We start from the raw sequence: 57,671 nt of genomic DNA, 5'->3' as shown, positions 1-57,671 counted from the left end.
ACGGCCAGAACCTGTAGTGCGGCCATCAGGCCGTCGCCAGTCGTGGCGTGATCGTGCAGGATGACATGGCCAGACTGTTCGCCACCCAGGTTGAAGCCGCCCTCCTTCATCTTTTCCATGACGTAGCGGTCGCCAACCTTGGCGCGTTCCAAGGTCAGGCCCTGTTGTGCCATGAAGCGCTCCAAACCGAGATTGGACATGACGGTGGCGACGAGGCCGCCGCCCTTCAGCAGGCCGCGTCGCGCCCAGTTGCTGGCGATGATGGCCATGATCTGGTCGCCATCGACGATGACACCATGCTCATCGCAGATCACGACGCGGTCGGCGTCGCCGTCCAACGCGATGCCGATATCGGCGCGCAGTTCCTTAACCTTCTGCGCCATCGCCTGAGGTTGGGTGGAGCCGCATTTTTCGTTGATGTTGACGCCATCGGGAGTGACGCCGATCGGGAAGACTTCCGCACCCAGTTCATATAGAGCAAGGGGCGCCACCTTGTAAGCCGCGCCATTGGCGCAATCGAGCACGATCCGCAAACCATTGAGCGTCAGGTTGCGCGGGAAGGTGGCCTTGGCGATTTCGACGTAGCGCCATTGGGCATCGTCAACGCGCTGAACCCGGCCGAGCTTATGCGGTTCTGCCACACCGAGCAGGATATTGCCGTCCATGCGGGCTTCGATGGCCAGTTCGACATCGTCTGATAACTTGTACCCGTCCGGGCCGAACAGTTTTATACCGTTATCGGAAAACGCATTGTGCGAGGCGGAAATCATGACACCCAGATCGGCGCGCATCGACCGTGTCATCATGGCGACGCCTGGGGTGGGCAGAGGGCCAAACAGGCGCACATCCATGCCGACGCTGGTGAAGCCGGCCACCAAGGCCGGTTCAATCATGTAGCCCGACAGGCGGGTGTCTTTACCGATAACGACCAAATGGCGGCGGTCGGTATCGGACATAAACATTTTTCCCGCGGCCATGCCGACGCGATAGGCGACTTCGGCGGTCATGGGGAAGGAGTTGGCGCGGCCGCGAATGCCGTCCGTGCCGAAATATTTGCGTGTCTGGCTCATGGCGGTCATATGAGTGGCCATTTCTTCGTTTCTGTTGCGGATAGGATTGTAGCCATACAGCGACATTGCTTGTCGATAGCTGGCGATTTTTTGGGTGACGAGGGAAATGAAGGCGGCTTCCAGCTTATCAACCGTTTCGGCGCGTGGCGCCTTGGTGGAGCCGTTCAAGGCGCGAAAGACGCTGCTTTGGGCGATGGACGCGGCTTCGGCAACGTCCTTTATCGAAATGCCGGACGTGGCGACCGCGTCTTGCAGCTTTTCCCATTTGCCTTCGCTCATGCTCATTTCCTCAATTAACAGGGTGAGGGTAGGGGAGGATGGCTAAAAATGCAATAATTTAATTGCAATAATGTTGATGCATGAGCTTTTTGGACGATTACCGGGCGTAATTAGGCCCTTCGCACAAAATTGACACAATTTTAGCGAGGTTTGACATAATTTTAACAGCCCGGGGCAATATCTCTTTCGGTAGTAATCGGTAGCAATTTAAAATTGGTCGTGCTATTTAAAAATTGCACTTCTCAGGCACCAGACAAAAGGACATGTTGGCTTATGTGCGGAATTATTGGAATTATCGGCAATTCGCCCGTGGCGCCGCGCCTGCTGGAAAGCCTGCGTCGTTTGGAATATCGCGGCTATGATTCCGCCGGTATCGCGGTCGAAACGCCTGCTGGCGCGCAGCGCCGCCGGGCTGCCGGCAAGATTCGTAACCTGGAAGCCGTCTTTGCCGAAGCGCCGATCACCGGGACGACGGGTATAGGCCATACCCGTTGGGCGACCCACGGTGCGCCGACAATTGCCAATGCGCACCCGCATCACTACGGCAAGGTTACCTTGGTCCATAACGGCATCATCGAAAACTACGCGGAACTGAAAGCGGCGATGATTGCCGACGGTGAAACCTTCGAATCCGACACCGATACCGAAGTCATCGCCCATCTGCTCGACGGTGCGCTGAAGTCCGGCCTAAAAATGCAAGACGCCTTCAAGTCCGTTCTCGATCGCCTCAATGGCGCCTATGCTTTGGCTATTCTGGTGGACGGCGAGCATGACACCCTGCTTGGCGCCCGTCGCGGCTCGCCGTTGGTTATTGGCTGGGGCGAAGACGAAATGTACCTGGGTTCGGACGCGCTGGCCGTCGGACCGTTCACGCAGCGCGTCACCTATCTGGAAGAAGGCGACTGGGTCGTGCTCAAAAAAGATTCGGCCGAGGTTCGCGACGTCAAAGGCTTCCTGGTCAATCGTCCGATAACCCTCGTTTCCGCCTCCGCGGCCATCGTTGAAAAGGGCAGCTATCGTCACTTCATGGAAAAGGAAGTGCATGAACAGCCGGAAAGCTGCCAGCGCACATTGAGCGCCTATCTCGATCCGGTAGCGGGCGGCGTGCGCGAAGATATCAAGGCTGGCGTCGATTTCGCCACCGTGACGCGTCTCCAGATCATTGCCTGCGGCACGGCCTATTATGCCGGTTCCATCGCCCGGTACGCGTTCGAGAGACTGGCGGGACTGCCGGTCGATGTCGAGGTGGCCTCTGAATTCCGTTACCGCACGCCCGCCGTCACGCCGGGAACACTGGCCATCGCCGTTTCGCAATCGGGAGAAACCGCCGATACCCTGGCGGCGCTGCGCTGGTGCAAGGATCAGGGGTTGCAAACCGCTGCCCTGGTTAATGTCCATTCGTCCACCATGGCGCGCGAAGCCGATATCCTGTGGCCAACTCATGCCGGTCCGGAAATCGGCGTTGCCTCGACCAAGGCCTTCACCGCCCAACTGTCCGCCTTATTATCTCTGGTTGTCTGCGCCGCCCGCCAGCGTGGCCGTATCACCACGCATGACGAGGCTCATCTGGTCCAGACGCTACTCGGTGCCCCCGGCCTGATTGCCGAAGCGCTCGGTATGGACAGCGAGATTACGCGGATCGCCTACGACCTCAGCAAGGCACGCGATGTCATCTATCTGGGCCGTGGTGAAATGTATCCGCTGGCGTTGGAAGGCGCACTGAAGCTCAAGGAAATCAGCTACATCCATGCCGAAGGCTATGCTGCCGGAGAATTGAAGCATGGTCCAATCGCGCTGATCGATGAAAAGACGCCGGTGGTGGTAATCGCGCCGGACGATGAGCTGTTCGAAAAGACGGCCTCCAATGTTCAAGAGGTCGCGGCGCGCGGTGGGCGGGTGATCATGATCACCGATGCGCCGGGCAAGGTGCCGACGCTGTCAGGGGATGCGGCCAAATCGTTGAAGGTCATTCAGGCGCCGGCCTGCGATTCCTTTATCGCCGCCCTGGTCTATTCGGTACCGATTCAACTGCTCGCCTACCACACGGCAGTTCAAAAGGGCACCGATGTCGATCAGCCGCGCAACCTCGCCAAATCGGTCACCGTCGAATAGGCCAACCGGGCGGATGCAGGCTTGCCATATCCTGTGGCGGCCTGTATCCCCCCGCAATGAATTCCCGGTATATAAAAGGCTGCGGCCTGGCCCTGATGTCCGCCGTGTTGTGGGGCGTGTCGGGTGTATGCGGTCAGTTCCTGTTTGCCCAGCGCGGCGTCAACACGGAATGGCTGGTGACCACACGCATGCTGGCGGCGGCCATACTGATGCTGGGTTTTGTCGCGGTTCGGGCGCCGGGGGAGCTTTTCGTCTTGTGGAAAGACCGGACGGATGCCTTGCGCATGCTGGTGTTCGGCGTTTTCGGCATGTTGGCCGTGCAATACACCTATTTTGCCGCCATCAATGCCTCGAATGCCGCGACGGCGACCATCCTGCAATATACCGGTCCGGCGCTTATCGTCGGGTGGTTTGCGTTTAAAGAACGGCGCTTGCCCCGCCTGGCCGAATGGCTGGGGGTAGCGATGGCGGTGGCGGGCACGGTTTTCCTGGTGACGCATGGCCGTTTCGGTAGCCTCTCCATATCGCAGATGGCGCTGGTCTGGGGCCTCGGGTCTGCGGTGGCGCTCGCCTTTTACTCCATCCAGCCGCTGAGCCTGATGCATCGTTACGCTCCACCCGTTGTGATTGGGTGGGGGATGCTGATCGGGGGCGTGCTGCTTAGCCTTGTCCGGCCGCCCTGGGCGATTGCCGGCACATGGGATGCGGCGACGATCGGCGCCTATGCCTTTGTCATCGTTTTTGGCACGCTGGTGCCCTTCTATGCCTACCTGACCGCAGTAAAGATCATCGGGCCGCAAACGGGCAGCCTCCTGGCCTGTGCCGAACCGTTGTCGGCTGCTATCATTTCCGTCCTGTGGCTAGGTACGCGCTTTGGGCCTTTCGACTGGTTGGGCACGGCGCTGATCCTGGGCACAGTCGTTATGCTCACCCTGGGCAAACCTGCGGAAACGTCGCCGAAAATCGAGTAGCTATTTCCGCGTGGTCGCCATGTCCCGACCGTTGCGCTGCAACAAAAAGTGAGGGCCCGTGTCTCGTAACTATCAGGAAACCCCTATAAGTGGCCACACTCATGTGTGTTTTGCGGTGTGTCGGTTCAGGGCTTGCCGCCTGTTCGGAGCCTGAGCATGGAAAGCTGCCTTCCCACTACGATTGTCGATGAGGCGCAAAAGCCGGCCCAAAGACCGGGTGTCGTGCTGTTTGCCCTAGCCATGGGCAGTTTTGCCATCGGCACGACCGAATTCGCCACCATGAGCCTTCTGCCCTATTTCTCGAAGGATCTAGGCATCGACGAAGCCACGGCGGGCCATGTCATCAGCGCCTACGCCTTGGGGGTCGTGGTCGGCGCCCCGACCATCGCTGTACTGGCGGCGCGCCTGTCGCGCAAATTCCTTCTGATCGCCCTGATGCTGGTCTTTGGTATTGCCAATGGCTTGAGCGCCCTGGCGCCGAACTATCACTGGATGCTGTTTTTCCGCTTTCTGAGCGGCTTGCCGCACGGCGCCTATTTCGGCGTAGCGGCCCTTGTCGGCGCATCCCTGGTCCCTGTCGACAAACGCGCCTCCGCCGTGGCGCGGATTATGCTGGGCCTGACCATAGCCACGGTGATCGGCGTGCCTGCCGCCAACTGGATGGGACAGGTCCTAGGCTGGCGGGCTGGTTTCGCTCTGGTGGCGGCACTCGCCGCACTGACCATGGGGCTGGTCTGGACCTTTACCCCAAAGCAGGCGCGCGACCCGGACGCCAGCCCGTTGCGTGAACTCGGTGCGCTGAAGCGCGGCCAAGTCTGGTTGACCTTGGGTATCGGCGCGATCGGCTTTGGCGGCATGTTTGCCGTCTATACCTATGTTGCCTCGACCCTCTTGACCGTAACGCAGGTTTCACCCGGCTTCGTTCCGATGATCCTGTGCGTTTTTGGCCTCGGCATGACCGCCGGCACCCTGTTTTGCGGCTGGGCGGCGGACAAGGCGCAGATGCCGGCCATTGGTCTGTGCCTGGTGTGGAGTGCCCTGTGGCTGGCCGTCTACCCCTTTGCCGCCCATAACATATGGGCCGTCAGCGCGGTGGTGTTCATGATCGGCGGCGGCGGCGGCCTGGGCATCATGTTGCAGACCCGCCTGATGGACGTGGCAGGCGATGCTCAGACCCTGGCGGCGGCGCTCAATCACTCGGCGTTCAATTTCGCCAATGCGCTGGGGCCATTCCTCGCCGGACTGGTCATCGCCCGTGGCGCGGCGTTCAATGATACGGGATTTGTCGGTGTCCTGCTGGCACTCGGCGGATTGCTGATCTGGTTCATAGCGATCCTGGACAATCGCCGCCGCGCCCTGCTTTAGGAAATTTTCCGACATTTGTGCAAAAAATTCCGAAAAAAATGGCCGTGATGGGATGACAAACGAATAGGGATGGGTCATATGGGCGGCTCCTAACATCCCCTTTAGAAGGACCTATCTTCCGTCATGCGTGACTTTTATCGTATCCGCCGCTTGCCTCCCTATGTCTTCGAAGAAGTCAACAAGGTGAAGGCACGTCTGCGCGCGGCAGGTACGGATGTCATCGACTTCGGCATGGGTAATCCTGACATGCCGACCGCCCAGCATATCGTCGACAAGCTGGTCGAGACGGCTCAGAAGCCGAAGACACATGGTTACAGCGTGTCCAAGGGCGTCCATGGCCTGCGCAAGGCCATGGCTGGCTATTACGACCGCCGTTACGGCGTGAAGCTCAACCCGGATACCGAGGTTGTGGCCACCCTGGGGTCAAAGGAAGGGTTCGCCAACCTGGCCATGGCCATCACGGCGCCCGGCGACACGGTCATCTGCCCCAATCCGGCCTATCCGATCCACGCCTTCGGTTTTCTGATGGCGGGCGGCGTCATTCGCCATGTCCCGGCCTTATCGCCTGAACAATATCTGTCGGGCATCGAGCGCGCGGTGAAACATTCGGTGCCGACGCCATCGGTGATGATCGTCTCCTACCCGTCGAACCCGACGGCGCAATGGGTTGATCTTGATTTCTACAAGGAAGTCATCCGCATCGCCCGCAAGCACGACCTGATTGTGCTGTCGGATATCGCCTATTCGGAAATCTATTTCGAAGACAACCCCCCGCCGTCGATCCTTCAAGTCGAGGGCGCCATCGAACGCTCGGTTGAAATCAATTCCCTGTCCAAGACCTATGCCATGGCCGGTTGGCGCGTCGGCATGGTGGTCGGCAATTCGGAAATCTGCGCAGCGCTGGCCCGTGTGAAATCCTATCTCGACTACGGTGGTTTTGCGCCGATCCAAGTCGCCGCTGCCGCCGCCCTGAACGGGCCGCAGGACAATGTCGCCGAAATCCGCGCCACCTATAAATCGCGCCGTGATGTGCTGGTCGAATCGATGAAGCGCGCTGGCTGGGACATTCCGCCGCCGCCGGCGTCGATGTTCGCCTGGGCCAAGATTCCACCGAAGTTTGAGCATTTGGGCTCGATCGAATTCGCCAAGCTTCTGATCGAAGAGGCCCACGTCGCCGTGGCGCCCGGCCTCGGTTTCGGTGAGTATGGCGAAGGCTATGTGCGGATCGGTCTCGTCGAAAATGAGCACCGCATTCGCCAGGCAGCGCGCAACATCAAAAAGTTGCTGCAACCGAATACCAAAGCTGCCGCTGCAGCCGAATAGCTGCAAGGGCCGGTTGTCGTTTATAAAAATGTGATCTGAGGGGATGACACTCGTGTCATCCCTTATATTAAGCGTCTTTGCGGTCACAGGCACGCGGCTATCGTCATTAAGGGTTCATTATTGTTTTTGACTCGCACTCCGTTTTAGGTTTCACTTGTTATTGTGCAGCGCACATATGTTTTTGCAGGAAACTGACATTTTTCGGTCGGTTTCCGCATAGAACAGACGGTGCGCAAGGCCTTAGCTGTGGGCCGGTAACCAAGAGGTGTGCGCGTGGTAAGTCTAGAGTTCGATCTGAATACCGATTCCGAACAGGACGCTTTCTTTGGCGCCTTCTTCAAGTTCGTCGAAGCGGCTGCCATTACCGACGCCGATTCGATCTCCGTGCGTTCCGATCCCATGGGCGATCATCAGGTCAAGGTCGTGACATTTGAAGACGACAGCCAGGCCGATCAATTCCAGACATACTGGTCGCAGCGCCGCAAATGGCTTGGCTTGTGAGCCTATAAGGCTGTAGGCTTGGGTGTATGCTGGGCCTGAGACATCTTCCCCTCAAATATCGTTTGCCCCTGATCCACGGCGGATTGGGTGTTTTGGCGCGCTTGAAATCGGGTGGATGGACGAAAGCGGACGACGTGACGCTTAGGCGTGGCGATTTTATCGTCTCGGGTTTTTTCACCGAAACGACGGGTATCGCGCAGGGCGGCCGCCTGTCGGCCCAGGCCTTGAAGGCCGCGGGTTATGACATCGCTGAGCACGATCTGCGCCCGGCCTTCAAAAAGCTGTTCAGTAAAAACCTGTTTCGGGGCGTGCCTCTGCCGGGTCGGGGCGGCGTGTGGTATATCCACGCCAATGCGCCGGAAGTTCTGGTCGCCTTGCTGGTGCACGACCCGAAATCATGGGCGGACCGCTATCGCATTGCCTATTGGGCATGGGAAACGCCGAAGGTGCCGGCGGATTGGGTGTTCGCTGCCGACTACCTACACGAAATCTGGGTGCCCAGCCTGTTTGTCCGTAATGCCTTGGCCGCCACCTTCAATGCCGCTTTGCGTGCCGACCTGATCTCGCGCCTGCGCGTCATGCCGCATCCCGTGCCCGTGCCGCCGCCCGTCCGCCATGACTCGGCGCGCCAGCGTTTCGACCTGAGCGACACGGTTTGCGAGGTCTTAAGCCTGTTTGACACCAAATCCTCGGCGGCGCGCAAGAATCCGTGGGGCGTGCTGGACGCCTGGCGTCAGGCTTTTCCGCAATCGAGCGATACGGCGCGCCTGACGCTCAAGGTCAGCGACCTATCGGGCGATCCGGCGACGGCTCAACGCCTGCTGGCCGTAACCGCCGATCGTTACGATATCCGTCTGATGAGTGAACGTCTGAGCGAGCGCGACATGGAAGCCTTTACAGGTGCGTTCGACGTTCTGATTTCGTTGCACCGGTCCGAAGGGTTTGGCCTGTCTTTGGCTGAGGCTATGGCCGCCGGCGTAGCGGTGATCGCCACCGGCTGGTCGGGCAATACCGATTTCATGACGGCTGAAAATGCCCGCTTGGTGTCATCGACCCTTATTCCTGTTGACGATCCGGACGGGGGATATGCCCACCTGCGTCGCGATCCGGCACAGGTCTGGGCCGATCCCAACCTGGCCGAGGCGGCATCTGATATTCGCGATCTGACCAGTTCGCCTGAGTTGCGGCAACGCTTTGCGCACAATGCCGTGCAGGCTATCCGGGCCCTGCACGCGCCGTGGCAGCGTGAGGCGCTTGTCGAGCTGCCGTTTAACGCTGGTTTGTGAGCGCGGACGGCCGCTTTCACCGTCTATGCTTGACTCTGCATGGCTTTTCCGTCAAAGAACCGCCCATATCCGCGCATTCGCATGCGCTTCAGGCACAAACCCTTTACCAACACGGGGATCCGGCGTCAGCCGGCGGAGGTTGGGAAGGCTCCCCGACAGCGCGTTGCGCCCTCGGGGATTTTGTTTTTGTCCGAAATGCTGCGGCAGGCGGACCCAGACTTAAAGGTTTTTGGCAATGTTCGACAGTTTGAACGACCGTCTTTCCGGTTTGTTTGACCGCCTCAGCGGCCGCGGCGTCCTTTCGGAAAAGGACGTCGAAGAGGCCCTGCGCGAGGTTCGCGTTGCCCTTCTGGAAGCCGATGTCGCCTTGCCAGTCGTGCGTCAATTCATGGCGCGCGCTAAGGAACTGGCGACCGGCGAAGCCATCATCAAGGCGGTCAAGCCCGCCGACCAGGTGGTCAAGATCGTCTATGACGGCCTGATCGACATGCTGGGCGGCGAAGAGCCTGTGCCGGTAAACCTGAACGCCGTGCCGCCCGTTGTCATTCTGATGGCTGGTCTGCAAGGCTCCGGTAAGACCACCACCTCGGCCAAGCTGGCCTTGCGCCTGACCAAGTTCGACCGCAAGAAGGTCATGATGGCGTCGCTCGACACCCGCCGTCCGGCCGCCATGGAGCAGTTGAAGCTGCTCGGCGAACAGACAGGCGTTGACGTATTGCCGATCGTCGCTGGCCAGGGTGCCACCGACATCACCCGTCGCGCCCTGACGTCTGCCAAGCTCCAGGGTTATGACGTTCTGATCCTGGATACCGCCGGCCGCACAACGCTGGATGAGGCGCTGATGGCCGAAGCGGCCGAAATCGCCAGGATCGCCAATCCGACCGAAACCTTCCTGGTCGCCGACTCGCTCACCGGCCAGGATGCCGTGCGCACCGCCACTGCCTTCCATGAGCGCCTGCCGCTGACTGGCCTGATCCTGACCCGCGCCGACGGCGACGGCCGGGGCGGGGCCATGCTGTCGATGCGCGCCGTCACGGGTCTGCCGATCAAATATCTCGGCGCCGGTGAAAAGGTCGATGCGCTCGATGTCTTCGATGCCCGCCGTATCGCCGGCCGTATCCTGGGCCAGGGTGACGTCGTCGCCCTCGTCGAAAAGGCCGCCCAGGAACTGGATGCCGTCAAGGCCGAGGCCATGGCGAAGAAGATGGCCAAGGGTCAGTTCGACCTCGATGACCTGGCGGCTCAGCTTCAGCAGATGAAGAAGATGGGCGGCATGAGCGGCATTATGGGCCTGCTGCCCGGCGTGCAGAAGGTCAAGAAGCAGATCGAGGAATCGAATTTCACCGACAAGGTGTTCGATCGTCAGGTCGCCATCATCTCCTCGATGACCAAGATTGAGCGCAAAAAGCCTGACCTGCTCAACGCCTCGCGCAAGCGTCGTATCGCGGCGGGCGCCGGTGTCGAAGTTCAGGAAATCAATCGCCTCCTCAAGCAACATCGCCAGATGGCCGATACGTTCAAGATGATGTCGCGGTCCAATGGACGCGGCGCCATGGGCCAGATGGCAAAGATGTTCGGAATGGGCGCCCCCGGAATGAATGCTGGCGCGGCTCCGCCCAACATGGCTGAACTGGCCAAGCAGATGGGGGCCAATCCCCAGGGTGGTCCCGGCGCCAATCCGCTTCAGGGCCTCAATCCGGCCCTCGATCTCGACAAACTCAAGGCGCTCGGCGGCGGAAAACTGCCGGGAGCCACTCCTCCTTCGGGCCTGTTCGGTGGCCTGCCGGGCTTGCCCGGCGCAAAGCCGTTCGACCCAACCAAGAAATAGCACCTTACTAGTTAGGATACTGAAATGCTGAAGATTCGTCTCTCGCGCGGTGGCTCCAAGAAGCGCCCGTACTACACCATCGTCATCGCCGACGCCGCCGCGCCGCGCGACGGCAAGTTCATTGAAAAGGTCGGCACCTATAACCCGATGCTGCCGAAGGACGCGCAGCGCGTGACCCTGAAGGTTGAGCGCATCGCCGAATGGCTCAAGAAGGGCGCCCAGCCGACCGACCGCGTCGCCCGTTTCCTGTCGCAGGAAGGCCTCGTGAAGTGGGAAGCCAGCAACAACCCGAAGAAGGGTACGCCGGGCAAGAAGGCGCAAGAGCGCGCCGCTGAACGCGCCCAACGCGAGCAGGACCGTCTGGATGCCGAAGCCGCTGCCCGTGAAGAAGCGGCTGCTGCCGCTGCTGCTCCGGCGGAAGAAGCCCCCGCTGAGGAAGCCGCTGCCGAAGAGCAACCCGCTTCGGAATAAGCGCGGTTTCAGGCGCTACGCCTTCACCGAATGTTTGTGTCGGAATGAAGTGGGCGTAAACACAAATCTAAAGGGCCGGGATTTGCCTCCCGGCCCTTTTTCTATATAGGAAGCTCACATGAGCAAACCTGACCTTATCTTCGTGGCGCAAATCAGCGCCGCTGTCGGCCTGCAGGGCGAATTCAAACTGCTGAGTTTCATGGACGATCCGTTCAGCGTCCTGGAATACAGTCCCCTGCTGAACGAAAAGGGTGAACCGGCCCTGGTCATTACCAAGGCGCGCGAGCACAAGGGCACCTTGGTCGTAAAGGCCGAAGGCGTCCCGGATCGTACGGCTGTTGACCGGATCAAGGGGATGAAGCTGTACATCGACCGGGCCGACCTGCCGGAAATCGACGAAGACGAATACTACATCACGGATTTGATCGGCATGAAGGTCTTCGATACGGCGGGCGCCGAGATCGGACGGATCATGAATGTCGATAATTTCGGCGCCGGCGACCTGCTTGATATCCAGCCTCTGGAAGGGCCCACCTACTACCTTCTGTTCACGGCGGAAAACGTGCCCGAAGTGAACTTGGCCGAACGGCGTATCGTCGTCGATCTGAGCGGAGTCTAGAGCGCCGATCCGACTGGCTCGGCTCTCTAGTTCCTTGGCTTTACGCGTGAATACCGCCTGAGACTTCTATACGCTGGCCGTTGAGCCAGCCGGCTTCGTCCGAAAGCAAAACACTGACAATGCCCCCGATATCGTCCGGCAAGCCGACACGGCCCAAAGGCGTACGGCTGGCTATGGCGGCGTTCAGTTCCGCGTCGTCACGCACCCGTCCACCGCCGAAATCGGTAGCGATGGCGCCCGGCGCGATCGAATTGACGCGGATACGGCGCGGCCCCAACTCAACGGCCAAATAGCGAGACAGAACATCGATCGCGCCCTTCATCGCGCCATAGGCCGATGACCCGGGATAGCTGAAGCGAGCCAGGCCCGACGACAGATTGAGGATCGCGCCGGCGTCCTTCATCAATGGTAACAGCTTTTGGGTCAGGAAGAAGACGCCCTTGAGGTGGATGTTCATGACCTCGTCAAACTGGGCTTCCGTCGTTTCGGCGAAGGGCGCGTACAGGGCCGTGCCCGCATTATTGATCAGAAAATCGAACCGGTCCTGCCCCCAGGTGGCGTGCAAGGCGTCACGAACCTGTCCGGCGAACGCGTCGAAACCCGAACTCACGCCGGTATCGAGCGGCAAGGCCACGGCTTTGCGCCCCATTTGCTGCAATTCTTCGACCAGACTGTCGGCCTCGTCCTGGCGCGAGCGGTAGGTGAAGACAATGTCGATGCCCTTGGCCGCCAGATGGTGGGCCATGTTGCGGCCAAGGCCGCGGCTGCCGCCGGTAATGAGTGCGATTTTCATAAAGGTAGCTCCTGTGTGGTGAGGGCAATTTACTATCTCTAATTTTGGGGATAAATATCGATTATTAGACATCACTGTTCAGAAACTGAGAACAATGAACCGCCTTGAAGCTATGACTACTTTCGTTCGCATCGCCGAATTGCAAAGCTTCACAGCGGCGGCGACCTCTTTGGGCTTGCCGAAATCGCGTGCCTCGGCGGCCGTGAGTCAGTTGGAGGCGCATTTGAAGACACAGCTTCTGTACCGCACGACACGCCGCGTTCAGCTGACGCACGACGGTCAGGCCTATTACGAACGCTGTCGCGAATTGTTGGCAGAATTGGATGAGCTCGATGCCCTGTTCGAACGTACGCCCTCGGCCCTGACCGGAAGCTTGCGGGTCGATATGCCGGTAAGCATGGCGCGAAACTTCCTGATCCCGCGCCTGCCGGAATTCCTCGGCCGGCATCCGGCGCTGGACATTGAGCTGTCATGTACGGACCGTCGCGTCGACGTCATCGCCGAAGGGTTCGATTGCGTCATCCGTGTCGGGGCCCTGGCCGATTCCGGTCTGGTCGCGCGGCCTTTGGGCGTGCTGAAAATGGGTAATTATGCCAGTCCCGCCTATTTGGCGCGTCATGGAGAACCGAAGACGCTGGACGATCTAAGCGGCCATTACCTTATTCACTACGCTCTGACCCTGGGCAGCCGGCCGTTCGGTTTTGAGTACCGCGACGCGGAAGGCTACAAGACGGTGGATATGGCCGGACGCATAACGGTCAACAATACGGAAGCGTTTCAGGCCTCGGCCCTGGCCGGACTAGGCCTATTTCAGGCGCCCCGGACCGGCAACCGGCGAAATGTCGAAACGGGTGCGCTGGTGGAAATCCTTCCCGCGTTCGAAGCTGAGCCCTTGCCGGTGTCGGTCATCTATCCGCGCCGCCGTCACCAGGCCCGGCGCGTGCGCGCCTTTATCGACTGGGTGGCCGGGATCATGAGCGACTATCTGGACTAAACCGTCGCGAGATGTAATGGTCCGGCCAACAACGAACAGAGCACAGATGAAGCGCCCCACCTCTTTCGATATCGCCGCCCTGGCCGGCGTGTCCCAGGCCACCGTCTCGCGCGCCTTGTCGGGCTCGACCTCGGTGAGCGAAGCCGTGCGCCAGCGCGTGTTCGATGCGGCGGCGCAGCTCAACTACACGGTCGATATCAATGCGCGAAAGCTGCGCTCAAAGAAGATCAACACCATCGCCGTGCTGGTCTCCGAAGACCTCGATCATTCTGACAACCGGATCAATCCGTTCTTTCTCCCCCTGATCGGTTCTATCCTCGATTACGCCAACGCGCGTGGCGTCGATGTGTTGATGTCGCTGCAAAAGGCGGATGCCGATTGGGGCGCCGACTATGGTTTTTCCCGGCGGGCGGACGGTATTATATTCCTGGGTTACCGCGATTTCGAATCGTATTTGCGCCGGGTTGCCGTGCTGCGCCAGGTGGGCGAGCCGTGGGTGGTGTTCGGCCCGGTGATGCCGGAGACGCCAAACCTGTTTATCGGCTCCCAGAACGAAGAAGGCGCCCATTCGGCCGTCGAGCACCTGATAAAAACAGGCCGCAACCGGATCGTGTTTTTAGGCGAGGCGTCCGAGCAGCATTCTGAATTTTTCGAACGCTACAAGGGTTACCAGCGGGCGCACGCCGAAGCCGGCCTGACGCCTGACGCGCGCCTAGCCGTGGATTGCTTTATTTCGCGTGAGGAAGGGGCCGCGGCCATCGATCGCCTCTTGGCGGATGGCGTGCCGTTTGATGGCGTATTCGCGGTGACCGATCTGCTGGCCATCGGCGCGATCCAGTCTTTGCAGAAAAGCGGACTTGTTGTGCCGGACGATGTGTCCGTCATGGGGTTCGATGATCTGTGGGCCTGTACCTGCATCAACCCGACCCTGTCGACCGTGCGTCAAGATACAACGACAGCGGCGAAAGTGCTGGTCGATACGCTGGCGGCGCTCATAGACGGCGAACCGGTTGAAATGACCCGCATCCCGACGCAACTGGTCTTGCGTGAATCGGCGTAATACCAAGCGTCATGACTTCGATAAAAAAACCCCCGACACCGTGGCGTCGGGGGCAAGTTTGGTCAAAGGGGTTGAGACTAATCTTTGACCTTGGAAGAAGACGAGAAGTGGTCGAAAGTCGCGGGGTTACGGTCCCAGACCTGGCGATCAAGTAGGGACCGCAAGAGCTTGACATATTCGGCGTGTGACCAGGCCAGCGGCGTGGCGCTGTCGGTGCCTTCGCCAATGGCGTAGTCGTGGGCCGTCTTCGATCCGACGCCGTCGAACACCTGTTCGGGGATCATCAGGCCTTCGTTGGCGAACAATTCCATTCCCTTGACATAGGTGGCGCGAATGGCGTCGATATCGGCCGCTGTTGCCCCACCCGTTTTCAAGGCGTCGCGCGCCAGTTCGTAGTGACCACGTTCGCCGGTAAAGATCGGCCAGACCCGGCCGCGCTGATCGGCGGACATTGTGCCGTAATTGCCGCCTTCCGTGCCTTCGCCATAGCCGTCATTGCCATAGCGGCGGAAGCCGGGAACGGTCACAGTGCTGCCGGGAAAATGGAAATCGTACCGTACCCGCAGATTTTCCGGCAGGGTCTGATCGTCGATGACGGCCAGCGACTGGGTAATGGCCTGATCGTCCGCCGGGCGCACGCCATAGCGGACCAGTTCCAGGAAACCGGCATCGATCATCAGGTCCGACCGTAGTCCCTTGCGACCGTTCCGGTCGTCCAATACGCCTGGCGCATTGGCGTCTTCGGAGCGGGAAATACGCAGATAATAGCTGGCGGGCTTATCATCGCCGCGCACCTTGCCCGACGTCGTGAACAGGCGCTGCTCCAGCTTGCGGGAATAGTCTTCGGCTGTCGCTCCATACAGTTTGGCGTCCTGCGCGTCGCCCGCCTGGGTGGCGATGTCGGCGGCCGCGACCAGTCCCGCGATGACCGCCGCCGTGGTTGACGGCGAATGACCTTCCTGTTCTTCCCAGCGCTCCTGCTGGCTATAGGGTGGGGTGATGGTAGCGTGGTTCCAGTCCAGTCCGACCGTACCGCCGTGGCTCAGGAAGTCGGCAGCCGGCTTGAGCATGGTCTTGTAGGACGACATCAGCTCGTCCGTCTTGATCAGGCCGAGGCGTTCCAGGCGTGCGCCGAGCAGGATCGGCATGGCCGTCTGATCGAGCTGGACGCCGACCCATTCCGGCGTGCCATCGACATGGGCCTTTTGCATGAACCAGCCTGTGGCGCCGGTATTGCCCGGCGTAGACGCCTTTACCTGAACCGTCGGCAGATAGCGGAAAGCGGCAACCGGGGTTTGCCGGTCGCCCAGGGCGGCCAGGGCCATCGAGACCTGATAGAAGTCGCGCGGCCATACGGCCTTGTAACCCGTCGATGACACATCTGTCGTGACGGTATCGCCCCACGGATTGCTGAGCGAAGCGATCAGCGCGCCGGCGGAGGTATGGTCTTCCTGGGTCTTTAGCATCAGCGCCGAAGCGTAGAGCAGCTTGCCATTGTCTTCGGACAGCGGGATCAGGCTTTTCAGTTCGGTCAGGGAGGCCAGATAGTCTTCCCACCCGACGGCCTTGCCCTCACCGTTGAAATTGGCCAGCACCCGGGTGTAGCCGGCTTTGAGCGTGGCGGCGGATTCGGTCGTCGCGGCGGCGGTCGTGGCGCCGAAACCGACGGCCAGATCGACGGTCATGGTCTTCGTGACGGTCGGCAACTGACCGACCAGAACGATATTGCCTTTGACCGTGGTGGCGCCGTGCGGGGTGCCCAGCGTCTGGCGAGTCGCCAAGTCCTTGATGCCGTCGGTGGTGCCGGTATAACCGACATTCGCCGCTTTGAAAGGCACGCTAGCCGATAGATTGAGCGCGACGCGGCCTTGCCAGGCCTGCAGGTGATTGAGATCAACGCGGCCCTCGTCATCGCCCGACGTATTGGCCATGGATGGGTCGAGAATGACATAGGGCGTCACAGGTCCCTTCAATGCCTTGACCGTGACACGGACCATCAGGGTCTGGTGATCGGGATCGGTAAACACATCCTTGATGATAACGAAGCGGCCCTGTTTGTCCGTATTGGTCAGGCGATAGGCGGGCGACAAGGGCCGCCCGGCGGAATCGGTATGCAAATAGGCGACATGCGACGTGGTGTCGGTGCGTTCGAAGGCCGTCCAGCCCTTGCCGGTCACGGCAATCTGCAGTTCGCGGATCTGGGCTTCGTGAATGCGCCCGTACATGGTCTCCGTAACGACGCCTTCAGCGAGCGAGAACCACACCTTCGATACCTTGCCGGTGACGGCCGTGTCGGAAAACTGATAGTTTTTGTAGGCTTCATAGGCGGTGCCTATGCCTTGCTTGCCGGAATAGGACCAAGGCGAGGCCACGCCCGGACCATCGCTCGCCTTTGCATCGGCGATGACGGTCGGGTTGTGGTCCGGCATTTCGTCCTTCGCCATAGCTGGCGATACACCTGACAGGCAGGCGCAAAGGGCGATCGCGCTGACCCAGGCGGGCGAATATCGCTTGCGGTGTTCCATACGTCCTCACTGCCTCCGCGCGGCGTCCAAACGCATATCGGCGGATCTTGTTGTTTGACCGTTTTGACGGCTGTTTTGTCCACTATGACAAAGCGCAGACGCTTCGTCGCGTTGCATACGTATTCACGACGGCAAAATGCGCATGAATACGAATGCAGGACCTGCGGCGGAGGCTGCGGGCACAAAAAAACCCTTTGGCCGGTAAGGGCCAAAGGGAGTTTATGTTGAGAAGATACCACTTACAAAGCATGCACTCTGCAATTGGCGTATCCCGGTCGCGTCACAACAACCGGAATGGCAAAAACGGGTCGAAAACGCGCACAGCATGGCTGACGCCGTCGGTTTGCGGCCCGAAACCCATATGTAAACGTTTGCACGCGCATTGCGCAAGAAAAAAAGTAGGCGTAAGGCAAATAATTAGAAAAAATATTCTGTCTTCACGCGGTTTGTCGTCCTGCCGTTGAGGGCGCGTACTGTCTACGACGTCAGACAAGGCTAAATGGGTCTTAAGGTGCGCGCAATCTTGAATACGTATTCAATTCGAATTCGTTCTGTTGAATACGTATGCACCGGCTTTGCGGCGGCAAAGGGCTTTTGTACCGGACAAACTTGGCTTAAAGCGTGCTTGATAACGATTACAGGAACAAGGAAACCCGCCATGATCTCCAGGCCACGCCTGACGACTCTCGCCCTCTTTCTACTGGCCGGCGGTGGTGCCGGGCTTCCCGCCTTGGCTCAGGACGCCGCCCCAGCCGCGGATGTGTCGCAGTCCTCGCAGGCTGCGCCCAAGTTCCAGACCATCGCCAGCGCGGATTCACCGGACAAGGTGTTGCACGTCGATGTCATGCTGAGTGGCGACGGCAACCTGTCCTATCAGGTGTCGCGAAAGGGCCAGGTCATCGTCAATCCGTCGCGTCTGGGTCTTATCCTGGCCAATGCGCCGAAATTCGACCGCTATTTCTCGCTCGAAAACACGGAAACGACGACGCATGATGACACCTGGGAGCAGCCCTGGGGCGAGCGCCGGTTGACGCGCAACCATTATAACGAATTACGCGTCAATGTGGTCCAGAAGACGTGGGATAACCGCAAGATGACGGTCGTGTTCCGGCTCTACGACGATGGCCTGGGGTTCCGCTATGAGTTCCCCGACCAGCCGCAGTTGCACAAGCTGGAAATCATGGACGAATTGACCGAGTTCGCCATCGCTGATCCGGCGACGGCGTGGTGGGACGTGGCCGGCGAATGGAACCGTGAGGAATACCTCTACGAAAAGACGCCGTTGAACCAGGTCAGCGAAGCCCAGACGCCGATGACGGTCAAGACCGACAAGGGGCTTTATATTTCCTTCCACGAGGCCGCTCTGGTCGATTACGCCGCCTACTGGTTGCGTCGCGTCGATGGCCAGCGCCTGAAAACCCGTCTGGCCCCGTCGGCCATGGGGGCGCCGGTGGTGCGTGACGCGCCGTTCCCGACACCGTGGCGGACAATGCAAATCACCGACTCGGCGGCGGCTCTGTACAATGGGTCCGACCTGATCCTCAACCTGAATGAACCCAACAAGCTGGGCGACGTGTCGTGGGTCAAACCGTACAAATATGTCGGCATTTGGTGGGGGATGCACCTCAATAAATGGACCTGGGAAGCGGGGCCGCGCCATGGCGCGACGACCGAAAATACCAAGGCCTACATCGATTTTGCCGCGAAGAACGGTTTCCGCGGTGTATTGGTCGAAGGCTGGAACAAGGGATGGGAAGACTGGTTCGGGAAGGGCTACAATTTCTCCTTCACCGAAAGCTATCCCGATTTCGACCTAGCGGCCATTTCGGCCTATGGCCTGAAAAAAGGCGTGCATCTGGTCGGCCATAACGAAACCTCAGGCAATGTCTCGGTCTATGAACCGCAGATGGCGGCGGGTTTTGCCCAGTACGAAAAATATGGCGTCGATTCGGTGAAGACGGGCTACGTCGCCGATGCCGGAGGCGCGCGTGTTCGGGCCGCCGATGGGGCCATCCGCTATGCCTGGAACGACAGCCAGGAAATGGTCCGCCATTACCTCCTGAACGTCACGACAGCGGCCAAGTACCATATCGCCATCGATACCCACGAGCCGATCAAGGATACCGGCCTGCGCCGTACTTACCCGAACTGGGTGTCGCGCGAAGGTCAGCGGGGCATGGAATATAACGCCTGGGGCGATCCGCAGAATCCGCCTGAGCACGAGTCCAACCTGGTCTTCACGCGCATGCTGAGCGGCCCGATGGACTTCACGCCGGGCGTGCTGTCGTTGCAAGGGCAGGGCAAGCCGATTGCCTCGACCCAAGCCAAGCAACTGGCCCTCTATGTTGTATTGTATTCGCCGATACAGATGGCGGCCGACCTGCCGGAAAACTATGCCAAATACCCGAAGCCGTTCCAGTTCATAAAGGATGTGCCGGTGGATTGGGAGCAGTCGATCGCCCTCAATGGTGAGATCGGTGACTATGCCACCATAGTGCGCAAGGATCGTCATTCAGAAGACTGGTATCTCGGCGCGGTGACGGATGAAACCGAACGTACGGTGTCCGTGCCCCTGACCTTCCTCGATCCGGCGAAAAAATACGTCGCGCAAATCTATCGCGATGGCCCCAAGGCGGGCCTGACTGGCGATGCTCGCTTCGACATCGTTATCGAAGAAAAGCCGGTGACCGCCGCTGACACGCTGGCTATACGCATGGCACCGGGTGGTGGTCAGGCCATCCGCTTTGTGGCCCAGGGCGGCAAAGCTGCAAAGAAGAAAAAATAGTCCACACGCCGCATTTCGTGGCGCCGAGAGTTGTCGTCTGTCTTTGCAGTTTTTTGAAAGCGCTTGCTTTCGCAAAGAAAACTATGTTTTCTCATCCCAAGCCCGTGTGAAAAGGGTTTGGGTTGGGACGCATGGATACAATTTCGGGTAAAATCAGGCTTGAGGATCTGGCGAAGATCGCCGGCGTCTCCGTGGCTACCGTCTCGCGGGCACTGAACGATTCCCCTGCCGTCAATCGTGTGACCAAACGGCGGGTATGGAAGATTGCCCGCGACCACAACTATGTCCTGAACCAGGATATGCCGATGTCGATGTCGGGATCTCAGGCAACGATCGCCATCGTCATACCACCGCCGCACGGCCGCGAAGGTCGCTTTTCAGACCCCTTTTACCAGGAAATGATATCCGGCGTGGGCGAAGCGGCGCGTGACATGGGGTGCGACCTGCTGCTGTCGCATCTGACGCCCAAAAGCCAGAACGATCTCGTCACCCTGATGCAGAATATAAAGGCTGACGGTGTCATCTTCCTTGGGCAAAGCTATTTGCACGATCGCTTCAACCAATTGGCCCGATCAACCAACAAATTCATTGTGTGGGGCCAGGAAATCCCCGGCCAGAAATATTGTACGGTCGGATCGAACAATCTTCAGGGGGGCACGCGCGCCACGGCCCATCTCGCCCGCCTTGGCCGTAAGCGCATTGCCTATTTCGGCGAAACGGAAGGCACCGAAATGAAGCAGCGGTTTCAGGGCTATCTCAATGTCCTGAATGAATCGGGCCACGTCTATGATCCGCGCCTGGTCGTCAATACGCATTTCGAAATCGCATCCGCCGAAAATGCTGTCCTTAGCCTGATTAACAAAGGAATTGCGTTCGATGGTTTGTTCGCCTGCTCCGACATTATCGCGTTGGGCGCGATTCGCGGTCTGATGCGCGCCGGCTTGCGCGTACCGGAAGATGTTTCCGTTGTGGGATACGACAATATCGTTCTGGCTTCGCTGACTCAGCCCGCGCTCACGACCATCTCGCAGGATCTGGCGCGCGCCGGCAAGCTAATGGTCTCCAAACTTATCGGTTCGATTTCCAACGACGAAAGCCATTCTGAAATCGTAGCCACTGAGTTGGTGGTCAGGGAATCGTGCGGGGGCTAGGACAACGCGCGTTCAATTTGGCTGACAAAATTGAAAGCAAGACGAACAAAAACGTAAAATGTAGAGCGAGTTGCATATCTTGACCTGAGTCAATCAGTATGCTGACCGCTCTGACCCGGTTGGGTTGTAGTTTTGTCAGACGTAGTTGACCTATAGGTAAGCGCTGTCATCCGCGGCATCATCGCCATTGCGACGAATTTGCAAATTTTTGCAAGTTTTTGCGTTTCATGTCAAAATTTTTAGCCGGCATTTTGTCATAAGTACGAAGAGTTTCGTTGCAAAATTGGCCTAAAAAGTAGCACAAAATGCCCGTTTTGCTACGATTGCGTATCTTGAAAGCCACAATATTACAAATTGTTTAGGCGGATGACTGCAAATTTTTGCAAAGTATTGCAAAAAGAACGGTGTTGTAGATACTCGTGCCTTAGACGCCAATAAGAGTGTCGTGAGGGTTGAGACGTCAAAGGCGAATGCTCCGCAAACAATGACGGGGCAAGCGTTGATAAGATCAAAACGCAACACCAGGAGAGCTCATATGCTTAAATTAAAGGGTCGTAACGCGGCGTTCAGGACGCGCCTGCTGACCTGTGGCGCCACGGCTGCCGTCTTGACCGCCATGTCGGTCGCGGTGCCTGCCATGGCTCAAACGACCACCGCCGAACCCGCCAATGACACGACGACCATCGTCGTGACCGGCATCCGTCGCGGTATCCAGGACGCCATCTCAGCCAAGAAGAAATCAGCCCAGATCGTCGAAGCCGTCTCCGCCGAAGACATCGGCAAGCTGCCCGACGCGTCGATCGCCGAATCGATTGCCCGCCTGCCCGGCATTGCGGCCCAGCGCACAAACGGTCGCGCCCAGTCGCTGTCCATTCGCGGTCTCGGCCCCGATTATACCGTAACAACCCTGAACGGCCGCGAACAGGTTTCCACCGGTGACAACCGCTCTGTCGAATTCGACCAGTATCCGTCGGAACTGATCTCCCAGGTCCTGATCTACAAGACACCGAACGCCGGCATGACGACCCAGGGCATTGCCGGTACTGCCGATCTGCAAACCGTTCGCCCGCTGGCCTATGGCAAGCGCGCTGCCGCCGTTAATGTCCGCGGCGAGCAGAACAGCGAAGACGCTGCCATCGGCGGCATGAAGAATACGGGCAACCGCTATTCCCTGATGTATATCGATCAGTTCGCCAATAAGACCATCGGCGTAGCCTTGGGCTATGCCCATACCGATTCGCCTTATCAGGTCCTGAAGAAAGAGCCCTGGGGTGACGGCGGTTATCCGACTTGCGGCGCCTGCCTGCCCGCCAACCGCAATCTGCTTATTCTCGGCGGCGCGAAGGACGGCATCATTTCGTCGAATCTGAAGCGCGACGGTTATATGGGTGTCCTGGAATGGCGGCCCAACGACCATCTCCACATGACTCTGGACGCCTATCATTCCGACTTCCGTGAATTGCAGAAGATTGCCCGCATCGAATATCCGCTGGCTTGGGGCGCCAACCACCTGGCGCCTGGCTACACGGCGGGTCAGACCTTCGTCACACACGGCGTCTTCAACGATGTCGCCGCCGTCGTTGAAAACTATACCAATGACCGCAAGGCCAAACTCGACGCTATCGGCCTGAACACCGAATACAAGCTGAACGACAACTGGGACCTGATGGCCGACGTGTCCTATTCGAAAGTGGCGCGCGATGACGTCATTCTGGAATCGACAGGCGGTACGGGCGCCAGCTCATCCACGACGCGCCAGCTCGACACGGTGACCTTCGACACGCCGGACGATTACGGCCTGTCGACCCTTCATGGTGTTGTCGACTATTCCAACTTCGCCACCACCTTCCTGACCGACCCGGGCGGTTGGGGTGGTCCGGTCGCCAATCGCGCCGGCTACGTCAAGGCACCGCATATCGAAGACGAGCTGTCGACGATCAAGCTGGCCGCCACTCGCCACATGGATAATGTCTTCTCGAGCGTCAGCTTCGGCTATACGGCCACGCATCGGACAAAGGACAAGCAGGGCGTCGAAGGGTTCCTGTCGCTGAAGACGGGGCCGCAGGAAGTTGTGCCTGAGAAATATCGCCTGGGCGTCACCGACGCCGCCTTCCTGGGCGGGTCATCGGGGATGATCTCCTACGATGGTCTGGCCATGTACAAAGATGGCTACTTCAATTTCACGCAGGACGTCAGCCAGGATACGGTCAAGCGCACCTGGAATGTCGATGAGCATATCGATGTCCTGTTCGTGAAGGCCGATCTCGATACCCAGCTGTTCGGCTTCCCGCTGACGGGTAATATCGGCATCCAGTCGCAGCACGCCAAGCAGACGGCTGTGTCCTACTTCACCGACGGCACGGCTAACGGCAAGACCCTGAAAACGGAAAGTGCGGACTACACTGACGTTCTGCCGAGCGCCAACTTCAACTTCGCTCTGTCGGACGACATGACGCTGCGCGTAGGTGCCGGTGTCACCATCGCCCGTCCACGCATGGACGACATGGCGGCAGGCGTCGGCTACGGTCCGATCTCCAACGGCAATCAACCGGTGCAGTTCAACGGCAACAGCTATTACTGGTCCGGTTCCGGCGGCAATCCGAGCCTGCGTCCATGGAAGGCGACGGCGGTCGATATCTCGTGGGAAAAATACTTTGGTCGCAAGGGATACGTCGCGATCGCCGGCTTCCACAAGACGCTGAACTCCTACATCTACAACCAAACCCTGTTGCGTGACTACACCGGTGCCGCGATCCCGACCGGTGCCAATCCGGCCGCATACTCGCTGGCCTTGGCCAATCGTACCGGCACGGTCTCCGTCATGCAAAATGGCACCGGCGGCTGGATCCGGGGCGTGGAGCTAACGCTATCGGTACCGGGCGATCTCGTCACACCGTACCTGAACGGCTTCGGCGTTATTGTTTCGGCGGCGTTCAACGATTCGGAAATAAATCCGTCTGGCAACAACCCGATTGATCTGCCTGGCCTGTCCAAGAAGGTGGTCAACACCACCGTCTATTACGAAAACCATGGCTTCTCGGCGCGTCTGTCCAATCGCTATCGCGGCGATTTCCTGGGCGAAGTGCCGGACTATACCAACAGCCTGCAAAGCCGGTATGTCGCCGGTGAATCCCTGCTCGATGCCCAACTGGGCTACGAATTCCAGGGCGGCAGCCTGAAGGGCCTGTCCCTATCGTTCTCGGCGACCAACATCACCAACGAACCGTTCAAGCTCTACACCAAGGGCAACAAGAACAATGTGATGCGCCAAGAAACCTATGGCTCGACCTACCTGTTCGGCGTGAACTACAAGTTCTTCTAAAGCCGACGTGTACCTTAAATCTGCACCCGTCGACTCTCCGGTCGGCGGGTGCTTTTATATTCAGATCGTCTAAGGTCATAAGATATTCGGGGAAACGCCATGGCCGCTGAGCCCATCAAGACCATCGTCATTCTGGGTGGCGGCACGGCCGGCTGGCTGAGCGCGACCTTCCTCAACCGCATTTTGGGCGATACGGTCGACATCACCCTGATCGAATCGGACGACATCGGCACGGTGGGCGTGGGAGAGGCCACCATTCCGCCGCTGGTCAACCTTCTGGTCTTTCTCGGCCTCGACGAACGTGAAGTCATGAAGGCGGTTCAGGGCACGTACAAGCTCGGTATCGAGTTCATCGACTGGTATGAAAAGGGAGAGGGCTACAGCCATGCCTTCGGTGCGCCGGGCAATCCGCTGGGCGTCCTGCCCTTCCATCAGTATTGGCTGCGGCAGCGGATGCGCGGCAAGGGCGGCAGCCTGTGGGATTACAGTTTGAACCACATGGCCGCCAAGGCCAATCGTTTTACCCACATGAAGACCATTCCCAACACCCCGAACATGGAGGGCATGAATTACGCCTTGCACTTCGACGCGGGCCTGCTGGCTAAGTATCTGCGTGGACATTGCGAAGCCGAGGGTGTCATACGCCGTGAAGGCAAGGTGGCCGGGGTTAATCTAAGGGCTGAAGACGGCTTTATTGAAAGCCTGAGCCTTGAAACCGGAGAGACAGTTGGCGGAGATTTCTTCCTCGATTGCTCGGGCTTTCATGGCGTGCTCATCGAGGGCGCGTTGAAGGCAGGCTACGAGGACTGGACGCACTGGTTGCCCTGCGATCGCGCGCTGGCGGTGCCGTGTACGTCGGCCGGACCGCTCAAACCCTATACGCAGGCGCGCGCCCATACCGCCGGATGGCAATGGCGTATTCCCTTGCAACATCGCACTGGCAACGGCCATGTCTTTTCGAGCGCCTTCATGGAGACGGAGGCGGCGGCGAAGATCCTGCTTGCCAATCTGGACGGCGAGCCGCTGGCCGAGCCCCGCCTGCTCAAATTTACAACGGGGCGGCGGCGTAAAACCTGGGTCAAGAACTGCGTGGCCCTGGGCTTGGCATCGGGCTTCATGGAGCCGCTGGAATCAACCAGCATACATCTGGTCCAGACCGCCCTTCAGCGCCTTGCTCACATGTTCCCGGACACGGGTTTCAACCCCATCGAGATCGCGGAATATAACCGCAAGACCCAGTGCGAATACGAACGGATTCGTGACTTTCTGGTCCTGCATTACACCGCCACCAAGCGCAACGACAGCCCGTTCTGGACTCATTGCCGCACTATGGCCGTGCCGGAGAGTTTGAGCGGCAAGGTCGATTTCTTCCGCCAGCATGGCCGCGTCATTGTTGATGAGGATGACCTGTTCAAGGAAGCCAATTGGGTACAGGTGCTGATCGGCCAAGGCGTCATGCCAGAAAGCTGTTCGCCCTTGACGCTGAATGTGCCGGAAAAGAAGCTGGATGATTATTTCCAGCACATCCGCCAGATTTACGAGGCGACGGTCACTAAGATGCCTTCTCATGCGCAGTATGTCGCCTATCACTGCAAGGCGGAAACGTGACTTGGGGCTTTTAAAGGTTCGCGGCCAGCCAGGCTTGCGTGTCGGCCAGAAGCGGCGCCTTGCGACGGAAGGGCACAGAATAGACGGCGGCCGTATCTTGATGGCTGAGCCCATCATATAGCTTCAAGGTCACATCGGTGCCGGCCGCCTTTAGACGGGCGTCGAGATTGACGGCGTTGCGCAGGCCCACCACCTGGTCCGACCGGCTTTGCAGCAGCAGGAATTTCGTATCGAGTTTGCGGGCATAGGTGATCGGCTGGGTTTCGGTGGGCTGGGGCCATTTGCCGAAGGCGTCGATCGATGACGCCACGTCGAACGGATAGAAATCATAAGGACCGGCAATGCCGACGCAGACCTTAAGCGGTGACGGATTGCCGAGATAGCGGGCATCCAGAGCCATCATGACCGCCGCGTAAGCGCCGGCGGAATGACCCGCCACACCAAGGCGGCTGGCATCACCGCCGTATTCGCCAGCGTGGGCGATGACATGTTTTATGGCGCGCGCATTGTCTTCAAGAAAGACGGGGTAGACGACCTGCGGCACCAGACGATAGTCGGGTATCACCACCACATAGCCGAGCGCCGCCAGGGCATGACCCATCCAGGCATAGTCGGCCTTCGATCCCGAATTCCACCCACCACCGTAGAAGAAGACCAGTACCGGCAGGTCCTGAGTGGTACCTTTCGGCGCATACACATCATAGGTCTGACGGGCATCTTCACCAAACTGGACATCGCGCGCGACGCGCCGGGCCTCATCCTTAGGCGTGAAGGTATTGAACAATGTCAGAGTATTGCAGCCAGCCAGCAGAGGCGCCAGCCCGACAAGGCCAAGTAGGGAGCGTTTCGTCACAGTCACGGTCTCAAAATCTCAGAATAAGCAGGAGAAAAATCAAAAATCACTAATCACTTTCTGCCGGTTGGGCCTCAGCAAAAAGACTCTAAATCTCCACGGAGATTTGCGACCGTTCCGTCGGTGGTTTGGGTTTCAGTCGAAGCCCTTTGGCGAATAGCAGAAGGGCTTCCCAGTGGATACCGATCACGACACCCAGCGTCATCAGCGGCATCGCGAAGAACAGCCATAATAGGGTGCGGTCACGTAAGGCCTCGCGTTTGGCGCTGAACCCGGCAAACAGCATGCGGGTGTCGCCCTGTTTCAGGTCGATTTTTAACGCGAACGTCTCTGCCGGCGCGATGAGATCGAAATCGTACGCCATATCCATGTCCATGAAAGGGGAAACGTGGAGCCGCTTGTCACTGGCCTGGGACACACGCCGCCCCGTCTGGCGCACGGGCAGGACGTAGGAATGACGGTCGCCGAAGGTGTTGTTGACTTCGTAGACGATCGCCCGCATCGCCCCGTCTGGCTTTTGCACGAAATAGAGGCTGATCGGATTGAAAACGAAGCCCAGCATACGCGGCATGGCGAGCAGAAACAGCCGGTCACCGGCCTCATACAGGCCGTGGCCAGTCAGGAGGGCTACCAACCGATCTTTTAACGACGCCGTCCTGGCCCGTGCCTTGTCCGGGCCGTGATCGCGATCATAGAAGCCAAACAGGTTGAAACGGTTGCGTGAGAAGAAGCGGGTGGTTACTGGCGCATCCAGGTCGATCAGAACCTGAAAAATCCGATAGCTCAAACGGTGCGGCTTCGGCGCGAAGCGTTGGTGGACGACCTCGCCTCTGTATAGCGCGGTGTGCAGGGCGGGCGCAGATTGTGACGGTGCAGCGGCCATGACGAGTTACTCGGCTGCCATCGGAAGAACGTCGTTTGCCCAGGGGTTGTAGCGGATACGGCTTTGCGACCAGTCAAAATCCCAGGGCCGTCGTTCGCCGGTAATGCCTTCCGCCACCGCCAAGCCCGATTGCAGGCCGTCTTCGTGAAATCCGGAACCGAAATAGGCGCCGCAGAACCAGGCGCGGTTTTGGCCTTGCAGGTCGCCCAGCCGGTCCTGGGCCGCGATGGCCGCCACGTCGAATAAGGGGTGCTCAAATACGATCCGCTTGATGACCTTGGCGGGATCGACCGCATGGGTCGGATTCAAGGTGACGAAATAGTTCGGTGCGTCTTTCAGGACCTGCAACAGATTCATCCAGTAGGTGACGCACAGTTGCTGCTCATCCGAGGCATCCTTTTCACCCAGATAATTCCAGCTCGACCAGGCGCGGCGGCGTTGCGGCATGAAGGCCGTGTCGGTGTGTAGAACCACCTCATTGCGGGTGTAGGTAAAGGCGCCAAGCGTGCGACGTTCTGCCGGACTGGCGTCCAGCATCTTAAGCGTGGTGTCGGCATGCGTGGCGAACACGACCTGATCGAAACGACGGGCGACGCCATGCTGGTCGGTCAGGGTGACGCCGTCACTATCGCGCGATACCGACCGGATGGCGGTGCCGGTGTGTATTTTGTCGGCGAATTCGGGTGTCAGCTTTTTGAGGTAGGCCTGAGCCCCGCCGACGACGCTGCGCCACATAATGCGATCCATGATCTGGAGCAGGCCATGGTTTTCAAAAAAGGCGATGAAGGCGCGAAACGGGTAGTCCATGATCTGACGCGCCGAGGTGGACCAGATGGCCGCCGCCTGTGGCAGCAGGTGATCGTCGATAAAGGCGCGGCCGTAATTGCGATCTTTCAGATAGTCGCCGAGGCGATAGTTTTCCCGCGCCCGGGCTGCCAGGTCCTTCGGCGCTTCGCGATAAAAGCGGACGATATCCAGCAGCAGGGACAGAAAGCGCGGACGGAACAGATTACGCGTCTGGGCGAACAGGCCGCGCAGGCCGAGGCTGGAATATTCCAGCCGCCCCTTGTCTACGGATACACCGAAGGACATGTCCGAAAGCTGATGTTCGACATCGAGATGCTTGAACAGCTGAACGAGGTTTGGATAGCAGGGTGCGTTGAAAACGATGAAGCCCATGTCGATCCACACGGGCGCTTCGGCCGTGCCGACATTGACGCTGTGGCTGTGACCGCCGACCTCGGCCTCGCTTTCGAATACGGTGATGTCGCAGCTCTTGTTCAGCATCCAGGCTGCCGACAGGCCGGCAATGCCGGTGCCGACGATGGCAATGCTTTGCCGCTTGGAAGAGGACCGATCAAACATATACGACTCGCTGTGCATTGGGGTTACTGAACATCTACGCGATGCCGGGCCGCCTGGATCACAACCGCCGCAAAGGCCACTGCTTGTCCTTCCTTTTTCCTGAGCAGTGATCCACTACCTCGTGGAAGGCGTACATTGTTCATAATTTTGCTTTTGGCTTTAAAATGCACTTTGACCGCGCCCTGACAATCGGATCTTCTGCCCGCATGACACCATCGGACCCAGCAGACGCCGCCACCAACCCGGAAATGCTCATCGTTCGCATTTCCGAAACGAAGGATCGCGCCGCCTATGCGGCTCTGTTCACGCGCTTTGCCCCAAAGGTGAAAGCCTTCGTCATGGGCCAGGGCCTGACCGCCCAGGAGGCTGAGGATCTGGCGCAGGATGCCCTCCTAAATGTCTGGCGAAAGGCGCACCTCTTCGATCCGTCAAAGGCGTCGGCGGTGACCTGGATCTACTCGATCGCCCGAAACATGCGCATCGACGCCGCCCGCAAGGCCAAGCGCGTTCGTGACCTGCCCGAGGACCTGTGGCAGGGGGACGGCGAACGCGCCGCCGACGACCAACTGTGCGATGCGCAGACGGCCCGGTCGGTTGCGGCGTTGATGGACACCTTACCCGTTGAACAAAAGACTATTCTGCGCCTGTCCTTCTACGAGGACCTGTCGCATGGCGATATCGCCAAAGCCCTTTCCATCCCTCTGGGGACCGTCAAATCCCGCCTGCGTCTGGCCATGACCCGACTGCGTATGGGGTTCGATACAGTATCAGGAGATCGCGTATGAGTACCGCCCACCACCCCGACGAAGAGATGTTGTGGGATTATCACCGTGGTGCCTTGGCGCCCGGCATAGCCTTAGGCGTGCGTACCCATCTCGACATGTGTGCCCAGTGCCGGACCGACATGCGCGTGTTTTCAGCCGTCGGCGGCGCTCTGCTTGACGCGGCGGAGGGTGTGGCGATGAGCGACAATGCGCTCGACCTGGCTCTGGCGCGTATTGAGCGTCCGGAAACGGATGCGGCACCAGTCCGCCGCGACGTTCGTCAGCCGGCCTTCCTAAAGGGGTTCGAACTGCCTGACAGCCTGAAGCAGGTTCAGGTCAAGGACCGTTATTTCGTCGCGCCAGGCGTATGGCTGGCGCCCATCGCTGTCGACCAGCCGGCCAAGGGATCGAAAACCTATCTGATGTTTGTCAAGGCCGGAATGGCCATGCCGGAACACACACACCGGGGACGGGAAATAACCGTTATGCTGCAGGGTCATTACAAGGATCACAAGGGCGACTACCATCGCGGCGATTTCGCCCAATGCGATGATAGCGATGACTGTCACATGCCGGCCATGCAAGGCGATGTCGATTGCCTTTGCCTGGTAGCTCAAGAAGCCGCCATAGTGCCCAAGACCTTGCTCGGGTGGCTGTTGAAACCTATTGCACGGATCTGATTGAATGAAGGCCTTCACCACAACCTACGTCATCAGCCTGATTATTCTGGCGGTGCTCGATTTCATCTGGCTCACCACCATGGGTAATTCGCTGTACAAGCCGGCTATGGGCAGCCTGATGCGGGCGCAGCCCAACATGGTTCCCGCCGTGGCCTTTTATGTGCTGTACGTGTTCGGTCTGACCTACCTGATCGTTTATCCCGCCCTGTTCGGCAACGGCACCTTTTCGGTGTTCGACCTGGCCTTTCGCGCGGCTTTGTTCGGCCTGATCGCCTATGCCACCTATAACCTGACCTGCCTGTCGGTTATCAACGCCTGGCCTGTCAACCTGAGCTTCATCGACATGGCCTGGGGGGCGGTGGTGACCCTGCTAACGGCCTGTGCGACGGCCTACATGGTCAAGGCAATCGGTATAGACCGCCTCAGATAGTCACGCGATAATCAGGTGCGGCCAATGGCATTGGCGACCTTGGACCGGGGCGTGCGGCCAAGCACATCCGAAATGAACCAGGCGGCATCCACGATGCTGCGGATGTCTACGTCTGTCGTGACGCCCAGACCATTCAGCATGTACAACACATCTTCGGTCGCGACATTGCCGCTGGCCCCGGGCGCATAGGGGCAACCGCCAAGGCCGCCGACAGACGCATCCACGGTGGCGATGCCGTAGTCGAGAGAGGTCAGTATATTGGCCAGGGCCTGACCGTAGGTGTCGTGGAAATGTACGGCTAACCGATCGCGTGGCACGTGCGCGGTGACGACATCAAGCAGGCGCGCGACATCTGCGGGCGTGCCGACACCGATCGTGTCGCCCAGCGAAATCTCATAACATCCCATGTCGAGCATCTGTTCGGCGACTGACGCCACCGCCTCCGGCTGGATTGGACCTTCATAAGGACAGGCGATGACCGTCGAGACATAGCCGCGCACCCGCATGCCGTCAGATAGGGCGGCATCGGTGACAAAGCGAAACCGCGCCAGGCTTTCAGAGATCGAGCAGTTGATGTTCTTGCGGCTGAAGGTTTCGGAGGCAGCGCCGAATATGGCTACGGTTCGTGCACCGGCGTCCTTGGCGGCTTCATAGCCCTGCAAGTTGGGTGTGAGGACGGGGTAATCCACATCCGTGGCGCGGGTAATGCCGGTCATTACTTCACGGGCGTCAGCCATTTGCGGTACCCATTTGGGCGATACGAAACTGGCGGCCTCGATATGGGTCAGGCCGCTTTTCGACAGCCGGTCGATCAGGGCGATCTTGTCGGCGACGGAAACGATAGCCGTTTCCGCCTGAAGGCCGTCGCGCGGGCCCACCTCGTACAGGGTGACGTGGGACGGTCTCACTTCGTTTCCTCGAACAGTTCACGGCCAATCAGCATACGGCGGATTTCCGATGTGCCGGCCCCGATCTCATACAGCTTGGCGTCACGCCATAGCCGGCCGACGGGGAAGTCGTTGGTATAGCCATTACCGCCGAGGCATTGGATCGCTTCGCCCGCCATCCAGGTCGCCTTTTCGGCAGCGTAGAGTATGCAGCCGGCGGCGTCCTTGCGCGTGGTTTCCCCTCGGTCGCAGGCGGCCGCCACCGCGTAGACATAGGCACGGCACGCCGCCCAGGTCGAATACATGTCGGCAATCTTGCCCTGCATCAGCTGGAAGGTGCCGATCGGCGCGCCGAACTGTTCGCGCTCGTGGATGTAGGGGATCACGGCATCGAGACAGGCCCTCATGATGCCGAGCGGCCCGCCGGACAGGACAACGCGTTCGTAATCGAGACCGGACATCAACACCTGGACACCGCGTCCTTCGGTGCCCAGCACGTTTTCATACGGGACTTCGCAGTCTTCGAACACCAGCTCGCCAGTGTGCGAGCCGCGCATACCGAGCTTGTCGAGCTTTTGGGCCACGGAAAAACCCTTGAACCCTTTTTCGATCAGAAAGGCGGTCATGCCTTTCGAACCGGCATCCATATTCGTTTTGGCGTAAACCACCAGTGTATCGGCATCGGGGCCGTTGGTGATCCACATCTTGCTGCCGTTGAGCACAAACCGATCACCCTTGCGGTCGGCGCGCAGACGCATGGAAACGACGTCCGATCCCGCGCCGGTTTCCGACATGGCCAGGGCCCCGACATGGTCGCCGGAAATCAGTTTGGGCAGGTAGCGCGCTTTTTGTTCGGCGCTGCCGTTGCGCACGATCTGGTTGACGCAGAGGTTTGAATGGGCGCCGTAGGACAGACCTATGGAGGCGGAGGCGCGTGAGATTTCCTCCATGGCGATGGTATGGGCCAAGTAGCCCATGTTCGCGCCGCCGAACTCTTCCGGCGCCGTCAGGCCGAGCACGCCCATCTCGCCCATCTTGCGCCACAGAGCCATCGGAAATTGATCGTCGCGATCGGCGGCTTCGGCCAGGGGGGCGATTTCGATTTCGGCGAACCGGGCGACACCCTCGCGCAGCGCGTCGATGTCTTCGCCGTGGCCGAATTGCAGGTGGGGAAAGTCGATCATGGTCAGTCCTCTATTTCGACCAGAAGGGCTTTGTCGCCCACCTGGTCACCGGCCGCCGCGTGGACGGCCTTTATCACGCCCGCCTTAGGCGCTTTCATAGTGTGTTCGATCTTCATCGCGCCGAGGATGAGGAGCTTCTGGCCCTTTTCGACGGTGTCGCCCGCCGAAACGAACACGTCGATCAGCTTGCCCGGCATGGGTGCCTTTATGTCTCCGCTGGCAATGGCCGTTTCACCGGCCTCGGCCTTCAAATTGAGCGGTGAGCGCGGTGGCAGGTTGACCAGCCACCCGGTCATGTCATTCCATGGTGACCCCGGATCGGCCGCCCGGACATGTGCCGGAATCTCCGCATCGGGCCACGGTGCAAGCAGGCGATCCAGATGGCGGCCGATGAAGCCGGTGTCGATGTGCGCGGCGGCAAAGGCGTCGTCCGAAATCAGACGGCGCAGAAAACCCAGATTGGTGGCCAGGCCGCTCAGCTGCGTTTCGATCAGGGCGTCGCGCATCCGCGACAGGGCCTGTTTGCGGTCGCGGCCTTGAACGATGATCTTGGCGATCATGGGGTCGTAGAAAACGCTGACCGTATCGCCTTCACCGACAGCCGATTCGATACGCGCCCACGGTGGAAAGCGAAGCCTGTCCAGCTTGCCGGCGGCGGGCAGGAAATCGTTTTGCGGGTCTTCGGCATAGAGTCGCGCTTCAATGGCGTGTCCGCTGATGGTCAGTTCGTCCTGGCGCTTCGGTAGGGGTTCGCCGGCCGCCACCCGCAACTGCCATTCCACCAGGTCCAGGCCGGTGATCTCCTCGGTGACTGGATGTTCGACCTGCAGCCGCGTGTTCATTTCCATGAAATAGAAGGGCGCATCCGCAATCCCGCGCGACACATCGACGATGAATTCGACCGTCCCAGCCCCGCGATAGTGGATGGCCTTGGCGGCACGCACGGCGGCGGCTCCCATGGCTGCACGCATGGCGTCGGGCAGGTCCGGCGCGGGCGCCTCTTCGATGACCTTCTGGTGGCGACGTTGCAAAGAACAGTCCCGCTCGAACAGATGGACGACATGGCCCTGTTCGTCGGCGAATAGCTGTATTTCGATATGTCTGGGAATTTCGAGATATTTCTCGATCAGAACCTTGGGGTCGCTGAATGCATTCAGGCCCTCGCGCTGCGCCGAGGTCAAGGCATCGGCGAACTCGGTGGGATCGTCGACCCGGCGCATGCCCTTGCCACCGCCGCCCGCCACCGCCTTGATCAGCACCGGATATCCGATGCGCTCGGCTTCGGCTTGCAGGGTTTCAAGCGACTGATCCTCGCCGTGGTAGCCGGGGGTTACCGGCACACCCGCCGCGGTCATCAACGCCTTGGCCGCCCCTTTGAGCGCCATGGCGCGAATGGCGTCCGGGCGCGGACCGATGAAGGTGAGCCCCGCCGCCTCGCAGGCCTCCGCGAACGCGGCGTTTTCCGACAGAAAGCCGTAGCCGGGATGGATCGCCTGCGCACCCGTTTCTATCGCCACGGCGATGATGCGGTCGCCCCGTAGATAGCTGTCGGCTGCTGCCGCTGGACCGATCAGGACGGCGCGGTCGGCTTCGCGGACAAAGGCAGCATCGGCGTCGGCCTGGGAATAGACGGCCACCGTCTGCACGCCCAGACGTCGGCAGGTTCGGATGATGCGTCGCGCGATTTCGCCGCGATTGGCGATCAGAATTGTGTGGAACATCGCCAAGGTCCTAAAGCATCCAACCGGGTTTGCGTTTGGCCAAAAAGGCGGCAATGCCTTCGCGGCCTTCCTCTGATGCGCGTCGCGCTGCGATGCGCGTTGCGGTGAGGTCGGCCGTCAAACGGCGTTCGGCGACCAAATCCTTGGCGTCAGCGATGGCTTCGGGGCCACCCGCCAACAGCGCGTCGATGAGACGTGCGCCGGCGGCTTCCAACCCGCTCGCCACCTCGTGGACCAAGCCGATGCGATGGGCTTCGGCGGCGGTGAAATGCTCCCCCGTCAGAAAATATCGCCGTGCTGCCGACCGGCCGATTTTGGCGATGACGAAGGGCGAGATGACCGCCGGGATGAGGCCAAGCCGCACCTCGGTCAGGCCGAATTTGGCTTCCGGCTGGGCGATCACCACGTCGCAGCACGCGGCCAATCCGACCCCGCCGCCAAACGCTGCGCCCTGCACCAGGCCGATGACAGGCTTGGGGCAGGTGTCGATAGTTTCGAACATGCGGGCCAAAGCCAGGGCATCTTCTCGGTTGGCGAATTCATCCTTTTCGGCCGCACGCTGCATCCAGTTGAGATCGGCGCCGGCGGAGAAGCTGGCGCCGTTGCCGGACAGAACGATGGCGCGTACGCCGTCCTGCTTGCCCAGGTCTTCGAACGCCTGGGTCAGATCGCCGATCAGCCCTTCGTTGAAGGCATTGTGCACGGCCGGGCGGTTCAGGGTGACGCGGACCACGCCGCGGGCGTCGGAATCGATAATCAGATCGGTCATGGTCTACATCCTGAAAACGCCGAATTTCGTCGGTGCGATGGGCGCATTGAGCGCCGCCGATAGGCCGAGACCCAGCACGCGGCGCGTGTCGGCCGGGTCGATGACGCCGTCGTCCCAAATTCGGGCCGAAGCGTAATAGGGATGTCCCTGCGCGTCATAGGTGTCACGGATCGGGGCCTTGAAGGCCCCCTCTTCTTCGGCGGTCCAGGTACCCCCCTTGGCTTCGATGCCGTCGCGTTTTACGGTGGCCAGCACGTTCGACGCCTGTTCGCCACCCATGACGGAGATGCGGGCATTCGGCCACATCCACAGGAAACGCGGTTCGAAGGCCCGCCCGCACATGCCGTAATTGCCCGCGCCATAGGATCCACCGATGATGACGGTGAGTTTCGGCACATTGGCACAGGCGACGGCGGTGACCATCTTGGCGCCGTGCCGGGCGATGCCCTCATTCTCATATCTCTGGCCGACCATGAAGCCGGTGATATTTTGCAGGAAGATCAGCGGAATGCTGCGTTGGGCGCACAATTCGATGAAGTGCGCCCCCTTGAGCGCGCTTTCCGAAAACAGCACGCCATTATTGGCGACGATACCGACAGGGTAGCCGTATAGATGGGCGAACCCGCAGACCAGGGTTTCGCCATATAAGGCCTTGAATGCGTCGAACCGGGAACCGTCAACCAGGCGTGCGATGACTTCGCGCACATCGAACGGCTGGCGCGTATCGGCCGGTATGATGCCATATATCTCTTCGGATGGATAAAGCGGGTCTTCGACGGGCCGGGTCGCCAACCCGACCGTCTTAGTCCGGTTGAGATTGCCGACAATGCGGCGGGCAATCGCCAAGGCATCGGCATCATTGGCGGCCAGGTGATCTACCACGCCAGAGACGCGGGCATGGACGTCACCGCCGCCCAGATCCTCGGCGGAGACGACCTCGCCGGTCGCGGCCTTCACCAGCGGCGGTCCGGCCAGGAAGATGGTGCCCTGCTTCTGGACGATAATGCTCTCATCGCTCATGGCGGGAACGTAAGCGCCGCCCGCCGTACATGATCCCATGACCACGGCGATCTGCGGAATGCCGCGTGCCGACATCTGGGCCTGATTATAGAAGATGCGGCCGAAATCGTCCTTATCGGGAAACACCTCGTCCTGATTGGGTAGGTTGGCGCCGCCGGAATCGACCAGATAGACGCACGGCAGATTGTTTTGCGCGGCAATCTCCTGGGCGCGCAAATGCTTTTTGACGGTCAGCGGATAATAGGTGCCGCCCTTGACGGTGGCATCGTTGCAAACAATGACGCATTCGGTGCCGTTGATCCGGCCCAGCCCGGTTATCATGCCGGCGGCGGGCACGTCGTCCTCATAGACCTGATAGGCCGCCAGGGCCGAGAATTCGAGGAAGGGCGAACCGGGATCGATCAGGCCGGCGACACGATCGCGCGGCAAGAGCTTGCCTCGCGCCACATGTTTGTCGCGGGCGGATGGCGATCCCCCTTGCGCAATTTGGGCGGTGAGGGCGCGCAGGTCATCGACCAGCCCCTGCATACGCGCCGTATTGGCCTGAAATTCCTCGGATGCCGGATCTATTTCGCTCTTGAAGGCCATGCGCGTCCCAATGTTTCCCCAACCCTGTGTTTTCCGCAATTTAGCGGATTTCCATGAATTGGAAAAATCGATAATTATTATTCAGTATATAGATATTATCTATGATGGCGTCATACGGATGCGGAGGTCATGTGGAACTCTATTTGCTGCGCTATTTTCTGGCCGTCGTCGAAACCGGCAGCTTCACCAAGGCCGCGCAGGCCTGCCTGATCACCCAGCCGACCCTCTCCGCCGGCATTAAACGGCTCGAGGACCAGCTGGGCGTCGACCTGTTCGTGCGTAACAACAGGCGGGTGTTTTTGACGACGGCGGGCACCCGGTTTCTGCCGCGGGCAAAAGCGATCCTGCACGAGGTCAATATGGCGTCGGCGGAAATCACTCGCACGGAACAGGCCAACAGCCTGCGTCTCGGCGTATTGCAGACCGTGCCTGCGGCGGTAGTGGCGCGACTGTTGTCGGGCTTTTGCGCCGCCCACCCCGGCGTTCGGTTTGATCTCTATGACGGCAGCGAGCAGGAATTGCTCAACCGCCTCGACGAACGCGGGCTCGACTATGCCCTGTCGATCCGACGGGTCGACGACGACACCTCCGTGCCGCTGTTCGAGGAAGGCTATAAACTGGCCCTGGCCGCCACCCATCGTCTGGCGCAGGCCGGCGAAATCCGTGGCGAAGATCTGGCCGATGACAGCATGATCGTCCGGTCGCGGTGCGAAGTCCTGTCCGAAACTTCCCGGCATTTTACCGATCGCAATGTCCGTCCACCGCTGGTTTACCGCACGGCTCAGGATGAACGGGCGCTGAGCATGGTGGGGGCGAGCGTCGGCGTGACCGTCATGCCTGACAGTTATGAGGCCCCCGATGTGGTGCGCATTCCGATGCAAGGCTTTAATCCGCGCCGTACCATTGCGTTGTTCCTGCCGCGCTTCACCTTGCCACAACGGCTGGCCGAAACGGCTCAGGCCTTTGCGCAATTCACCATTAAGCACTTTTCGCACGCACCTACGTAAGGAGCGGAATTGGGCTAACCTGTCCGTGCAGCGACGGGCAAAACGTCAGGCTGGACCGGCTCCGCGACTCGGGCGGACGCCTGGGGCATCATATAGTCGCGAGTGATCGGCAAGGTATCTATCTTCTTGGCCAACTGGATCTGGAAAACCATCAGATCGCCGTAACGGAAGCCGAGTTCGCAGAAACAGAGATAGAATTCCCACATCCGTCCGAACCGTTCATCATATAACGCCTCGATTTCGGCACGGTGCGCCTCGAACCGCATCCGCCAATGCCGCAGCGTTTCTGCATAGTGTAGGCGCAGGGATTCGATATCGGTGATGAACAGTCCCGATTTTTCCACGGAGTCGGTGATTTCGGACAGGCTGGGAATATAGCCGCCGGGGAAGATATATTTGTCGAGCCAGGCCGACCGTCCGCTCGTCTTGCCGCGCCGGCCGATGGTGTGGATCAAGGCCACACCATCGGGTTTCAGGCGATCGGCGACGGTCTGGAAATAGCCGTCGAAGCCGGCCAAGCCGACATGTTCGAACATGCCGACGGAGACGATGCGGTCGAACAGGCCGCTGACCAGCCGATAGTCGCACAGTTCGAACCGTACGCGGGCATTGACGCTGGGCTCCAGCGCCCTTTGTTCCGCCACGGCCAATTGTTCGGTGGACAGGGTGACGCCGGTGACATTGACACCGGCCTGACGCGCCAGATGCAGGGCCATGCCACCCCAGCCGCATCCGATATCGAGTACGCTCTGGCCCGGCGTCAGGAACAGCTTGTCGGCGATATGATCCTTCTTGGCGATCTGCGCGTCTTCGAGGCTGGCTTGGGGACAGCGAAAATAGGCGCAGGAATATTGCATGTCCTCGTCAAGGAACAGGCGATAGAGCCGTTCCGACAAGTCGTAGTGGTGCGCGACATTGCGGCGTGAGGTATCTGGAGAATGAACCGGCAGCCAGTTCCTGAAGCCATGCAGCCAGCGGGCAAGGCGACCGCGCTTCGGGGCATTAGGCAGATTTATGCCGATCAACTCAATCAGGCCCCACAGGGTTCCTTTTTCGACGGTGAGTTTCCCGTCCGTGTAGGCCTCGCCGAAGTGGAGATAGGGTTGCGCGCCGATTTTGAAGGCCGTCCACAGGCTGTCGATGTATATGGCGATGTCGAGATCCGGCCTGTCTGGCTGGAACGTGCCGAAACGATAGGTTCGGTTTTTACCGATCCGGACGGTTAGAACGCCCTCCTGGATCAGGGCATTGAGATAGGATTTCAGCATGAAGCGCCCCTCAAATGAAGCGGTATCGGCGAGCCCATGAGAGCGCCGCAAAGCGCAAGAAACCGATGGGATTCACTCGGTAAATAGTAAGGAAATCATAAGATAAGGCTGTGGGCGCGACCCGTCGGCATGTCGCTTGTTTATCGGCCAATCCGGTAAGGCGCGAGTGGTGGGCCAACGGAGGTCCTCGCTAAGAGTGTGCGGTGAGTGGACGGCCGCGTTCAAATAACCATGTAATTGACAAAATAATTGTCTTTGCCGTTATGCCGATATAGCCCGCGAAGGGGACGGCGCACGGTTAAGGATTGCGGTCTTTTGAGGTGTTTGACCCGGTGATACTGTCGCGGGTGCCGGCGGTCAGCGGGGATGCGCGTATCGGCTGCAATCCGATGCAATCCAGTCTTTCAGGCAGTATGGCCGAAGGACTTCGTAAAGTATGGCCGGTATTACCATCTGTTTTATATCATATTTTTAACTTTAATCTTTTGATTTTCCGGCGATAGTATTTTCAGTCGCAGGTTCGCGTTTCCGGTAAAATGCGGTAATGAATTGTTAAGAATAGTGACACTTACTCGCCTTAATGTTGCGCGTCTGTCGCGTGCCAATGTGAGTGTGTATCGTGTACAGTATTGACGCCTGCGGCTATTTCAGCCGCGCTATCATAAGTTGGTATCCCGCTGTTAACAGGGGTGACCCTTTTCATAGCCAGGCGCCCGGCGCACCGCCAAAGCCGGTCTAAAAATACCGCTCCCCTCTCTCAGATTCGCCCCCTGGCTGCGTGACCCGCATGCCTGCGACGGCAACCTATGTCCCATCCTCCATCCGAGAACCGATCATGTCCCGTAAGCATCTCCGCCGCGCCTCTTGTCTCAGTCTCCTGGCGACGGCCGTCGGTCTTCTGTCCGGCACCGCCTTCGCCCAAACTGCGACGCCTCCGGATGCCGGCCAGACCTTGCGCGATAATCGTCAGCCGGTAGCGCCGCAGCGCCCGTCGTCATTGCCCAGCCTGTCCGTGCCCGACGAAACCGATCCCGGTTCCAATCCGTCGCAACGCTTGACCGTATCGGCAATCCGCATCGAAGGTAACGCCAACGTCCCGACAACGGTCCTGATGGCTCTGGTAGCCGATGTGCAAGGCAAGGACCAATCGCTGGGTGAGCTGCGTGCCGCTGTTCGTCGCATTACCGACTATTACCGGGCGCATGGCTATGTCGTCGCCCGTGCCTATATTCCGGCCCAGACCATCGATAACGGGGTGGTTGTCGTGCGTGTGCTGGAAGGCCGGCTGGCAGGCGCTGCGATCGACAATCACAGCGCCGTGCTTACCACCTACCTTCAGGCCGTCCTGAACGCCCAGAAGCTGAATGGCGATGTTATCGTGTCGCGTACAACCGATCGCGCCCTGCTGTTGATGGCGGACCTGCCGGGTGTTGGCAAGGTGTCAGGCAAGCTGAAACCTGGCGCGGAGGTCGGGACATCGGACCTGATCGTAACGGCCGGAGCGGGCAAGCGTTTCGAAGGTAATATCAGTGTCGACACCTACGGTAACCGTTACACCGGCCAAAACCGCCTGAGCGGTCAGGCGGCGTTCAACAATCCCCTGCATCTGGGTGATCGCCTTTCGGTCCAGACGACCCTGACCGATGAGAACATGCTGTATGGGCGCGCGGCCTATGATCTGCCGTTTGGCGGTAACGGCCTGCGTATCGGCGCGGCGATATCGAACAGCAGCTATGAACTCGGTCGCGAATTCGCCAGTCTCGACGCCACTGGCACCGCCCGCACCACCGGCCTCTATGCCCTCTATCCGCTGGTACGGGGTCTCAACCATAATATCTGGCTTAGCACCAATATCGAAAGCCGCGACCTGAAGGACGAGATCGCTTCGGTCAATGTGGTGACGCATAAGTCGGCGTCCGTGGCGACGCTTGCGGCATACGGCGATATGACAGATGTATTTTTCGGCGGCGGCTACACAAACTGGAGCCTGTCCTACGTCTCGGGCAATCTGAAGATCAATTCCGCCGCTGCCCGTGCCACCGACGCGCTGGGGCCGATGACGGCCGGCCATTACAGCAAACTGGCCTTCAGTGCCTCCCGTCTTCAGGCCCTGACGGCGAAGACCAGCCTGTCCCTGTCGCTGAACACACAGGCGGCCGGCAAGAATCTCGATTCCTCGGAAAAATTCGTCGTCGGCGGCATCTATGGCGTCCGCGCCTATCCGCAAGGTGAAGGGGCCGGTGATACGGGTTGGCTGGCCAATATCGAACTGCGCCATCAGGTTCGTAGCGGATTGCAGGTTGCCGCCTTCTACGACGCCGGCCGCGTTCAGTTCAGCCGCAATCTGTATGCGCCGGGTCGCAATGCGCAGTCCCTCGATAGCTATGGGATCTCGGCGGCGGCCCAGCGCGGGCACGTCAATGCTCGTATCACCATGGCTTTTCATGATGGCGACAAGGCCACGACCGCGCCGGATCGTCGTCCGCGCCTGTGGGCTTCCCTAGGCTACAGCTTCTAAGCCTCTCATCCATTTCACATTTTAAGATCTATCGGCGCCGCGGGCGCACCCAGTAGTCAAGGATTACCCGAATGTACGATCACGGTGGCATGAACCGGTTTTACCGTCTGGTGTGGAGCGACGCCAAGGGCTGCTACATCCCGATACCGGAAGTCTCGCAAAAGCGCGGCAAGCGTAAAGGTGGCGTGTTTGCCGCCCTCGCTGCCGCCGCGATTGCCCTGCTGTCATCGGCCACGGGTGCGCTGGCCGATCCGGGAACGCCAGTCATGGGATCGCCTGCTATCCAGCCGACGCCGGTGATGCGTGGCGCCGAGCCTCAGACCGTCGCCCCAACGGCTCTGCCGACCGGCGGCCAGGTCGTTGGCGGTCAGGCCACGATCAACCAGTCGGGCAATACCCAGACCATTACCCAAACCAGCCAGAATGCCGCCATCGACTGGCAAAGCTTCAATATCGGGGTCGATGGCAAGGTGATCTTCAATCAGCCGAACGCCTCGGCCGTTGCGCTGAACCGGGTACTCGGCGGCGATGCGTCTAAGATCTATGGCGTTTTGCAGGCCAATGGTCAGGTCTTCCTGATCAACCCAAACGGTGTTCTCTTCGCCAAAGGCTCCCAGGTGAGCGCGGCAGCGGTCATGGCATCGACGCGCGACATGTCTGTCGCCGATTTCATGGCTGGGAAATATCGGCTGTCGGGAACCGGTAACGGCGCCATAGTCAACGAAGGCACGATTACAGCGGGTGCCGGCGGCTTTGTCGCCCTGGTTGGTGCGCAGGTCGTCAATGACGGCGTGATCAATGCCGCGCAAGGCGATGTTCGCATGGTCGCGGCCAACGAGGTGACCATCCGGCTAGATACCGGCGGTCTGGACCTGACGATCAATCAGGGCGCCTACGACGCGCTTGTCGCTAATGGCGGTGTCATCAAGGCGGACAGCGGCCGTATTTATCTGACCGCCGATGCGTTCGACGCCCTGGCCAAATCCTCTGTCAACAACACCGGAATTATCGAAGCGTCGAGCCTCGCCACTGTCGGCGGCAAGGTCGTGCTGAGCGGCGACACCATCACCCTGGCTGAAGGGTCTCAAATCAATGCGACCGGTGCGACCGGCGGCGGTACGGTCTTGGTCGGCGGCGGTTGGCAAGGCAAGGATGCCTCCATCCGCAACGCGTCAACGGTCGTGATGGCGCCTGATGCCACGATCGATGTCAGTGCCACGCAATCGGGCAGGGGCGGTACGGCGGTTCTGTGGTCGGAAGACCGCACTGGCTTCTACGGCACAATCAAGGCTAAAGGCGGCGTTGCCGGCGGCAATGGCGGACAGGTGGAAACCTCCGGTCACACCCAGCTTCAGGCCGTCGGCGCCGTTGACGCAAGTGCGGGGCTGGGGGAGGCGGGTCAATGGCTGCTCGACCCGGTCGATGTCACCATCGCATCGTCGGGTGCCGGCGGCACCGCCTATAGCGCCACCTACAACCCGAACGCCGACTCGACCATCCTGGCCAGCGCCATCAACAGCTCGTTGAACGGCGGCACGTCGGTGACGATCACGACGGGCAGCACCGGCACCTCGGCCGGCAATATCACGGTCAACGCGAACATCCTGAAGTCCAGCGGCAATACCGCGACCCTGAGCCTGCTGGCGGCGGGCGATATCGTCGTCAACAACCAGATATCGAGCACGTTCAACCGACTCAATGTCGTCATGACCGCCGACAGCGACACCAGTGGCAGCGGCAGCATTCTGTTCGGCGCCGGCGGGAAGGTGTTGACCAATGGCGGCAATTTCTATGCCGGTTCACTGGCCAGCAATGTCAACAGCAAGAGTGGCCAGAACTTCACCATGTCGGCCGGAAGCCAGATTGATGTCGGCACGGGCGGCTTTTTCGATATTGCCGTCAATGGCACGGTGTCGCTCGACGCCAACAGCCTGATTTTCCGGCAGGCGACCTATCCCGTCTATTACAATGACGGCACGAACTCGCAACGTGGCGCCTATTTCGGCATCAGTGCCGGGTCCATAGTCAGCACCAACACCTCTGCCTCGACCGCAGATATCATCACGCGCGTCGGTCTCAACCTGACGGCTGCGACGGGTAATATCGGCGGTTCGTCCAATGCCCTGAAAATCTCGGCGGGCGATCCCTCCAGCGGCATGGCCTATGGCAGCCTGTCCATTTCCAACAGCGGCGGCAGCACCTGGGTCAATGAGATCGAGACGCAGTCAGCCAGCTCCATCAACCTGTCGATCGGCAGCCAGGCCAATAGCCAGCATCATATCAACATCATGAATGATGCCGGTGGCAACGGCAACGGTCACATCGATTTGACCACGGACGGCGCGGGTGTCGTTCAGGTGGCCAATAACGGCATCCGGACGGGCGGCAACTTTGACTGGGATGCCTATGAAGGCATCTATCCAACCGACCTGACCGTGTCAGCCGGGACAATCCATTTCGCCAGCGGCGCGGTGGATAGCGGGACGGCCTCCTTGACTGTCAACGCCACCACCATGACCGGTAGCAATGACGGTGTCGCAGATATTGTCGGACGCGGTATCCGGCTCAACGGCAACAATATCGGCACATCGGCCAATCCGCTCGAACTGGCTGACAACTATCAGGACCAAGGTTTCTGGTCGGGATCGCTAACGGTCAACAATAGCGGCGGATCCACCTACCTGAAGGTCGTCAATGACGGCTTCGGCTACCTTAGCCTCGACAACGTCAAGGCAGCGGGATCGCACTCGATCCTGTTCAGCGGCGGTGACCATATCGATTTTACGACCGATGGCTCATCCATATTGACGCCAACGGTTTCTGGCGGCGCTTCCGATGGGACGACCTTCGGCGCGACGACCGGCATCGATCTATCGCGCAGTTTCCGCAATCTGACCCTCAGCGCGGCCGACGGCAATATTTTGTTGGGTGACGACTCCATCCGCATGAATGCCGGCGCCGTCTACTATGGTGACTACCTTAATACGATGCTGACCCTGGGCATTGATCGTTATAACGCCACAGGTGTCATTGCCGCCCAGAACAGCTACAATTCGGCTAGTCCCGCGGCCCAGATAACTGCCGGCGATGTCAGCTTCAGCGTCGGTAACGACCTTACACCGACCGCCACAACCATTGGCGCCGGCGGCAAGGATATCCAAATCGCCAAGGCGGCCGGTGCCCACAATGCGGCCCTCAATGTCAGCACTTATCAGGGCAATGTCAGTATCCATGAACTGACGGAAAATCATTTCAAGAGTGTCAGCGTTTCATTGGGCGATGTATCGGCCAATCAGACGATTGCGATCGATCTCAAAGGCGCCGACGATATAAATTTCGCCGACAATGGCAGCCAGTTGCTCGTCGACGCCACCAAGGTCGCGGTCTCGTCCAATAACCGCACCTTCAGCCTCTCCGCGGGTGCCCGCACCATCCAGACAGACGGCAACAGCTTGACGACCGGCGGCTACACTCTGTCGGGCAAATATCTAAAACTGAATGGCGACATCGTCACCGACGGTGGCAATATTTCTCTGTACGGATCCTACGGTGTAAACCTGCTGAGCTCCGTCCTGGTTGACAGCAACAGCGGCCACCTGGGCCAAGGGGGCACGATTAATGTGTCTTCGTCCAGCTCGTATAGCGGCAGCATTTCGGCGACGGGATCTGGCAAGACCCTGACCCTCGATTCGCACTCCACCAACGATATCGGCGGCGGTATCAGTATTGGCGAAATGGTAGATAATCGGGCAGGTGCCTATCTGGCCGGTCTTGCGATGAATGCGACCAGCGTGGGCACGGGTCAGGACGGCGCCATAAATGTCAGCGCCAAGAGCGTTCTACTTGACGGCACCTTCTCGGCCTACGGCGCGACGTCGGTTGGCTATTACAACTCTGATTTCGTTCTCAAAACGGCGGCCAGCAATTCTGGCAGTGCGGGCAATATCCTTTTCGGTGGTGACAGCCTGAGCCACGGTTCAAGTTATGCGGCGACCTTCAACGCCTCCACGACGGCGACAAATGGCAACGGCGGCACGGTCGACCTGTTCACCAGCGACAACTCAGGTGCACTGCAGGCAACGACTCTATCCGTAACCGCAAACGCCGGGTCTGGCGGTACAAAAGGCGCGGTTGAATTGGGCGGCGTATCGACTAGCGGCAGCCAGACCTATTCCGGCAGCACCATAACGCTCAATGGCGACCTGACCACCACCAATGCCACCCTGTCGTTGGGTGCTCCGGTTCATCTGAATAAAAGCGTCACGATTAAATCCGGCAGTGGTGCCATGACGGTTGGTACCCTTTCGGCCAACACAACGGGACTGAACGCGACCATAGGCTCCACGACCGACAGCGCGAGCCTGAGCCTCAGCGCCGACAATGCGGCAGGCCACTACGTCAACACGCTGACCGTCCTTTCCCAGGGTACGCGTGCGGTGACGCTTGCGGGCATTGCGACCGAAGGAACCCAGACCTATACGGGCGGCCAACTCAACTTCACCGGTGCGCTCAGCACCAATGGCGGTGATATAGACCTGGCGGCCGCCTCGAACATCGCGGCGAGCAATCCGATCACCTTTACCACGGATCGCGCCGGCGGCACCAATGACGCTGGACGCGTCCTTCTGGGAGCGCGACAACTTAAGGGCTCCAGCACACTCACCATCGATACCACGGCTGACGGTGGTGGCGCCAATGCCGCGCTTGTTCTGAATGATGCGGGCAACAGCACGACATTCTCGTCGATCAATATCAAAGCGGGCAGCGTAACCCTTAATGGCACGGTCAAGTCGACTGGCAACATCACCATCGAAGCCCTGGGAGCTGGCGCAGACCTGACGATCGCATCGACCGGCAAGGTCCAGACGACAGGTACGTCCAACACCATCATCCTGGCCGCTGGCCGCAACTTCCTCAATAGCGCCGCCGCCAATACAGGCATCACCTACGGTGCGGGCAGCCGCTATCTGGTCTATTCCGCCAACCCGACGGCCAGTACCGAAGGCATGACCGGCTATAACAAGCACTATAACCAGACCTATTCCGCCGGCGCGACGCCCAGCTACGCGGGATCCGGCAATTGGTTCCTCTACAGCATCGCGCCCGTCATTTCTGTATCGAGCAATGCCTCTTCGGTCGTCTACGGATCGGCCGACCCAAGCCTGACTTTAGGGGCTTCGAACTATAGCGGCTTCATCGACGGAGACAGCTTCGCCAGCCTGAGCGGCTCTCAGACTCTTTCGCTCGCCTCTGCCGGCACGCTGTCCGGCGCAGGCAAGCGCCAGGTCGGCACCTATGCTTACACGCTCAACGGCACGGTTACCGACAGCCTGGGCTACCAATACGCCGTGTTCAGCGAGGATCTGGCCGTTACCAAGGCGTCGATCACCGTGACCGGCCTCACCGCCGTCAATCGTCAATATGACGGTACTACCAATGTCACATTGACGGGTACCGCTCAGGCGGGCGCGGCTCAGAGCGGCGACCAGGTTACGGTCGATGTCAGCGGCATTACGGGCAGCATTGCGGACAAGAATGTCGGCACCAACAAGTCGGTTATCATCAGCGGCAGCGGCGGTCTGACCGGTGCTGACGCCGGCAACTACCAGCTGGCGCCGCCATCGGGTCTGACCATGGACGTGACGCAGAAAACGCTCACGATCGCGGGATCAAGCGTGACCGGCAAGACCTACGACGGCACGCGCACCGCTTCCGTCACCGCGGGCACCCTCAGCGGCATGGCCGGTAGCGAAACCCTCTCGGTTTCAGCGTCGGGCCTCTTCTCAGACAAGACTGCCGGTACGGGCAAGTCGGTAGCAACCACCTACACGCTCGCCAACGGTACCGGCCTGGCCAGCAACTATACCCTGGCGGGCGAGACCCTATACGGGGACATCGCTAAGAAGGCCATTACCATAGCGGCGACGGGCCAGAACAAGACCTATGACGGGTCGGATGGCATTGTTGTGTCCGTCTCCAGCGCCGATATCGTTCATGCCGACACGGTATCCTTCACCGGCACGGGCACGGCCAGCGACAAGAACGCCGGCACGGGCAAGACGGTGTCGGTCTCGGGGATTGCGGCATCGGGTGCCGACGCCGGCAATTACGACTTCGGTACGACGGCGTCGACCACGGCGAACATTGCCAAGAAGTCAATCACGGTGACGGCGACCGGTCAGAACAAGACCTATGACGGGTCGGATGCGGTCGGCGTCAGCCTGGCGTCAGCCGATATCGTTCACGGCGACACGGTATCCTTCTCCGGGACCGGGGCAGCGTCTGACAAGAACGCCGGCACGGGCAAGACGGTAGCGGTCTCGGCCATCGCCGCTGCCGGTGCGGACGCAGGCAACTATGATTACAACACCACTGCGGCCACAACAGCCAGCATAGCCAAGAAGACGATCAGCCTGTCCGCGACGGGCCAGAACAAGACCTATGACGGGTCCACCGCTGTCGGCTTGACTATAGCCAGCAATGATTTGGTCCACGGCGATACTGTGTCGTTCAGCGGTACCGGCGCCATGGCGGACAAGAACGCCGGCATCGGTAAATTGGTCGCCGTCACCGCCATTGGTGCCACGGGCGCGGATGCGGGCAACTATGCCTACGCCTCCACGGCGTCGACGACGGTTGATGTGGCGAAAAAGGCCATTACCGTTGCAGCGGCTGGTCAGAACAAGACCTATGACGGCACCACCGCCGTGGCTGTGATGCTTGGCAGCACCGATATCCTGAACGGCGACACCGTGACCTTTACCGGTACCGGTGCCCTGACCGACAAGAATGCGGGCACTGGCAAGGCGGTGACGGTTTCCGCCATTGCGGCCTCAGGCGCAGACGCGGACAACTATGTATTCGGCTCCACCGCCGCCACGACTGCGGATGTCGCTAAGAAGGCCATCACGATTGCGGCGACAGGCCAGAACAAGGTTTATGACGGGTCTGCTTCGGTCGGTGTCAGTTTGGCGTCGAACGATGTGATAAACGGCGATCAGGTCTCTTTTACCAGCACGGGCACAGCCTCGAATAAGAATGCTGGCAGCAACAAGACTGTGGCCATTTCAAACTTTGCTGCCACCGGAACGGATGCGGCCAATTATGATTATTCGGCCCCAACTTCCGCGACGGTGGATATCGCCAAGAAGGCCATCACGATTGCGGCGACGGGTCAGAACAAGACCTATGACGGGTCTGCGTCGGTCGGCGTCAGCCTGGCGTCGAACGACGTCATAAATGGTGACCATATCTCGTTCACCGGCACGGGCACGGCGTCGGACAAGAATGCCGGCAGCAACAAGACTGTGGCCATTTCAAACTTTGCTGCTACGGGCACGGACGCGGCCAATTATGACTATTCGGCCCCAACCTCTGCGACGGTGGATATCGCCAAGAAGGCCGTCACGATTGCGGCGACGGGCCAGAACAAGACTTATGACGGATCGGCTTCGGTCGGCGTCAGCCTGGTATCGAATGACGTCATAAGCGGTGATCAGGTGACCTTTTCCGGCATGGGTACGGCATCTGACAAGAACGCCGGCGCCGGCAAGGCGGTGACGATTGGCAATATTACAGCGTCGGGTGCCGATGCCGGCAACTATGCTTACGCCGCGACTGGCGCGACCACGGTCGATATCGCCAAGAAGGCCATCACGGTGGCGGCGACGGGTCAGAACAAGACCTATGACGGGTCGGCCTCGGTGGGGCTTGACCTGACATCGGGTGGTCTGGTTTCGGGTGATCAGGTGGCGTTCTCCGGCGCAGCTGTCGCCTCGGATAAGAATGCCGGCACAGGCAAGACGGTCGCGGTGACTAACATCAACGCTTCGGGCGCTGACGCGGGCAACTACACCTACAACACCCAGGGATCGGCCACGGTCGATATTGCCCGCAAGGCGATCGATGTCGCCGCCGCCGGTGTCGCCAAGACCTATGACGGGTCGACCGCGATTGCCGTCAACCTGTCCTCAGGCGGCATTGTGGCCGGTGATCAGGTCGCCTTTACCGGCGCTGGAACGGCGTCGGACAAGAATGCCGGCGCGGGCAAGACGGTAGCGGTTGCCGGCATCAATGCGTCAGGCGCGGATGCGGGCAATTATGCCTATGCTACGACCGGTACGACCACAGTGGACATCGCCCAAAAGACCGTAACCCTTACGGCCGGAGCCCAAGGCAAGACTTATGACGGTTCAGCCGCCGTCACCGTCACCCTTGCGTCCAATGGCATTGTTGCGGGCGATCAGGTCGCCTTTGCCGGCACAGGCGCGGCGTCTGACAAGAACGCCGGCACCGGCAAGACGGTAGCAGTGACGGGTATCAACGCTTCGGGCGCTGATGCTGGCAACTATGCCTACGCCACCAATGCATCGACCACGGTCGATATAGCGGTGCGGGCCTTCGACGTGGCGCTCCAAGGACCGATTTCGAAGACCGGTGACGGATCGACGGCGGTGACGCTTACGACCGGCAACTACAAGGTTAGCGGCCTCGTGGCGGGTGAATCGATCACGGTCAACCAGACCGCGGGTCAGTTTGTTGACGCAACGGCGGGCAAGGACAAGACGGTAACGGCGCAATTGGCCTCAAACAACTATGTCGCTGGCGCCAATACCGATTTGTCCAACTACAGATTGGCCTCCTTGACCCTGACGACCAATGTGGGGGAAATCGTCAACCCGACGTCTCCCGGCTATGACAGTGCCCTGACGACGGCGGCCAGCAACCCTGTGGCCGGGACGCCCGGCACCACGTTTACAACCCCGGTCGGTTCGTCCGGACCAGCGGTCAGCACGGGTGACGGCAGTAATGCCGTGGCCACCGTCAGCGATGGCGGCCAGTCAGGGCAATCGGCAACCCTTATCCCGGTCGAATCGCGCGACAGCCTGACTTTCCGCCGCACCTTCTCCATCGCTGATGGCGGTATTCGCCTGCCGGACGGTGTGGCGGATGCAGAGGGGGGCAGAAAGGACGACGGAGCCAAGTAGTCAAGTCGGTCTAGACGGGAGCAAAGGCTTCGTCCTTCGGGACGCAGCCTTTGCTCCCGTCTGCCACCCAAAAACAGGATCGCGAAATTTTTGCGCGGACGCGCAGGGTTATGGTAAATAGCCGCGTTAGGCCGTATGGCCTAGCTAGCGTATTGATCAGGACCGCCGGATGCCCACTCAGATCTCGATGACCCGCAACGCCATCTATCTGGTGACGGTGGCTGCGCTTCTGGCGGTCTTTGCCGGGCTGGCCATTCTGTTCGGCTATATCAGCGTCGATTCCTGGTACTATATGCTGCTGACCCAGGCTTTGCGCAGCGGGCACGGATGCAGCCTGCACGGCGAGTATCTGGCGGTCTATCCGTGCGGTTATCCAACCGTCCTGGCCCTGACCGCACCCTCGACCGATCCGGCGGCGTTGATGATCAGCAGCAAGATCACCAATCTCATCCTGCTGGCGGCGAGTTTCTGGCTTGTTCTGAAGGCGTCCAGAAATGTTTTCCTGGCCGCCCTGGTGGTGCTCAATCCGATCACCTTGATTATCGGTATGTATACCTGGTCGGAAAATCTGCTGCTTTTCTGTTTCTGCGGTATATTTTTCGCCATCTCCGAAATCCATCGCGACGACCGGCAGATCGCGGGATATGCGTGGCTGGCGGCGTTTCTGTTCGTTGGCTGCTTTGCTCGCTATTTCTTTGGGCCGTTCGCCTTCATCCTGTTCGTGTGCGCCTGGATTGCCTACGGTCGACGCACGGCATGGCGTATTTTCCCGGTCTTTTGCGGCGCGGGTTTAGTCTTTCTCGGCTATCAGGCGTTCAACTACCTGACCACAGGCTTTGCTACCGGCATGCCGCGCGTCGCGGCACCCGAAGCGCCCCTGCTCCTCATCCGCCAATTCTTGATTGCCTTGGGCATCAACGGTCTGGGCGCGGTAATATGCGCAGTTCTGCTGGTCGGTATTTCATTCCGCCGTGTCTCTGTCGCCCCCATGCCGGTGCACGATACCCAGCGCCCGGCCGCTCTGTTCATCACCCTGGCGGGGTTGGGGTTTCTCGCTTTGGCATTTATCCTGCGCTTCCGGACGCTTTTCGACCCCTACAACACGCGCACGATTGGATACGGCATAGCGCTGACGGTGGCCGGGCTGGTTGGGCTATGGGTGCGTGAAATGCCCCGTGAGGCGCGTCGTGGTCCGGCAATCGCCACCCTCATCGCCATGATGGCCTGCGCCGGATTTTCTTTGGCCTATGCCGACAACGGCGCGCTGGTCCAGTCCATCGAAGACTCGTTCCAGGAATACAAGTTTCCCGCCGGTTCCTTGGCGATGCTTAAGGGGCAGACGCCGCCGGCCGATGCCATGGTCTTTTTCAAGACGCCGGTCCCGGATCTGGGTGGCGCCAATGTCGACAATATCGAAGAGATCTATTACGGCAAAGGCGTCACACTGCTGACCCCTCGACAGGGACCGGACAATGCGCCGGAGACGCCACTCGAGTTTCTACATCGCGTGGCGGACGTGGCCTCGAAGCGTTGCTATTTCGATTTCACGCCCTTCGCCACGCGTGACGATTTTCAAGCCTATCTCGGCGCAACAACGCTGATCGATCATAAACTGCTCGGAATTGCCGGGCCGTGGAAAAATGTCGAACGCGCCAATTTGAATCCTGATATGGGCCTTTATCTCGACAGCATTTTTCAGCCGAAAAAGCTGGTGCCGTGCCGGGAAATTCTCTATCAGCCGCAAAGTCGCCAGGTGGTGACAAAAAAACTACCCTAGGATGTGTCTCAGCTTGCCTGACCACCGCCGATAAACGCATGGCTTGACGCCACAGTACCGTCCTTCATTCCAGAGTCCCAATGTCCAAGCAAAAGCCGATTTTTTATGATCCCACGGGCCGTCGCAAGAAGGCGTCCTTTATAGGTGTCATCAGCCTGGCCATATTGGCTGTGCTAATGTTCGTCGGGGTCGTTGTCTCCATCGTGTGGGTGCCGGTGCCCAAGGGTTTGGATCTGCACCTGGAATATCCTAAGCCGCATGCGTCCAAGATGGTTCTCAATCGCGCCGCGCCGCGCCATCCCCCGCTGCGTGTGCGCGGCGGTACGTCGAAGGTGCAGCAGACCCTGGCTGCCTTCTACATAACGGGCGACGATGCCTCGCTGGTATCATTACAAAAGCATATCAATAACCTCGATATCGTCATTCCGGGGCTGGCCTATATCGGTGGAACTGACAACAAATTCGTCTATCTGGCGGATAATCCATTCACTGAGACCCTCCAGAACGCTCAGCACAAGCCAACCGTTCTCATCATGGTGCAAAATATCTCAGACGGGCAGTGGCAGGGCGCGAATACGGCGCGACTGGTCGCAGACCCGGCGGCGCGGAAAAAGCTGATCGGCCAAATGCTCGACATGGTGGCGCGTGAAAAGGCGCAAGGGGTCGTGCTGGACTTCGAAACCCTCCAAGGGGCAGCCATCCGCAACTACCTGACCTTCGTCACTGAGGCGCGTGCGGCCTTCGCGGCCCGTGGTTATCAATTGACCCTAACCGCGCCGGTCGACGACGAAGCGTGGAACCTCAAAGCGTTTGCCGCCGCGGCGGACAAGCTTTTCCTCATGATCTACGACCAGCATTCTATGGTCGATCCGGCGGGGCCCATCGCCGCGCAGGGCTGGTTTAATGAACGCTTGGGGCACGTCCTGAAAAGCGTGCCGCTGGACAAGGCGATCGTCTGTATCGGCAATTACGGCTACGACTGGTACAGGTTGCCCGACGGTAAGCTGAAGGCCGATCCATCCACGGTCGCCGAAGCGTGGCGTATCGCCCGCGAATCCGAAGCGCCGATTCAGTTCGATCCTGCTTCCGGAAACGCGCACTTCCTCTATGATGAGGAAAATGTGCGCCACGAAGTCTGGCTGCTGGATGCCGTGAGCGCCTGGAACCAATTACTGACGATTTCCGCGTCAAACGTGTCGGGCGTCGGCTTATGGCGCCTCGGTTCGGAAGACCCGGGCATCTGGCACGCATTTCGTGACTATCAGACGACGGCGACGCCCCACTTCAATACGCTGACAGCCCTGGGCGACAATCAGGTCTACGGCAACGGTGAGGTGGTCCATATCGAGGAAACGCCGCACAAGGGCAGTCGCACCGTAACGTTCGACAAGGCCCGCGTCGCGCAAAACGAAGTCTATCATGACCTGCCGACGCCTTATGTCGTACGCCGTGCCGGATACAGGCCGGGCAAACTGGCCCTGACCTTCGATGACGGCCCGGATGCGCGCTGGACGCCGCAGGTCCTCAAGATTCTGGAACAGGAAAAGGTGCCGGCCACCTTCTTCGTAATCGGGGAAAAGGCCATCAGTCACCCGGCGCTGCTGCGCCAGATGATCCGTGATGGCAATGATATTGGCAACCATTCCTATACCCATCCGGACATGTCGAAGATCCCCGATTGGCAGATCCGTTTTGAATTGAATTCGACCCAGCGGGTGGTCGAAGCCTATACCGGGCGTTCAATGCGGCTTTTGCGCGCCCCCTATTTCGGCGACGCCGAGCCTACGACCAATGACGAACTGATGCCGGCCCTGATCGCCCAGCAGCTCGGCTACACCAATGTCGGCTTGCACGTCGATTCCGAGGATTGGACGAAGCCCGGCGTCGATAAAATCATTCAGAACACGCTGGACGGCGTCCAGGAAGGCACCGAAAGCGAGCAGTCGCCAGCCTGCCAAGAGTCGCAAGACGATTGCCGGTCGGGTCAGATCATCTTGATGCACGATTCCGGCGGCGTACGCACCGAAACGCTCAAGGCATTGCCGACCATCATTCGCACGCTTAAGGCGCGGGGCTATGAATTCGTGACCGTCGGTGACCTGGTTGGGCTGCCGCGTGACCAGGTCATGCCGAAGCTGAATGGCCAGGATCTGTTGGCCGTTCGGTTCGACGTTGGCATCTTCATGTTAATGGCCTGGTCGGCCGAAGCGCTGAAATGGTTGTTCGTCATTGCCATCGTGCTTGGTATCGGACGGGCGTTGATGTTGTCCGGTCTGGCAATCTATGCCTCGTTCAGCAATCATATGGAACCGCCGGGTGATGACGATGCCGCAGATGCCAAGGCTGTAGCCGCATATGTCAACAGCAGCTTCGTCAGCGTTCTTATCCCGGCCTATAACGAGGCGCGCGTCATTGAAAGTTCGGTGCGCCGGGTTCTCGAGAGTGTGGGTGTCGCCTTAGAGGTGATCGTCATAGACGATGGATCCAAAGATGACACCAGCGCCATCGTCACCAGGGCGTTCAAAGATGACCCGCGCGTACGCTTGATTACTCAGGCCAACGCCGGCAAGGCCAATGCGGTAAATAACGGTATCGCCGCCTCGAAAGGTGAAGTCATCATTGCCCTGGATGCGGATACGCAGTTCGAAAAGGAAACCATCGCCCGTCTGGTCCGCTGGTTCATCCGGCCGGAAATCGGCGCGGTGGCAGGCAACGCCAAGGTCGGCAATCGTTTCAACTGGGTGACTAAGTGGCAGGCAGTCGAATATGTCACCTCACAGAACCTGGAACGCAGCGCCTTGGCCATGTTCGGCGCCATGATGGTTGTCCCAGGTGCGGTTGGGGCCTGGCGTCGCTCGGCCCTGGCTCAGGTCGGCAATTATCCGCACAACACCTTGGCTGAAGATCAGGACCTGACCATAGCTATTCAGCGCGAGGGCTGGAAGGTCGCTTATGACCAAGACGCCGTTGCGTGGACTGAAGCGCCTGAAAGTTTCGCTGCTTTGATGAAGCAACGGTTCCGTTGGGCTTTTGGCACCTTGCAATGTCTGTGGAAGCATCGCGCGATATACCGCACAGGCAAACCCCGGGGACTGGCCATGATTGGCATCCCGCAGGCCTGGATGTTCCAGATCGGTTTCTCGGTCATTTCGCCGCTTATCGATTTTGCCCTGATCGTCAATATAATCGGCACAATCGTACAGGTGTCGCAGCACGGTTGGGCGCAAAGTAGCGGCGATCTGGAACGCATGGTGATTTACTGGCTGGCCTTCCTGACCATCGACGCTATCTGTGGCGCCATTGCCTATTGGCTGGAGCCGCGTGAGAAGTCCTATCCTGTCTTCTGGTTGCTATCGCAGCGCTTCGTCTATCGCCAGATCATGTACTATGTGGTCCTGAAGGCGCTGACCTCAGCCGGGCGCGGCCTGAACGTCGGCTGGGGCAAGCTGGAACGCAGCGGGCGGTCGCAGGCCTCCTGAGGTCTTGCCGCCGCCCTAATCTAATTTGACGGCTGTTACCCCATGAAGTTCTTCACTTCGTGGGGTAACTTTTATTTTGCTTCCATCCGCCCGAGGCCGATCCGCCTGTATTTGACAAAAACATCTGCCGCGGTACTAGTAGGGCAATAGTCAGACATATAGACCGCAGGGACGACAAATGCCAAATACGACAGGTAGCTTCACCCGACGCAAACTCTTGATCGCGTCCGCCGGAGCCGGGCTTCTGGCACCTGCCCTTGCGCGGGCGAAAGGCAGGACGTCCGTGATCGTCAATCCGCTCGTTCAACAACGCGCCGACGCCCAGATCGAACGTCATCCGGACGGCTATTATTACATGATGGCATCCGTGCCGGAATATGACCGGCTGATTATCCGGCGCTCCAAAACACTCGCCGGGTTGTCATCGGCCAAGGAGGCGGTCGTGTGGCGGCGGCCGGCCAGCGGCAAAATGGCGGGCTATATATGGGCGCCGGAATTGCATCGTTTCGACGGCCGCTGGTATATATATTTCGCTGCGGGCAACGGCGACGACCTCTTTCATATCCGGACCTACGTCTTGACCTGCGCAGACGCCAACCCGCTAACGGGAACGTGGACGTTGGCGGGTCAGGTAGACATGCCTTGGGATACCTTCAACCTCGACGCCACAGTCTTTCAACATCGGGGTGTACGCTATCTGTGCTGGGCACAGAGTGAGCCCGGTATAGATACCAACAGCAATCTGTATCTGGCGCCGCTTGCTACCCCGACGCGGCTGGGCGCCAAGCCCGCGCGCCTGAGCGTGCCCACCCTGCCGTGGGAAACCATTGGTTACAAGGTCAATGAAGGCCCGGCGATCCTGATGCGTAATTCGCGCCTGTTTCTGACCTATTCGGCCAGTGCGACCGATGAAAACTATTGCTTGGGCATGCTTACCGCCCATCAAGATGCCGACATCATGAACCCCGACGCGTGGACAAAATCGCCGGAGCCCGTATTCAAGAGTTCCCCTAAGAACAACGTCTGGGGGCCTGGTCATAATGGCTTCACGGTGGATGAGGCCGGCCGCGACATGCTCGTCTATCATGCGCGGGACTATCAGAAGATACAGGGCAATCCGTTGTTCGATCCAAACCGGCACACGCGCGTTCAGCCCATACAATACGATGCGAAGGGCGTTCCTGTGTTCGGTGAGCCTGTCGCCAATGGCGTACTGGCCTGATCTGCGGACAAGCCGATGCGTCTTTATGTGAATAGTTTTGATTTGGTGATTGACGGCGCCTAAGCCTTCCATTAGGAACGCCGCTCCGCCGGAGAGGCCCTAGGGCAGGTACGGTGGTCTGGTTATCGGTTTGTTGACAAAAACTTTTTGTAAATAAGCAGTTGACTGAGAAATTTAAGCGGTTATATACGCCGCTCCGCTGTTTA

General features: G+C 59.6%; 36 protein-coding genes (1 of these 36 running past the window's edge). 24 read left to right on the top strand and 12 right to left on the bottom strand.

What is annotated here, in order from left to right; genetic code table 11:
• Nucleotides 1-1,070, bottom strand: the 5' portion of a protein-coding gene (gene glmM / locus RCJ00_RS10945) for a phosphoglucosamine mutase (protein WP_316222781.1). It extends 280 nt beyond the left edge of the window; the window shows 1,070 of its 1,350 coding nt (coding positions 1-1,070); the start codon lies at nucleotides 1,068-1,070; the stop codon falls past the left edge of the window.
• 552 nt (nucleotides 1,071-1,622) lie between these two features.
• On the opposite strand from glmM, the gene glmS reads away from it, so the two are divergent.
• The 9 genes from glmS to rimM all read left to right on the top strand — a co-directional run bounded on the left by glmS (nucleotide 1,623) and on the right by rimM (nucleotide 11,825).
• Nucleotides 1,623-3,461 carry a glutamine--fructose-6-phosphate transaminase (isomerizing) gene (gene glmS, locus RCJ00_RS10940; protein ID WP_316221936.1) on the top strand — a complete coding sequence of 613 codons (1,839 nt, stop codon included), beginning with the start codon at nucleotides 1,623-1,625 and terminating at the stop codon, nucleotides 3,459-3,461.
• A 56-nt stretch (nucleotides 3,462-3,517) separates the two neighbouring features.
• On the top strand, nucleotides 3,518-4,432 hold the full coding sequence (locus RCJ00_RS10935) for an EamA family transporter (protein WP_316221935.1): 915 nt from the start codon (nucleotides 3,518-3,520) through the stop codon (nucleotides 4,430-4,432).
• Between the two features lie 156 nt (nucleotides 4,433-4,588).
• Nucleotides 4,589-5,797 (top strand): MFS transporter, encoded by a 1,209-nt coding sequence (locus RCJ00_RS10930; protein ID WP_316221934.1) that lies wholly within the window; start codon nucleotides 4,589-4,591, stop codon nucleotides 5,795-5,797.
• Between the two features lie 123 nt (nucleotides 5,798-5,920).
• Entirely contained in the window at nucleotides 5,921-7,120 is a 1,200-nt protein-coding gene (locus tag RCJ00_RS10925; RefSeq protein ID WP_316221932.1) for an LL-diaminopimelate aminotransferase, read from the top strand.
• A gap of 273 nt (nucleotides 7,121-7,393) precedes the next feature.
• On the top strand, nucleotides 7,394-7,621 hold the full coding sequence (locus RCJ00_RS10920; protein ID WP_316221931.1) for a hypothetical protein: 228 nt from the start codon (nucleotides 7,394-7,396) through the stop codon (nucleotides 7,619-7,621).
• Nucleotides 7,622-7,647: 26 nt separating this feature from the next.
• Nucleotides 7,648-8,907: a glycosyltransferase gene (locus RCJ00_RS10915; RefSeq protein WP_316221930.1), complete on the top strand. Its 1,260-nt coding sequence runs from the start codon at nucleotides 7,648-7,650 to the stop codon at nucleotides 8,905-8,907.
• A 235-nt stretch (nucleotides 8,908-9,142) separates the two neighbouring features.
• Entirely contained in the window at nucleotides 9,143-10,735 is a 1,593-nt protein-coding gene (gene ffh / locus RCJ00_RS10910; protein WP_316221929.1) for a signal recognition particle protein, read from the top strand.
• Nucleotides 10,736-10,759: 24 nt separating this feature from the next.
• Nucleotides 10,760-11,206, top strand: coding sequence for a 30S ribosomal protein S16 (rpsP, locus tag RCJ00_RS10905; RefSeq protein WP_316221928.1), 447 nt, complete (start codon nucleotides 10,760-10,762; stop codon nucleotides 11,204-11,206).
• Nucleotides 11,207-11,324: 118 nt separating this feature from the next.
• A complete protein-coding gene (gene rimM, locus RCJ00_RS10900) occupies nucleotides 11,325-11,825 on the top strand; it encodes a ribosome maturation factor RimM (RefSeq protein ID WP_316221927.1) in 501 nt (166 codons plus the stop codon).
• Between the two features lie 40 nt (nucleotides 11,826-11,865).
• Here rimM and RCJ00_RS10895 read toward each other — a convergent pair whose 3' ends face one another.
• On the bottom strand, nucleotides 11,866-12,618 hold the full coding sequence (locus tag RCJ00_RS10895; RefSeq protein WP_316221926.1) for an SDR family NAD(P)-dependent oxidoreductase: 753 nt from the start codon (nucleotides 12,616-12,618) through the stop codon (nucleotides 11,866-11,868).
• Nucleotides 12,619-12,730: 112 nt separating this feature from the next.
• Between RCJ00_RS10895 and RCJ00_RS10890 the strand changes: the two genes are divergently transcribed.
• Both RCJ00_RS10890 and RCJ00_RS10885 read left to right on the top strand, forming a co-directional pair.
• Nucleotides 12,731-13,612 (top strand): LysR family transcriptional regulator, encoded by an 882-nt coding sequence (locus RCJ00_RS10890; RefSeq protein ID WP_316221925.1) that lies wholly within the window; start codon nucleotides 12,731-12,733, stop codon nucleotides 13,610-13,612.
• Nucleotides 13,613-13,658: 46 nt separating this feature from the next.
• Nucleotides 13,659-14,672: a LacI family DNA-binding transcriptional regulator gene (locus RCJ00_RS10885; protein ID WP_316221924.1), complete on the top strand. Its 1,014-nt coding sequence runs from the start codon at nucleotides 13,659-13,661 to the stop codon at nucleotides 14,670-14,672.
• A gap of 77 nt (nucleotides 14,673-14,749) precedes the next feature.
• On the opposite strand, the gene RCJ00_RS10880 is transcribed toward RCJ00_RS10885, so the two are convergent.
• Nucleotides 14,750-17,197, bottom strand: coding sequence for a glucan 1,4-alpha-glucosidase (locus RCJ00_RS10880; protein ID WP_316221923.1), 2,448 nt, complete (start codon nucleotides 17,195-17,197; stop codon nucleotides 14,750-14,752).
• Nucleotides 17,198-17,855: 658 nt separating this feature from the next.
• Between RCJ00_RS10880 and RCJ00_RS10875 the strand changes: the two genes are divergently transcribed.
• From RCJ00_RS10875 to RCJ00_RS10860, 4 genes are all read left to right on the top strand, one after another.
• The gene (locus tag RCJ00_RS10875; RefSeq protein WP_316221922.1) at nucleotides 17,856-19,982 is read left to right on the top strand and encodes a glycoside hydrolase family 97 protein; all 2,127 of its coding nucleotides are present in this window, start codon (nucleotides 17,856-17,858) and stop codon (nucleotides 19,980-19,982) included.
• 131 nt (nucleotides 19,983-20,113) lie between these two features.
• Nucleotides 20,114-21,133 (top strand): LacI family DNA-binding transcriptional regulator, encoded by a 1,020-nt coding sequence (locus RCJ00_RS10870; protein ID WP_316221921.1) that lies wholly within the window; start codon nucleotides 20,114-20,116, stop codon nucleotides 21,131-21,133.
• A gap of 535 nt (nucleotides 21,134-21,668) precedes the next feature.
• Nucleotides 21,669-24,455, top strand: a complete 2,787-nt coding sequence (locus RCJ00_RS10865) for a TonB-dependent receptor (RefSeq protein WP_316221920.1) — start codon at nucleotides 21,669-21,671, stop codon at nucleotides 24,453-24,455.
• A gap of 99 nt (nucleotides 24,456-24,554) precedes the next feature.
• Complete coding sequence (locus tag RCJ00_RS10860; RefSeq protein WP_316221919.1) at nucleotides 24,555-26,063, top strand: tryptophan halogenase family protein; 1,509 nt, start codon at nucleotides 24,555-24,557, stop codon at nucleotides 26,061-26,063.
• Nucleotides 26,064-26,073: 10 nt separating this feature from the next.
• Here RCJ00_RS10860 and RCJ00_RS10855 read toward each other — a convergent pair whose 3' ends face one another.
• The 3 genes from RCJ00_RS10855 to RCJ00_RS10845 form a co-directional block, all read right to left on the bottom strand.
• Nucleotides 26,074-26,916, bottom strand: a complete 843-nt coding sequence (locus RCJ00_RS10855) for an alpha/beta hydrolase (protein ID WP_316221918.1) — start codon at nucleotides 26,914-26,916, stop codon at nucleotides 26,074-26,076.
• Between the two features lie 88 nt (nucleotides 26,917-27,004).
• Complete coding sequence (locus RCJ00_RS10850) at nucleotides 27,005-27,799, bottom strand: DUF1365 domain-containing protein (RefSeq protein ID WP_316221917.1); 795 nt, start codon at nucleotides 27,797-27,799, stop codon at nucleotides 27,005-27,007.
• Between the two features lie 6 nt (nucleotides 27,800-27,805).
• A complete protein-coding gene (locus RCJ00_RS10845; RefSeq protein WP_316221915.1) occupies nucleotides 27,806-29,164 on the bottom strand; it encodes an NAD(P)/FAD-dependent oxidoreductase in 1,359 nt (452 codons plus the stop codon).
• Between the two features lie 206 nt (nucleotides 29,165-29,370).
• Between RCJ00_RS10845 and RCJ00_RS10840 the strand changes: the two genes are divergently transcribed.
• The 3 genes from RCJ00_RS10840 to RCJ00_RS10830 are packed head-to-tail and all read left to right on the top strand — an operon-like array spanning nucleotide 29,371 to nucleotide 31,038.
• Nucleotides 29,371-29,949, top strand: coding sequence for a sigma-70 family RNA polymerase sigma factor (locus tag RCJ00_RS10840; RefSeq protein ID WP_316221914.1), 579 nt, complete (start codon nucleotides 29,371-29,373; stop codon nucleotides 29,947-29,949).
• On the top strand, nucleotides 29,946-30,608 hold the full coding sequence (locus RCJ00_RS10835) for a ChrR family anti-sigma-E factor (RefSeq protein ID WP_316221913.1): 663 nt from the start codon (nucleotides 29,946-29,948) through the stop codon (nucleotides 30,606-30,608). Before RCJ00_RS10840 ends, RCJ00_RS10835 begins: the two co-directional genes overlap by 4 nt.
• A 4-nt stretch (nucleotides 30,609-30,612) precedes the next feature.
• Nucleotides 30,613-31,038: a DUF2177 family protein gene (locus tag RCJ00_RS10830; protein ID WP_316221912.1), complete on the top strand. Its 426-nt coding sequence runs from the start codon at nucleotides 30,613-30,615 to the stop codon at nucleotides 31,036-31,038.
• Nucleotides 31,039-31,049: 11 nt separating this feature from the next.
• Here the strand turns inward: RCJ00_RS10830 and RCJ00_RS10825 are convergent, their stop codons facing one another.
• From RCJ00_RS10825 to RCJ00_RS10805, 5 genes are read right to left on the bottom strand one after another with little or no spacing between them, the layout of a single operon-like run.
• Nucleotides 31,050-31,946, bottom strand: coding sequence for a hydroxymethylglutaryl-CoA lyase (locus tag RCJ00_RS10825; protein WP_316221911.1), 897 nt, complete (start codon nucleotides 31,944-31,946; stop codon nucleotides 31,050-31,052).
• Nucleotides 31,943-33,109, bottom strand: a complete 1,167-nt coding sequence (locus RCJ00_RS10820; protein ID WP_316221910.1) for an acyl-CoA dehydrogenase family protein — start codon at nucleotides 33,107-33,109, stop codon at nucleotides 31,943-31,945. Before RCJ00_RS10820 ends, RCJ00_RS10825 begins: the two co-directional genes overlap by 4 nt.
• 2 nt (nucleotides 33,110-33,111) lie before the next feature.
• Complete coding sequence (locus tag RCJ00_RS10815; RefSeq protein ID WP_316221909.1) at nucleotides 33,112-34,830, bottom strand: acetyl/propionyl/methylcrotonyl-CoA carboxylase subunit alpha; 1,719 nt, start codon at nucleotides 34,828-34,830, stop codon at nucleotides 33,112-33,114.
• A 10-nt stretch (nucleotides 34,831-34,840) separates the two neighbouring features.
• Entirely contained in the window at nucleotides 34,841-35,599 is a 759-nt protein-coding gene (locus RCJ00_RS10810) for an enoyl-CoA hydratase-related protein (protein WP_316221908.1), read from the bottom strand.
• 3 nt (nucleotides 35,600-35,602) lie between these two features.
• On the bottom strand, nucleotides 35,603-37,207 hold the full coding sequence (locus RCJ00_RS10805; RefSeq protein WP_411267537.1) for a carboxyl transferase domain-containing protein: 1,605 nt from the start codon (nucleotides 37,205-37,207) through the stop codon (nucleotides 35,603-35,605).
• A 131-nt stretch (nucleotides 37,208-37,338) separates the two neighbouring features.
• On the opposite strand from RCJ00_RS10805, the gene RCJ00_RS10800 reads away from it, so the two are divergent.
• Nucleotides 37,339-38,214 (top strand): LysR family transcriptional regulator, encoded by an 876-nt coding sequence (locus RCJ00_RS10800; RefSeq protein WP_316221907.1) that lies wholly within the window; start codon nucleotides 37,339-37,341, stop codon nucleotides 38,212-38,214.
• A gap of 14 nt (nucleotides 38,215-38,228) precedes the next feature.
• Here the strand turns inward: RCJ00_RS10800 and RCJ00_RS10795 are convergent, their stop codons facing one another.
• Complete coding sequence (locus RCJ00_RS10795; RefSeq protein ID WP_316221906.1) at nucleotides 38,229-39,482, bottom strand: class I SAM-dependent methyltransferase; 1,254 nt, start codon at nucleotides 39,480-39,482, stop codon at nucleotides 38,229-38,231.
• 835 nt (nucleotides 39,483-40,317) lie between these two features.
• Here RCJ00_RS10795 and RCJ00_RS10790 point away from each other — a divergent pair.
• The 5 genes from RCJ00_RS10790 (at nucleotide 40,318) to RCJ00_RS10770 (ending at nucleotide 57,465) form a co-directional block, all read left to right on the top strand.
• On the top strand, nucleotides 40,318-42,000 hold the full coding sequence (locus RCJ00_RS10790) for a ShlB/FhaC/HecB family hemolysin secretion/activation protein (protein WP_316221905.1): 1,683 nt from the start codon (nucleotides 40,318-40,320) through the stop codon (nucleotides 41,998-42,000).
• A gap of 71 nt (nucleotides 42,001-42,071) precedes the next feature.
• A complete protein-coding gene (locus tag RCJ00_RS10785) occupies nucleotides 42,072-50,987 on the top strand; it encodes a YDG domain-containing protein (RefSeq protein ID WP_316221904.1) in 8,916 nt (2,971 codons plus the stop codon).
• Nucleotides 50,988-51,156: 169 nt separating this feature from the next.
• Nucleotides 51,157-52,764, top strand: a complete 1,608-nt coding sequence (locus RCJ00_RS10780; RefSeq protein WP_316221903.1) for a hypothetical protein — start codon at nucleotides 51,157-51,159, stop codon at nucleotides 52,762-52,764.
• Between the two features lie 80 nt (nucleotides 52,765-52,844).
• Nucleotides 52,845-56,243, top strand: a complete 3,399-nt coding sequence (locus RCJ00_RS10775; RefSeq protein WP_316221902.1) for a trifunctional glycoside hydrolase family 18/polysaccharide deacetylase/glycosyltransferase family 2 protein — start codon at nucleotides 52,845-52,847, stop codon at nucleotides 56,241-56,243.
• A 178-nt stretch (nucleotides 56,244-56,421) separates the two neighbouring features.
• Complete coding sequence (locus RCJ00_RS10770; RefSeq protein ID WP_316221901.1) at nucleotides 56,422-57,465, top strand: glycoside hydrolase family 43 protein; 1,044 nt, start codon at nucleotides 56,422-56,424, stop codon at nucleotides 57,463-57,465.
• The last annotated feature ends 206 nt before the right edge of the window (nucleotides 57,466-57,671 follow it).

Origin of the sequence: Asticcacaulis aquihabitans (assembly GCF_032490435.1) — a bacterium.
GTDB lineage: Bacteria > Pseudomonadota > Alphaproteobacteria > Caulobacterales > Caulobacteraceae > Asticcacaulis.
The sequence above is the reverse complement of the archived record's forward strand: the minus strand, read 5'-3'. Positions and strand labels throughout refer to the sequence as shown.

Excerpts from the sequence above, each read along its gene's own strand:
- glmS (WP_316221936.1), top strand. The coding sequence starts at position 1,623 with ATGTGCGGAATTATTGGAATTATCGGCAATTCGCCCGTGGCGCCGCGC.
- RCJ00_RS10935 (WP_316221935.1), top strand. The coding sequence starts at position 3,518 with ATGAATTCCCGGTATATAAAAGGCTGCGGCCTGGCCCTGATGTCCGCC.
- RCJ00_RS10930 (WP_316221934.1), top strand. The coding sequence starts at position 4,589 with ATGGAAAGCTGCCTTCCCACTACGATTGTCGATGAGGCGCAAAAGCCG.
- RCJ00_RS10925 (WP_316221932.1), top strand. The coding sequence starts at position 5,921 with ATGCGTGACTTTTATCGTATCCGCCGCTTGCCTCCCTATGTCTTCGAA.
- RCJ00_RS10915 (WP_316221930.1), top strand. The coding sequence starts at position 7,648 with ATGCTGGGCCTGAGACATCTTCCCCTCAAATATCGTTTGCCCCTGATC.
- ffh (WP_316221929.1), top strand. The coding sequence starts at position 9,143 with ATGTTCGACAGTTTGAACGACCGTCTTTCCGGTTTGTTTGACCGCCTC.
- rpsP (WP_316221928.1), top strand. The coding sequence starts at position 10,760 with ATGCTGAAGATTCGTCTCTCGCGCGGTGGCTCCAAGAAGCGCCCGTAC.
- rimM (WP_316221927.1), top strand. The coding sequence starts at position 11,325 with ATGAGCAAACCTGACCTTATCTTCGTGGCGCAAATCAGCGCCGCTGTC.
- RCJ00_RS10895 (WP_316221926.1), bottom strand. The coding sequence starts at position 12,618 with ATGAAAATCGCACTCATTACCGGCGGCAGCCGCGGCCTTGGCCGCAAC.
- RCJ00_RS10890 (WP_316221925.1), top strand. The coding sequence starts at position 12,731 with ATGACTACTTTCGTTCGCATCGCCGAATTGCAAAGCTTCACAGCGGCG.
- RCJ00_RS10885 (WP_316221924.1), top strand. The coding sequence starts at position 13,659 with ATGAAGCGCCCCACCTCTTTCGATATCGCCGCCCTGGCCGGCGTGTCC.
- RCJ00_RS10880 (WP_316221923.1), bottom strand. The coding sequence starts at position 17,197 with ATGGAACACCGCAAGCGATATTCGCCCGCCTGGGTCAGCGCGATCGCC.
- RCJ00_RS10875 (WP_316221922.1), top strand. The coding sequence starts at position 17,856 with ATGATCTCCAGGCCACGCCTGACGACTCTCGCCCTCTTTCTACTGGCC.
- RCJ00_RS10870 (WP_316221921.1), top strand. The coding sequence starts at position 20,114 with ATGGATACAATTTCGGGTAAAATCAGGCTTGAGGATCTGGCGAAGATC.
- RCJ00_RS10865 (WP_316221920.1), top strand. The coding sequence starts at position 21,669 with ATGCTTAAATTAAAGGGTCGTAACGCGGCGTTCAGGACGCGCCTGCTG.
- RCJ00_RS10860 (WP_316221919.1), top strand. The coding sequence starts at position 24,555 with ATGGCCGCTGAGCCCATCAAGACCATCGTCATTCTGGGTGGCGGCACG.
- RCJ00_RS10850 (WP_316221917.1), bottom strand. The coding sequence starts at position 27,799 with ATGGCCGCTGCACCGTCACAATCTGCGCCCGCCCTGCACACCGCGCTA.
- RCJ00_RS10845 (WP_316221915.1), bottom strand. The coding sequence starts at position 29,164 with ATGTTTGATCGGTCCTCTTCCAAGCGGCAAAGCATTGCCATCGTCGGC.
- RCJ00_RS10840 (WP_316221914.1), top strand. The coding sequence starts at position 29,371 with ATGACACCATCGGACCCAGCAGACGCCGCCACCAACCCGGAAATGCTC.
- RCJ00_RS10835 (WP_316221913.1), top strand. The coding sequence starts at position 29,946 with ATGAGTACCGCCCACCACCCCGACGAAGAGATGTTGTGGGATTATCAC.
- RCJ00_RS10830 (WP_316221912.1), top strand. The coding sequence starts at position 30,613 with ATGAAGGCCTTCACCACAACCTACGTCATCAGCCTGATTATTCTGGCG.
- RCJ00_RS10820 (WP_316221910.1), bottom strand. The coding sequence starts at position 33,109 with ATGATCGACTTTCCCCACCTGCAATTCGGCCACGGCGAAGACATCGAC.
- RCJ00_RS10815 (WP_316221909.1), bottom strand. The coding sequence starts at position 34,830 with ATGTTCCACACAATTCTGATCGCCAATCGCGGCGAAATCGCGCGACGC.
- RCJ00_RS10810 (WP_316221908.1), bottom strand. The coding sequence starts at position 35,599 with ATGACCGATCTGATTATCGATTCCGACGCCCGCGGCGTGGTCCGCGTC.
- RCJ00_RS10805 (WP_411267537.1), bottom strand. The coding sequence starts at position 37,207 with ATGGCCTTCAAGAGCGAAATAGATCCGGCATCCGAGGAATTTCAGGCC.
- RCJ00_RS10795 (WP_316221906.1), bottom strand. The coding sequence starts at position 39,482 with ATGCTGAAATCCTATCTCAATGCCCTGATCCAGGAGGGCGTTCTAACC.
- RCJ00_RS10790 (WP_316221905.1), top strand. The coding sequence starts at position 40,318 with ATGTCCCGTAAGCATCTCCGCCGCGCCTCTTGTCTCAGTCTCCTGGCG.
- RCJ00_RS10785 (WP_316221904.1), top strand. The coding sequence starts at position 42,072 with ATGTACGATCACGGTGGCATGAACCGGTTTTACCGTCTGGTGTGGAGC.
- RCJ00_RS10780 (WP_316221903.1), top strand. The coding sequence starts at position 51,157 with ATGCCCACTCAGATCTCGATGACCCGCAACGCCATCTATCTGGTGACG.
- RCJ00_RS10775 (WP_316221902.1), top strand. The coding sequence starts at position 52,845 with ATGTCCAAGCAAAAGCCGATTTTTTATGATCCCACGGGCCGTCGCAAG.
- RCJ00_RS10770 (WP_316221901.1), top strand. The coding sequence starts at position 56,422 with ATGCCAAATACGACAGGTAGCTTCACCCGACGCAAACTCTTGATCGCG.